The organism is Salinivibrio sp. AR640, assembly GCF_001995405.1.
Taxonomy (GTDB): domain Bacteria; phylum Pseudomonadota; class Gammaproteobacteria; order Enterobacterales; family Vibrionaceae; genus Salinivibrio; species Salinivibrio costicola.
In genome coordinates this window covers 1-57,671 of the sequence record NZ_MUFD01000022.1, presented here as the reverse complement: position 1 = coordinate 57,671, position 57,671 = coordinate 1, and the positions used below count along the sequence as shown (strand labels likewise).

Here is a 57,671-nt window from a genome sequence, read left to right as displayed (position 1 = left end):
GGTGGCGGTTACCCCCGATGAGCTGGGCGATCACTGGCGCGACCATAAAGTCCACTTGCCGATGCATGTCACTCTGAACGGCGACTGGTTTGGCTCGCCCGACGCCGGTGTCGATATGACCTTTGATTTTGCCGAACTGGTCGCCCATGTAGCGAAAAGCCGTCATGTCAGTGCCGGGACCATTATTGGCTCCGGCACCGTGTCCAATACCGATCGCAGTAAAGGCTCTTGCTGCTTAGCCGAAAAGCGCATGCTGGAAATTATCGACCAAGGCGAGGCAAAAACTCCGTTTATGACCTTTGGCGATAGCGTCACTATCGATATGCGCGACAGCCAAGATGCGTCTATTTTCGGCGCCATTGAGCAAACTGTGACCCGTTACATCGCAGAGTAACCTTGATGCGCGCCTAGTACCTCTAGGCGCGCTTGACGTTGACGCCGTCTAGGAGCTTGTATGCTGCTTTATGATTACAGTAAGTCGACCGCGGCCTACCGCGTCCGCATCGCCCTTGGCCTTAAAGGCCTTACCTACCAACGAGAAACCGTTTCTCTGCTGGATAAACATCAGCACAGTGACGCCTATCGTTCGCTCAATCCCGCCGGTTTAGTGCCCACCTTGGTCGATGGCGATGTCACCTTGAGCCAATCACTGGCCATTATTGAATACCTCGATGAGCGCTATCCGCAGGTAAAACTGCTCCCCAGTGATCCAGTGCAAAAAGCCCAGTGCCGATCTCTGGCGCTCGATATTGCCTGTGATGTGCATCCACTCAATAACTTACGGGTTCTGCAATACTTAACCGGCCCCTTTGGCCACAGTGATGATGACAAAATCACTTGGTATCACCATTGGCTAAAACAAGGGTTCGATGGCTTGGAAGCCAAACTACAGGGATTAGACAGCCCCTTTATTGGCGGCGAAGCGCCTAATTTGGCCGATATTTGTTTGGTACCGCAGCTGTTTAATGCACGCCGATTTGCGTTTGATTTAACGACCTACCCAACTTTGACGCGCATTGAGGCACAGTGCCAAACGCTGGATGCATTTATACAGGCACACCCTGATAAGAGCTAAGGAGAGGACATGAAAGACGGATTGTTGTGGGCGCCGGATAAGGAACGTCAAACCCACACCTTACTCGCCGCGTTTATCCGTGCCGTGAATCAGACTCACGACACCCAGCTGAGTGGCTATGACGATCTTTATGCATGGTCAGTGCGTCAAAGCGGCGATTTTTGGCAACAATTATGGCAATTTTCCGGCGTGATCGGCGATCCGGGCGAGAGAGTGTGCGATATCGATCCCGAGCACCCCAATCGAGATAGCCACTGGTTTCCCACCGCACGTCTGAACTATGCCGAAAACCTGCTCAAGCACGCAGAGCAATATGCCGACCAACCGGCGATGATTTTTAGCGGTGAGCATGAGGTAGCACGAACCCTCACTTGGCGTGAGCTCGTCGATCAGGTCGCGGCCATCCGTCACTACCTAGATATGCAAGGTGTTCAGCCGGGCGATGTGGTTGCTGGCTATTTACCTAACCTGCCTGAAACCGTGATTGCGATGCTTGCCACCGCGGCACTGGGCGCGATTTGGACCTCAACCTCACCGGATTTTGGCGTCGACAGTGTGTTAGACCGTTTTGGCCAAACCGAGCCCAAAGTGCTGTTTACCACCGATCATTACCACTATAACGGCAAAACCTATGACTGCCTGAATAAAGCACAGCAGGTGGTGGATAACGTACCGGCCATTGAGCGCCTAGTGGTGATCCCTTTTGATGGCGAGCGACCTTCTTTACCTGCTGGCGTGGATAACTGGCAAGACTTATTAGCCAAGGACGCGCCACCGCTTCGCTTTACCCGCGTGGCGTTCAATGCCCCACTCTTTGTGCTGTACTCTTCCGGCACCACGGGTAAGCCCAAGTGCATTATTCATTCGGTAGGGGGAATATTGCTCAATCATTTGAAAGAGCATCAGCTCCATTCGGATGTGCGCCCCGGCGATCGCTTTTTCTACTTCACCACCTGCGGCTGGATGATGTGGAATTGGCAGGTCAGTGCCTTGGCAAGCGGCGCGACCTTGGTGCTTTATGATGGCTCACCGTTTTATCCGGATGCGGGGGTACTATGGCGACTGGCCGAGCAGCACCGGCTCACCCTTTTGGGCACCGCAGCCAAATACTTAGAGGCATTGGAAAAACAAGGCGTAGCGCCGAAAGATGATTACTCGCTGGCGTCGCTACGCGTCCTATGTTCGACCGGCTCGGTACTTGCGCCCGAGCAGTTTGATTATGTCTATCAAAAAATAAAGTCTGATCTGCAGTTAAGCTCGATTGCGGGTGGCACCGACATTTGTGGCTGTTTTGTTCTTGGCAGCCCGCTGTCACCGGTTTATCGCGGTGAAAGCCAAAAGCGGGGCTTGGCGCTCGATGTACAAGTGTTTAACGCCCAAGACCAAGCGGTTGAAGAGCAAAAAGGTGAGCTGGTGTGTTGTAATAGCTTCCCCAACCAGCCGGTTGGCTTTTGGCACGATACCGATGGCAGTCGCTATCACAATGCCTACTGGAACAAGATTGATGACATCTGGTTCCATGGTGACTATGTGCGCCTGACCGTACAAGGCGGCATGGTGTTTTATGGTCGGTCTGATGCGGTATTAAACCCAGGCGGGGTGCGAATTGGTACGGCGGAAATCTATCGCCATGTAAATCAGCTTAGCGAGATCATGGATTCAGTGGTCATCGGCCAGCAATGGCAAAATGATGTCCGCGTGGTGCTATTCGTCAAACTCGCCGCCGGCGTGACACTGGATGAGCCAATCAAGCAAGCCATCAAAAAAACCATCCGAACCCAGTGTACACCGCGTCATGTTCCCGCCGTGATTGCCGAGGTGAGCGATATTCCGCGCACCAAGTCAGGCAAACTGGCTGAGTTGGCGGTGCGCGATGTGGTCCATGGCCAAGACGTGGCACAGTTAAGCGCACTGGATAACCCAGCATCACTCGACCAATATCGCCAACGCCCTGAGCTTGCTGAATAAACGACACTCGCTGAATAAACGACAATAGTGCAATAGGCCCATAAGGTCCGCAAAAAACTAAAAATGGCCGCAGTGTGCGGCCATTTTTGTCGATGTTTTTTACAACGTAAACGTTATCTTAGGCGATGATTGTCATCGTCGTCATCGTCTTTACGCTCGTACTCACCTTCAAAGGTGTTGCCATCGTCATCGCGCCCGCCACGACGAAAAGGATCGTCACCAAAGGGGCCTTGCGTATTACCTCCTTGGTGGAAGCCGCCTTGGCCAAAGCCCGCTTGAGACACAGTGACCCGTTTCATCACTTGTTTGGCGAGCGCCGCACGCGGTGCTGGTAGCAGCACCAACATCCCCATCGCATCGGTCATAAAGCCTGGCGTCAACAGCAAGACACCTGCTACCGCAAGCATCACGCCTTCAAGGATTTGCTGCGCTGGTAACTCACCGCGATTGAGTCTGTCCTGCACCGAGGCCAGCGTCATCAACCCCTGATTACGGACCAAAGACGCACCGACAAATGCCGTGATCAGAACCAACGCCAAGGTCGGCCACAAGCCCAGCCAGCCGCCGACCTGAATAAATAGGCCAATTTCGATCACTGGGACCAGAATAAATAGCAGTAGTAAGACTGGAAACACGGTTCACCTCGCGCTAAAAATTGACGTTTCATCCTAACATCAAAATAAGGCAAAAGCCGAACCGGGATCCTGTATTTACTGCTTGAATCCCAGCGCAAGAAAGCGCATTTTGTTTAGTCATCATGTTACAGCTGTGACGGAAGTCAGCCATTTCAACCGCATCATGTGCTGTAATATGGGTTGAAACGATGTAATAGACGATACATCCAGCCAAAATCTCTGAGGAATGGATTCTACAGCAATATTTGTGGCGACGTTTTAATCATTATAATAACTTGATGTTAAGGCCAACGCATGTCTCAGACGATTATTACCCCCAATGATACCCCTACGCAAACCACTGCCACCCGCTTGGAAGAGGACTTACTCGGCCAACGAGCGGTGCCTGCAGATGCGTATTATGGCATTCATACCTTGCGCGCGATTGAGAACTTCACTATTTCAAGCACCCGTATTTCTGATATCCCAGATTTCGTACGCGGCATGGTTTACACCAAAAAGGCCGCCGCAATGGCCAACCAAGAACTTGGCGTGATCCCTGCTGACGTCGGTGATTACATCATCAAAGCCTGTGACCAGATGTTGGAAACCGGCAAATGCATGGATCAGTTCCCCTCGGATGTCTTTCAAGGCGGCGCGGGCACCTCGGTGAACATGAACGCCAACGAGGTAATTGCCAACCTTGCGCTTGAACTGATGGGGCACGAGAAAGGCGATTATGATGTGATTAACCCTAACGATCACGTCAACAAGAGCCAATCCACTAACTGTGCGTATCCAACCGGATTTCGAATTGCGGTATATAACAGCATTCTCAAACTGATGGATGCGATTGATTACTTACAAAAAGAATTCGATGTCAAAGCAGACACGTACTCTCATGTCATAAAAATGGGCCGTACCCAGCTGCAAGATGCGGTGCCAATGACAGTGGGACAAGAGTTCAAAGCCTTCTCTGTGCTGCTGCGTGAAGAGATTAAAAACATCAAATATACGGCGGCCCTGCTTTTAGAAGTGAATTTAGGCGCCACCGCGATCGGGACGAAGTTGAATGCTGCAGAAGGTTACCAGCAACTGGCGGTGAAACGCCTCGCAGAGATTACTGGTTTACCTTGTATCCCGGCAGAAGATTTGATTGAAGCCACCTCAGACTGTGGGTCCTATGTCATGGTGCATGGCGCGCTAAAACGCCTGGCGGTGAAACTATCGAAGATCTGTAATGATTTACGCCTACTTTCTTCTGGCCCTCGTGCAGGACTGAATGAAATTAACTTGCCTGAAATGCAAGCCGGTTCATCCATCATGCCTGCCAAGGTCAACCCGGTGATCCCTGAAGTAGTCAATCAGGTTTGTTATCGAGTCATGGGGAACGACACTACCATCACCTTTGCTGCCGAAGCCGGCCAACTTCAGCTTAACGTGATGGAGCCCGTAATTGGGCAGGCACTGTTTGAGTCTATTTCCATCCTGGCGAATGGCTGCCGGAACTTGGGTGAGAAGTGTGTAAGCGGGATTACGGTTAACCAAGAAGTGTGCGAGCACTACGTGCATAACTCGATTGGGATTATCACCTATCTCAACCCCTTTATCGGTCATCACGAAGGCGATATTGTCGGCAAGATTTGTGCGGAAACCGGTAAAAGTGTTAAAGAGGTGATACTCGAGCGTGGTTTGATGACAGAGTCTGAGCTTGATGAGATTTTCTCCGTTGAGAACCTCATGCACCCCAAATACCGCGGTAAACGCTTTAACGCTTAGTCGGTCAAAATCACAACAACCATAAAACAACAAAGGGCGCTTATAGCGCCCTTTTTCATGCCGGTGAAACAGCCGCTACAACACCTGGGTAATCAACAAACCACATGCAATACTAAAGACCATGCTCAGTAAGCCTGGCAACATAAAGCTATGGTTGAACACATACTTACCAATCCGCGTGGTACCGGTGCGGTCAAAATCAATTGAAGCGATAATCGGACCATAATTCGGGACGAAGAAATAACCATTTACCGCAACAAAGGTGGCAATGATCATCGAAGGAGGTAAGCCAAGCGAAATCGCTACTGGAACAAGCACCGCCGTCGTTGCACCTTGACTATTCACCATCACTGATAGGGCAAATAAGGCAAAAGCAAATGTCCAGGGCGCCACTTCAACCAAGCCAGATACCGCGTCTTTGACCATATCTAGATGGCCGGCAACCAAGGTATCCCCTAACCAAGCAATACCAAAGATAGCAACGATGGCACGCATCCCAGCATGGAATACTGAGCCTTGGCTAATCGCATTACCGTCTGGTTTACAAGTCAGAATAATTAACGCAGCAACCGACAACATGACGATTTCAATGGTGTGGGCCATGCCCATTGGCTCACCATCAAATGCCGGACGCAAAGCAGGGAAAGCCCCCATAATAACCACGGCTAACGCACCGAATAAGAACAATGCAACCGATTTTTTCGCCTCAGGGGTGACTTCGATATCTTCAACCGCGAGGTCAGCTTCCATTTCCCGGCGAAACGCGGGATCTTGCAGACGACGTTGATATTCAGGATCGTCTTTAAGCTCTTTGCCCAGTTTATTCACGATCACACACGCCAGCGCCAAACCGATAAAGGTGCTAGGAATGGTCACTGATAGAACATCTGTCAGTGTGATGCCTTGCGGTTCTAAAAAGGCGACACATGCCACCACAGCAGCGGCAATCGGGCTGGCCACAATCGCAAACTGTGAGGCAATTACCGCCATACCGAGTGGGCGGGCAGGACGAATCCCGCTTTTGCGGCTCACTTCGGCAATAACTGGCAACACCGAGTACGCCACGTGTCCCGTCCCTGCCATCATGGTAAAGACATACGTCACTAAAGGTGCAACAAAAGTAATATGACGTGGATTTTTGCGCAGAATGCCACTGGCAATTTTAATTAAAAAATCGAGGCCCCCTGCCGCTTGCATGGTCGCGGCAGCGGCAACTACCGCCATGATCATTAATAAAACATCAATCGGAGGATGCGTCGGTTGCAACCCGAACACAAAGCTCAACACTAAGAGTCCAAGCCCGCCCATCACACCTAAACCGATGCCGCCGATACGGGCACCCACTAAGATGCAGCTGAGTACCACTAATAACTCAACCAAAAACATAATTTTCTCCTACTTTGGATASACTTTCCCACTACGTCGCGTTCACACACGAGAGCAAACGCGCCCAGCACCATGGCCAAAGTCTAACCAGGCCCCGTAACGCGTATGTTGATTCAAGTAAGAAAAAGTAACACTTTTCGCGAACTGACAACAAAAAGTTCGGAAATTGAGATCTTTAACCTAGACACTAGGCAGGCTTTTCTTTCCTGTCTTTAATTGTTATGTTATATCATAACAATTAATACGGAGTCATTATGCAAGCCAATATCCATCCCGAGTACCGCCCTGTCGTTTTTCATGACACCAGCGTTGACGCCTATTTTATAATCGGATCAACCTTGCAAACATCACGCACCATTGAGTGGCAAGATGGCAAAACCTATCCTTACTACCCGTTGGATATCTCGAGCGCTTCACATCCGGTGTACACAGGTAAACAACGCGCTGCCAATAAAGAGGGGCGCGCCGCCAACTTTGCGCGCAAGTTTGGCCAAATTGGTCGCAGTCAAAAGGCGTCGTCATGAAGGTATTGAACTCACTGAAAAGCGCCCGCCAGCGTCACCCTGATTGCCAGGTTATCCGTCGCCGCGGACGCATGTTTGTCATTTGCAAAACGAATCCGCGTTTTAAAGCCGTGCAAGGGCGCGCGAAAAAACGCGCCTAAGCGTCGGCGACGCACTGCCACTGATGGGGCAGTGCGTCTCTGCGGGCAAACATCTTGATGTGGCTACTGACCGTCTCAGTCACCAAGGTTAAGCTCGCTTCATCGTCGGCATGGCATGTAACACGCAACTGGGTTCCTTGCACCTGCATATCACACACTCCCGCAGGGAAATGTACGCGTCCTGTTTGCTCATCCCAGCTCGCCTCGACTTTGCGACCAAAGTGACGACACAAGGTCTGCAAGTAACGCGGGGCATGCTCGGACTCAATCATCGTAGTCATACTAGGCATACGTTCTCCTTGGTAGGCTGGCATGAATGCCAGCCTCATCGCGTTAAAATTGATAGGACGCCGTCAATTTAATATTGCGGCCGGGCTCGTAATCGAGGATTTCTGCGCCTCGTTCACCTGACGTTGACGCATGCGAGCGATAGCGACTGTCAAACAAGTTGTCGACCCCAGCCGTCAAAGTGAAACCGTCTACCGCCATCGGTTGCCACTGAGCGAACACGTTGTGTACTGTGTAGCCCGGTTTGGTCAAGTTGCTATCAGGAACGGTGGTCGAGCGCTGAATTTGGGTGTTCCACCCCAGCAGCATATCCCAACGGTTCAACGCGTAATCCGCATTCAAGGCAAGGGTATCGCCGAGGTGGCGAGCGCGACCAAAAATTTGATCCAGTTGATACGCCTCTGAATAACTCACATCCGTACGACTGTAACTGGCTGACGCCGTCCACTGCTGCCATGCCCAATAGGTACTGGCCTCAAAGCCACGATAGGTGGCATCGCCACGGTTGGTGGTTTCATAAGCCCAATTACCACTGCCATCTTTGTAACTACGCACCACAATTTCATCATCGAGCTCAGTGCGAAACACCGTCAGATTGGCGGTTAACAAGTAGTCTTTTTGCGCCGCTGCGTTTGAGAGGCGCACACCAATTTCATCGGTCCGGCCATGCTCGGCTTTCAAGTCTTTATCCGCGCTTTCACTCAGTGCTGTGGTGGTGAATGATTCATTCAACGGCGGCGCTTTGTGCAGCTCTCGACTGTTGGCAAACAGGGTGAGATAGTCGTTAGCGACAAACTCTGCACCCAACGCCAGCGACACATCATCGTAACGCTGACTCGAGCTGGTCGCTCGACGATCAAAGCTGTCATAACGTACCGCTGGTGTCACCGAAAAGCGTGAGGTCAGCGCTATCTTGTCTTCCACATACAGCGCAATCTTGTCGGCCGACTCCAAAATCTGTACACCCGGTTTGGCAAATTGGGTGTCGTTGTCTTGGTTTTCATAGTGCGCACCGTACGCGAGCTGATGATCGCCAATACGTTGCGACACACTGAGTTTTACCCCAATATTCGTGTCTTCTGCCACGTTGACGCCTTTGCGGTCAGCCAGAAATGGGTGGGTCGCAAATTCGGTTTCATCACGGGTGAGTGACAGCTGGTTATAATAGGCCAGCGCTTTTAATTCGATGGTTTGTGACGGCGTGTATTCATAGTTGATCGTCGCGGTATCACGATCGTAGGTCACTGGCAGGGTCATTTCGCCCGTGCGATTGCGGTTGAAGCTCACGCCCATATCAGGACGCGGTAGGTAATCGCCCTTATCGCGGTACTTGTCATAACTGACTTCAAAGCGATGCCCACTCTCAGGCTCCCAACCTAGTTTCACTAAGCCATTAGTGACCTCACCTTCACCGCCGAAGGTACGATGCCCATTGCCGTCTTTAAAGTTGTCGCGATCAAAACGGCTGATATATGCCATCGCATCCCATTCATCACTCAACAACCCATAAACGGTCAACGAGCCTTGCTGGTAATCGTTACTGCCCCAGCCCCCACTTAGGCGTGCCCCAAATGTCTCATTCGCACGCAAGAGATCGTACGGATCTTTGGTTTCAAACGCGACCGCGCCCCCCAGCTCGCTAGTGAGAATCGACGATGCGCCCACCGCGACATCAACACGCTGCAAAATGTCAGGATTTAAAGTGAGGTTGCTGATGTGGTGGAACATTTTACCGCCTTGTGAGGCGCCATCGACGGTGATATCCAGATCTTGTTCGGTAAAGCCACGGATATTAATGCGCTGGGTGAGCGAGTGCGTGCCGCCCACATCCACACCGGGAATATCACGCAATAAGTCAGAGAGGTGATCGGGCTGCTTCACGGTAAGATCGGCCTCCCCCAGGTAACGGGAGGAGCTAGACACTTTTGTGCCCCACACGGACACCGTTTCTATGCTTTCACCTTCGGGGCTATCAGCCATCGCAGAGGGACACAAAGCACTGGCAATGCTCAGCGCAAGCAAAGCCGGACGCGCCTTGGCGGGAAGTAACAACGTCATAATTCATTTCCTTCTTGGACAACCCAAACAACTAAATGATACTAATTCGCATTTATGTTACTGTTTAAGTGGTTTTCAGGAAGAAAAAAGAGTTATGCGCGTGCATCAAGCTTTTATGCGCAGAGCTTTTATGTGCAGAGCTTTTATGCATAGCGCGTTGATGCAGCATGTTAAGGGGGAACACTATGGCAGCACCCGTGTCTGTTGTTTGCACACAACGAGAATCCAGCGCAGAGGGTCACGCCGAGATCATGGCTAACCACTCGCAACGGACGCAATCTCTGGTGCGAGGGCAGTTCTCACATACCTTATGTCCGGGAGGGTTGCAGGTCGATGGCGGGATCACCGATGAGTTATGTGATGCCAATGTGCTCCACCGTGCCCATCTGGGGATCACGCTAGTGATAGTCCTCGAAGGCATGCTGGAGTTTGCCTACGATGGCCACACCTATCGGTGTGATGCACGCCACCAGCCCCAAGCGCTTGCCGTCTCCGTGGGTCGTGATAGCACCTTTCGCCGTCGCTTAATTGAGGGGAACCACCTGAAAAAAGTGAACATATTGCTACCCCCCGAATGGCTTAATGGCTATGCAGACGAGCAAGCCTTGCCACTGCTTAGTGGCTTGCATCGCCATCATTTAGGCTATGTACGCTGGCAACCGAGTACCTCCATACTTGACTCCATTCGCGCCTTATTACCCAGTATTAATAGGCAACATGAGGCTGATCCCCTGACCCAGCATCTACATGCACTCACCATCATCAAGTATCTGTGTGACCAAGCCGCTCATCTGATCATTGAGCCTGTTATCGAACACATCCCTACCACCCATGAACCACAAGTCGCAAAAGCCGTCGCGTATATTGAGACCAAACTGCATACCGCATTGACCTTATCGACCATTGCACACGCGTGCGGCCTGAGTCGCAGCACACTGCAGCGTCGTTTTCGTACTCATTTGGGCGTGCCCGTGTCTGATTACATTCGCCGCCGCCGGCTCGCGGTGGTCAAAGAAAAGTTGCTACATGAGGCGATTTCAATTGGCGAAGCGGCTTACTGGGCGGGCTACCATCACCCCTCTAATTTCGTCACCGCATTTAAGCGTCAGTTTGGTATGACGCCCGGTCAGTTGATCCAGTCGCACACCCGTGCGGTGTGATCATGGTATTTGTGTATACTCATCCTATTAACATGAAAAGGAAAACATATGAGACAGCGTCGCCGTGTCGCATTGACTGCTGGATTGTTGGTTGCCGCATTAGCCGCCAGTGCGCTTTATATTGTTCGTTCGCAACAAGCTACCATCCCTGCGACAACATCGCATACCGTCACGGCGCCAACCTTTGTGACCGTTAATAGCCAAGCCGCGCTTGAGGCTGAGCTTGCCAAAGCCGCTACCAATCAACAAGTCGCCTTTGTCGACTATTACGCCGACTGGTGCATTCCATGCAAACAGTTTGCGCAAAAAACATTTACCGATCCGGCAGTGGCTAAGCCACTTAATACTATGCACCGAATTAAAGTGAACCTGAGTAAAAACCGTCCGGAAGATTTTGCCTTGATGCGTAGCCAAGCAGTAGCAGGCTTACCGACTCTCGATTTTTGGCTTCCCACGGGGGAACGAGATCAAGCGGCGCGTATAACCGGCTTTTTACCTCCTGAGGCATTTCTCGCTCACCTCAATGAACATGCACTTATGCCGTCAGTAAAAAGCAAGGAATGATCAATCTCTTAGTTCTCTTGTTACAAAATTGATAAGCCCCGCATCGGGTGATAGGTTGAAAGAAACTGAAGGGAAAGATAGCCGCATTATGGAAGCGCAACACACCATCGTTATTGCTGATGATCATCCACTATTTCGAAATGCCTTATTTCAATCTGTGCATATGGCGATAAGCGGTGCCAACCTGTTGGAAGCAGATAGCTTAGATAGCTTGCATAAAATACTCGCACGAGATGCTGACGTCGATTTAGTCCTACTCGACCTCAAAATGCCCGGCGCTAACGGCATGTCCGGTCTGATTGAGCTGCGCAACCAATATCCTAGCCTGCCCATTGTCGTCGTCTCTGCCAGCGAAGAACGCAATGTGATCCGTCAAGTGCATTCACATGGTGCGTTTGGCTTTATCCCTAAGTCCAGCGATATGCGCGCCTTGGTGCAATCATTAACCCAGGTACTCGAGGGAACGCCTTGTTTTCCTGATGATCTCGGCGAGGAGGATGACAGCGAGTGCCTATCTAGCAAACTCGCTGCGCTGACACCGCAGCAGTATAAGGTGTTGCGGATGCTCTGTGACGGTCTGCTCAATAAACAAATCGCTTACGATCTCGCCGTTTCCGAAGCCACCATCAAAGCGCATATGACGGCTATTTTCCGCAAGCTCGGGGTGAAAAATCGTACGCAAGCGGTGATTTTATTGCAGCAATCCAATATAGAACTTTGATACGCTAGCGCCCTCGACCCTATTATGGAGCGCCCATGCTAAGTATTCTGGCTACACAATTCGTGATCTTATGGGCCGTGATCGATCCTGTCGGTAGCGTGCCCATTTATCTCTCGCAAACCAGCCATATGACGGCGAAACAAAAACGCCGCGTTGCGATTAAAGCCGTCACTATTTCCTTTGCGATTTTGCTTTTCTTTCTCATTATTGGTCAGATTTTGTTAGAAGCGATGCAAATTCCACTGCCCGCATTTCAAGCCGCGGGCGGTTTAGTACTCCTTCTTTTTGCTCTGACCATGATTTTCGGCGAAGGCAAACCCAGCCAAGAGGCCAAAATGCTGAGCGAAAACGTGGATAAAGCCGAGATAGCGGCAACGGCCGTTTATCCGTTGGCTGTGCCTTCCATTGCCTCCCCCGGCGCCATGATGGCCATTGTGATGCTCACCGATAACAACCGCTATGCCATTGCTGAACAAGCGATCACCGCGGGAGTGATGTTTTTAGTTCTGCTCGCGACCTTGGCTTTACTCCTCGGGGCCAATGTGATTCACAAAGTGATTGGTAATGTGGGCGCTTCGATTATCAGTCGCGTAATGGGGCTGATTCTCGCCTCGGTGGCAGTGGCTAATTTACTCGAAGGGGTCCAAAAGTTTTACCACTTAAGTTAGACCTTTGGCGAAAGCCTTGGCTGGCTCACACGGAGCCAGCCCAACCTACCTCACAAAACACCTGATTTTTCCTCCGATTGCCTACAACTAAGCTCGACTAAAGTTGCAATGTCGCTTTGCCTAACCCCTGCTATCGTCATTACGTAACATTCCATTAACGTAATAAACAAGGAGAAGGCGATGGCGTTTCAAAGCAAGGAACACGCAAAAGCCTACTGGGACAGAAACGTAAAACTGATGATCAGCTTACTGATTGTCTGGTTTGTGGTCTCATTTGGCTGCGGGATCTTATTCGTTGATGCTCTCAATACCATTCAAATTGGCGGCTACAAATTAGGATTCTGGTTTGCTCAGCAGGGATCGATTTATACCTTCCTCGGCATCATTTTTGTGTATACCAAACAAATGCGCAAACTCGATCGCGAGTTCGGTGTTGACGACGAGTAAGAGGATAAACACATGGATTTAAGAACCATTACTTATATTGTTGTCGGGTTCACATTCGCACTCTACATCGGGATTGCAATTTGGGCACGCGCAGGCTCCACTAAGGAGTTTTACGTCGCGGGCGGCGGGGTCAACCCCATCGCAAACGGGATGGCTACCGCTGCAGACTGGATGTCAGCCGCTTCCTTTATTTCAATGGCCGGCTTAATTGCCTTTATGGGTTATGGCGGTTCGGTGTTTTTAATGGGTTGGACTGGCGGCTTCGTGCTTCTTGCATTGCTGCTCGCGCCTTATCTCCGTAAGTTTGGCAAATTTACCGTGCCAGAGTTTGTCGGTGAGCGCTTTTATTCAAAAACCGCACGTATCGTCGCTGTCATCTGCTTAATCATCGCCTCAGTGACGTATGTTATCGGTCAGATGAAAGGGGTTGGAGTGGCTTTTGGTCGCTTTTTAGAAGTGGATTACTCCACCGGGCTATTAATCGGTATGGTGATCGTCTTTATGTATTCCGTGATGGGCGGGATGAAAGGCATTACTTATACCCAAATTGCTCAATATTGCGTACTCATTTTAGCTTACACCATTCCCGCAATCTTTATTTCCCTTAACTTGACTGGTAATCCGTTCCCACAACTGGGTCTCGGTAGCACCATGGCGGGCACCGATCAGTATCTGCTCGATCGACTGGATCAGGTGGTCACCGAACTTGGCTTTGTGGAATACACCACCGCAGTGCGTGGCAGTACGCTCAATATGTTTGCCTACACCATGTCACTGATGATTGGTACTGCTGGCTTACCCCACGTCATTATCCGTTTCTTTACCGTGCCTAAGGTACGTGATGCTCGGGCTTCTGCGGGTTGGGCGCTGTTCTTTATCGCGATTTTGTACACCTCAGCACCTGCGGTCGCGGCAATGGCGCGCTTGAACTTAATGGACACTGTGAATCTGCCTAATGGCGACAATCTTGTCTATGACGAACGTCCAGACTGGTTCAAAAACTGGGAAAAAACCGGGCTACTTGGTTTTGATGATAAAAACGGCGATCAAAAAATTCAGTACACGTCGGATTCGGCAACCAACGAATTACGCGTTGACCGCGATATTATTGTCCTGGCCAATCCCGAAATCGCCAAACTGCCTAACTGGGTGATCGCCTTGATTGCCGCCGGTGGCCTGGCGGCCGCTTTATCGACCGCAGCCGGGTTATTATTGGCTATATCGTCCGCGATATCTCATGATCTGATTAAAGGGGTCGTCAATCCGAATATCAGTGAAAAAGGCGAGCTGATGGCGAGCCGGATATCCATGGCATTAGCGATTGCCGGCGCTGGATACTTGGGGCTCAATCCACCAGGCTTTGCGGCCGGGACAGTGGCACTTGCCTTTGGTTTGGCCGCGTCATCGATATTCCCGGTACTGATGATGGGGATCTTCACCAAAACCATCAATAAAGAGGGCGCAATTGCGGGTATGGTAGCGGGGATCAGTGTCACCCTGTTCTATGTCTTCCAACATAAAGGGATTCTGTTTGTCGCTGATTGGACCTACTTAGAAGGCTTAGGCAGCAACTGGATCTTAGGGATTGAACCCAATGCCTTTGGTGCAGTCGGGGCAGTCTGCAACTTTGTTGTCGCTATCATTGTGTCACGCATGACGAAGGAAACACCGCAAGAGGTGCAAGACTTAGTCGAACACGTTCGCATGCCATCGGGTGCGGGTGATGCGCAATCACACTGATACAGTGTTAAACTATCCAAGCCCCTTCGGGGGCTTTTAAACGACCGATTATGTCCAGCCAAGGAGAGGCATGATGTCAACGATAACGCGTTTATTAACCAACAAGCATGTAGTTATCGCGATGCTAGTCGCGCCAGTGCTCGCAGTGATAGCCTATTTTGCGGTCGATGCCAGTGTGTCTGAAGCGCCCAAGGCGGCCCAACCGGGGAAAAGCTACCCGCTTGCTGTCCGCTCCAACTGTCGCTATACCAGCGGATTTTGTCAGCTCGAAAATGGTGATATGAAACTCAAACTGGAGTCACAAGGGATCGAGGATAATCAGCTTACGTTGCAGCTAGTCAGTGAGTTGCCTTTAGAAGGTGTTCGTATTGGCCTGGCACAGACCTCGCCCCAAGCAATGCAAGCCACCGGTGATAAAGGTACCCACTGGCTCGTATCACTGCCAGCACCAAAGAGTAATGATGCACAAATCCGCGTCGCAGTGAGCATGGCGGGTAGCCATTATTTTGCGCAAACGCCTGCTACGTTTATCGAGCACAAGACCTTTTACACCGAACACCAGCAAGCCCAAGACGCATCATAGTCGACGACAAAATGCGTCATAATTGATGATACGATGATGGCCCCAGCGAAGGGAGCCACTAGCTATTCAGCGACATCACGGCAGGTCGAATCGCGGCAATAATCACAGCGATTTTGTGTTCATAAGCTTGTTCAGCAAGCCAGTGGTTCACATCGGCCCATCCGTCGCCATCCAAGTGAGCAAGTTCATCGACTTCAATATGACCATCAATAGGATCAAATCGTCCTTCGACCTTGACGGTACCGATATCGGTTTCAAGGCGCGCGAATGCAAACGGCGTCATTATTTTCCTCGCTGTTGTAATAGGGTCCGTAGCTTCAGCGGCTTCACGGGCTTAGACAGATACGTAAAGCCTAGCCCAGTTACCGCCTGTTGTGTTTCAGTACTGCGGTCAGCGCTGATCATTACGCCATGAAAACAAGCGCCCAACTTTAGCTGGCATTGCTGTAATACTTGTAGGCCCGTTTGTTGGTTGGCTAAATGATAGTCACTCAGCACAAATTCAGGTTGCCATTGTTCACTGATTTGCTGCATTGCCTCGCCAACATCTTGCGCGCACCGCACATCACAGCCCCAACGTGATAAAAGCTGGGTCATTCCGGTCAAAATATCTTGTTCATTATCAACGCATAATACTCGGCACCCTTCCAACACCTGGGCGCTGTGCAGCGTTGGTGTGGCGCCTTTCGGAATAGCATTCACTTGGCGGATATCACTGCCATCAACAGTGACGGAAAAAACAGTCCCCTTGCCTGGCCATGACTTCAGTCCCAACGGTTGAGACAAGATTTGGCTAATGCCTTTCGCGATAGCCAACCCCAGTCCCAGCCCCTGCTCTGCACCTTGGCGCTCAATCCGAGTGAACTCTTGAAAAATATCTTGCTGGCGAGCCAACGGGATCCCATCCCCATCATCCCAAACCTCGATTCGATAATCATGGCCGGTACGGCGCACGCCCAATAACACCCGTCCGTCTGGGTTGTAGCGAAAGGCATTGGTTAAGAAGTTTTGCAATACTCGCCTAAGGAGGGTTTTATCCGAGCGCACAATGGCCCGGCTGCGGCAGACATGAAAATCGAGGCCTTGTCGGTGTGCTAACACTCCAAATTCCGCTTCAAGCGCATCAAAGACTTCACTCAATGGAAAGGATTCAATCCGGGCTTTCATCTTGCCCGATTCAAGACGAGAAATATCCAATAAGTCTCCAATCAATACCTCAGCGCTTTCGAGCGCACTTTCGATATGCTGCGCGGCGGTTCCTGTTTCGCGGTTGACCGCCATTTCACTCAGTGATGAGGCAAACAAGCGCGCCGCATTGAGCGGTTGCATTAAGTCGTGACTCACTGCGGCTAAAAAACGGCTTTTTGACTGCGAGGCAGATTCCGCTTTACGGGTGGCGTCGATTAAACGGCTATTCAAGCGCTCCAATTCCTGGGTTCGCTCAGTCACACGCGCTTCCAAGGTTTCGTTTGACTGTTTGAGCGCGGCTTCGGCATCGCGGAACGCGGTGATATCGGTAAAGGTCATGACAAAGCCCCCGCCCGGCATCGGATTACCTTGCAATTCAATCACGCGCCCGTCGGGATGAACACGCGAGGACGTATGCGGCTTTCGCCGCGTTAAGTGCATCACTCGTTTGCTCACATGATCCTCCGGATCGCCCGGCCCACACAATCCCCGCTGAGCATTGAACCGGATTAGGTCTGCGACCGGTCGTCCGACTTGAATAAGCCCAGGTGGGAATTGGAACATATCGATATAACGCTGATTCCACGCCACTAGCCGTAATTGTTTATCCACCACCGATATCCCTTGATTGATATGCTCAATGGCGCCTTGTAAAAGACCGCGAGAAAAATCAAACAACTCAGAGGCTTCATCCACGATGGTGGCAATTTCCTCCAGCTGCATATTTCGTCCTTGTAGTGCAGAAGACAGCACCAGCCGAGCGGATGACGATCCAAACACGCCCGCCAGCACCCGCTCGGTATGACGAATTAAAGGGGCGCTGGCCTGTTGCTGTGGCATTAACTCCTCACCGCGCTGCTCAGCAAATTGGCTAAAAGCCTGGCGCATGCGTCGACGCCCCACGAAGCGTGACGCCAGCATCTCAAGCTCTGCGACCGTGACTCGGCTTTGATACAAGCGCGCACCATCGTTTTCGGGTAATGGCATGCCGACAAATGCGGCGGCTTGCAAGCGCTCACTCAGTGACGGTCGTGTTAATAAAGACACAAGGATAAAGCTGGCGGCATTCATCAATACGCTAAAGGCCAACCCCCAATCAATAATATTAAGCCCGGCGAGTGGAGGAAATGATGGTGGCGTAATCAGCCAGATAAGCATATTGGATTGCCCATCCCCTGCCAGCATCCCGGTTTGGACCATCATGGTCACCAACCAAAGCGAAAATCCGACCGTTAGCCCAGCGTACACCCCTTTTTTATTACCTTGCCGCCAATACAAGGCGCCAACCATGGCAGGTGCAAATTGCGCGATGGCAGCAAAAGACAGAAAGCCAATTTCTGACAAGGTTGGGACAGTTAAAATCAAATGATAGAAGCCCCAAGCGGCAATCAAAATCAAGAAAATCAGCGCGCGACGGACGTTGAGTAATAAACCAGAAAATTGCGCGAAATTGCGAGAGGCCATTTTCATACGCCGTAACAGCAGCGGCATAACAAGATCATTGGAGACCATAATGGCCAGCGCAATGGTAGAAACAATCACCATGCCACTGGCTGCCGAGGCACCGCCCATAAACGCCAGTAATGCCATACCTTCCGCGCCCACAGATAAGGGCAAGCGAATCACATAGGCATCCGCCGGTGTACCGGGCAATAACGCTTGCCCGGCATAAGCCATGGGAAGGACAAAAATTAGCATCAGGAGTAGATAGGTTGGGAAGACTTTACGTGCCATGTTCAAATCGCTTGCACGCGTGTTTTCCACCACCATGGTATGAAACTGGCGCGGCAGACAAATAATCGCGGCGCCCGTTAAAAAGGTGTGAATGATTAAACTACCGACATCGGGCTCACCGATAACGCCTGATGCTTCAAGCGTTATTGGCAACGTCGGCGCTTGGAATAACAGCGCAACAACAAACACGCCAACCCCGAGAAAAGCCACCAGCTTAATGACAGATTCAAACGCCACTGCCATCATCATACCGCGATGATGTTCGGTGCTATCAATGTGTCGAGTACCAAATAACACCGTAAAAACGGCGAGAACGACACACACCAACCACGCAATTTGCGTTTGTTCTAAGCCAACACTCCGCCCCATTTCCGGCGAGAGCACGTCAAGGCCCATGGCAATGCCGCGTAGTTGCAACGCAATATAAGGGAGCACCCCCACCACAGCGATCAGCGTCACCATCACAGCCAGTCCCTGAGACTTGCCATATCGCGCCGCAATAAAGTCAGCGATCGAAGTGATATGTTCGCGTTTGGCAATCAGAATGAGACGAGCGAGAAAGCGCCATCCTAGGGTAAACACCAACATCGGCGCCAGATAAATCGGCAAAAAGGACCATGGAGAGCTGGACGCTTGGCCGACGGTGCCAAAAAAGGTCCAAGAGGTGCAATAAACGGCAATGGAAAGGCTATAAATCCAAGGCCGCCATTTGTGAAGCCAGCGCGGCTGGCGATCGCCATACCAGGCAATGGCAAATAATGCCCCCATATAGAGCAGTGAAACAGAGACAATTACCCAGCCTTGTGTCATGACTCCCTTCCTGACGCCATAATGTGCCAAATCCTTTGGCTGGGTGTACCACGGCAACGGCGCCCACTCAATCATGCAATGCTGGCTTTGTGGGCGCTCTAGCTAACTTTATTGCAAGCCGGTAAGCCGTTTATTGCACACTGGCATGCTTGGCGCGTCGAAATTCGGGCTCACGTAATGGGAGCACAAAAACAGGCAACGCAAGCAGCGCCATTGCGTAAAAGGTTCCCGATGGCGAAACCGCATAAATCCACCCACTTGTAGTAGTAAGAGCCGCGACCACCGCGCCCATCGGCAACGCGTTATAAGCAGCTTGTGCAGCGACCAACCGCGTTCCGCATTCACGCTGAATATACTGCATGGCACCCAAGTGCGCACCGGCAAAGGTGACGCCATGGAGTAACTGAACCAACACAACGGGAATGGCTGCGGTGGTGGTGCCTGTTATCCCCCAACGGATCAATACGCCTAACGCAGCCAATTGGAATAGCGACTTGGACGACCAACCGCTAAAAAGCCGGGCGCCGAGAGCAAATACGGCCACTTCTGATACGACGCCCAAGCTCCATAAATAGCCGACGATACTCTCGCTGTAACCGGCCTGCTTCCAATAAATCGCACTAAAGCTGTAATAGGCGGCATGACTGCCCTGCAACAAAGAGGCGATCAGCAAAAATACAATGACCTGACGATCACGGAATAGCTGACGCATCGACACTTTGCTGCCTGTCATATCATGCTCGCTTTGCGGCATGATGGTCGGACGACGCAAGGTCAGCAGTAAACATGCCGATAAGCCACCGATTGCCACCCAAGGAATAATTGCCGCCGATTGCTCGGTCACCAACCAGCCCGTTAAGCTCGAACCGACAATAAAGGCAATCGACCCCCAAAGACGCGTACGACCATAGTCGATATACCGATGACGCGCGTAATAGTTCGCTAACGCATCAGACAAGGGCACCGCTGGACCAATGGCTAAATTAAACAACACAGTGACGAAAGCCAGCCACCACACATTGGCGCCCATCATAGGATGCAAGGCACAGGTCACTAACGCCATCAAGGTCAACGCCCGCAGAGCCGGCAACAAAGCCTCAACCTGTTGCACGCGCGGAGTAAACACTAAGTTGGCGACACACCGGGTAGCAAAACCAAGCCCAATCAAGGTCCCGATCACGCCCGAATTAAGGCCTAGAGACTCAAACCATATCGCCCAAAACGGCAAATACACGCCATACGAAAAAAAGAAGCCGCCAAAATATTCTGACAACCAACGAAAGGGGGAACATTGGGTTAATGCCATATCATTACTTCATATTAAGAGACATACGGCGCTAAGTGTCGCAGTAATAGGACGGGAAAAAAAGACACAAGCGGCGCTTATTGATGGCAAAACATTGATCTCGTCGATGAAACCGTCGTAACTGGCTAGACTAAAGTCGGCTAGCAGGATCGCGAGGGCTAGGACACACTGAGGCTATCATAGTGAGGAGTGCGATTATGCCTGAACCTTTTGACACCTCGCAGCCACCGTTTGATTGCCTAACGCCCGCACAAGCCAAACAATGTCGACAAGCGCTGGATGTTGGCTATTTTCGACGTGGTGACAGCCTGATCCATGCAGGCGATACGGGTGAGCAGCTGTTTATCATTATTAAAGGCAGTGTCGAAGAAGTCTCAGAAGAAGGCCAAGAAGTGTTTTCTCACTATACGTCTGAGGATTTATTTGACGTCCCCGCGCTCGTGCACGGCACCGCCAAACATCAATACCGCGCCCTAGAAGATACGCTTTGTCACCTACTACCGGCCGAGGTGTTTCTTGCGATCTACCATAGTAATCAAGACTTCCGCGATTACTTTGAGACCAACTTACAACGCCGACAAGCGTTAATGGTCCAGGCACGTCAGCAACAAAACCTCGCCGAATTTATGCTCACCAGGATTGATGATAGTAATATTCAACCTGCGTTATGTATTTCCCCAACGCTGACGATAAAAGCCGCGACCGCGCAAATGAAAGCCGAACGCTGTGACTGTGCATTGGTGACGTTTGATGATGGAGACTGCGGGATCATTACCCGGACGAACTTATTACACGCTTTGGTACTCGATGACTATGATCAATCCGCCCACGTTGGCGAGGTGGCCACGCGCCCTGTGGTCAGTGTTGAACGCGGTGACTTTCTTTTTCATGCCATGATCAGTATGACGCGCCAGCGCGTGAAGCGTGTGCGTGTGGTCGACCAGCAAGGGCAAACCGCGGGGATGCTTGACCTGCCGCAAGTGCTGAGCCTATTTTCAACCCACTCACACGTGCTCAACTTGCAAATTGCGCGCGCCCAAACCATTGATGAGTTAGTTATCGCCGCCAATAGCCAGAGCAAACTGGTGCATACCCTATTTAATAACGGCATCCATACCCGCTTTGTGATGCAACTCATCGCTACCGTGAATGAACAAATCATGGAAAAAGCCTTTCGCTTGTTGGTGCCCGAGAACTATCAAAACCAGTGCTGCATGGTGGTGATGGGCTCAGAAGGACGGGGCGAGCAAGTACTTAAAACCGATCAAGATAATGCGCTTATTCTCGCCGATGACCTGGACTGGCCGGATTGTCAGCAAGTCATGGCGGCCTTTTCACACACGCTTTATCAACTGGGCTACCCGCCCTGCCCCGGCAATGTGATGGTCAGCAACCCCAAATGGGTAAAAACCGCCTCGCAATGGCAACAAACCGTGCGCAACCTCGTCCAAAGTGCCAATGAACAAAGCGTGATGGATTTGGCCATCTTAGCCGATAGCCAGGCGATTGCCGGGGATCTCAGCTTGATTAATGCGATCCAAACACCACTTCACGAGGCGTTAAGTGACAATATGTTGGCGCTTAATACCTTTGTGCGTCCCGCGCTGGCCTTCCGGGTTCCTTTGACCGTGTTTGGCTCGCTTAAAAGCAGTAAAGAAGGGCTAGATATTAAAAAAGGCGGCATTTTCCCGATCGTCCACGGTGTTCGCACCATGAGCTTAGAAAAAGGGATCACCGAGACCAATACCTTTGAGAGGCTCGCGCAACTGGCCCAGTTAGGCACACTGGCCGACGAAACGGCAGCAAACCTGTCAGAGGCGCTAAAACTGTTCATTCGTCTTCGTCTACGCCAACAACTTCGTGGTGAGCAGCAAAGTAACCGCCTGGATGTGGCCGACTTACCGTCGAGTGAACGCGATCTATTGCGCCACGGGTTGCACGTGGTGAAAAAGTTTAAACAATCCCTCGCGTTCCACTATCATGTGAGGGATTAACGTGAACCAGCTGGCTCGCTATTGGCATCGCTATCGGTTGCGCCACTCTCCTTATCGCGCGCTCTTTTTACCGCCAGATAAACGTACCCTGATATCACTGGATTGTGAAACCACCAGCCTTGACCCAGCTCATGCCGAGTTAGTTACGATTGCGGCGACACCGATCAAAGGCAACCGTATTCTGACCAGTCAATCGCTGACACTCACCCTTGCCGCACCCGAAAGTTTAAGCGCCGGCTCCGTGCGCATTCATCAATTGCGTCATCAAGATCTTGTCCATGGTGTCAGTGCCAAGCAGGCCATGACCTCACTGATCCACTTCATCGGTAATCATCCTTTAGTTGGCTACCATATCCGCTACGACAAAAGCATTTTGGATCGCTATGCCCGTCAATATCTTGGTTTCCCGCTGCCCAACCCACTGATTGAAGTCAGCGACATTTATCAACGCAAATTAGAGCGCTTACTCCCTAATGCTTATCATGACATTAGCATGGAAGCGATCAGTCGCCATCTAGAGATTCCCCTTCCTGCTCGCCATGATGCTTTAGACGATGCCTTAGCAGCGGCCCTGATTTATGTTCGCCTGACGCAAGGCGAGATGCCAATCCCTCAATCTCGGTAATCCAGCGCCCTTGAATCGCAATAAAAGTGCGATCCAGCGCCCAGTAACTGGCCCGACAACACCACAATCCACTTAAAAATCAAGGGGCTCATCCTAAAGTCTAATTGCCGGATAGCCTTATCTGTCACACCTTTACTGCATGGTTTACGTTTGCCAGGCCGCGGTAACGCCTGACATCTCACGACATGGAAGCGCCGCGCGGAGCATCGCGGACACGAGGAGAAACAGGATGAGCGATAGTCACGTATATCCCGTCATGCCTTCAATTGCACAAAAGGCACACGCTGATGAGGCCAAATATCAAGCTCTCTATCAGCAGTCAATTACCGACCCTGAGGGGTTTTGGCGAGAACAAGGCCAGATAATTGATTGGATAAAACCTTACAGCAACGTCAAGCACACGTCCTTTGATACGGGGCATGTCGATATTCGCTGGTTTGAAGATGGCACACTCAACGTGGCGGCTAACTGTATTGATCGCCACCTAAAAGACAAAGGCGATCAAATCGCGTTGATTTGGGAAGGCGATGATCCCAACGACGATGCGACCCTGACTTACCAAGCCCTTTACGAGCACGTGGGTCGCTTTGCTAACGCCCTAAAAGCGCAAGGGGTTAAAAAAGGCGATGTGGTTTGCTTGTATATGCCGATGGTCATGGAAGCGGCCATCGCGATGCTCGCTTGTGCGCGCATTGGGGCGGTGCATACCGTCGTATTCGGTGGCTTCTCCCCTGAAGCGCTTGCAGGCCGCATCATTGACTCGAACGCGAAAGTGGTGGTAACTGCGGATGAAGGGGTACGCGGTGGCCGTGCCGTCCCGTTAAAGCAAAATGTCGATGAAGCGCTAACCCACCCCAACGTGAAGTCAATCGAAAAAGTGGTGGTCTACCAGCGCACAGGTGGCGACATTGATTGGCATCATCACCGCGATGTCTGGTGGCATGAGGTCACGGAAAACGCATCGGTGGATTGCCCCGCAGAAGAAATGCAGGCTGAAGATCCCCTTTTCATTCTCTACACCTCTGGCTCCACCGGCACCCCCAAAGGCGTTCTCCACACCACAGGTGGATACTTGGTTTACGCCGCAATGACCTTTAAATACGTTTTCGATTATCAAGACGGCGAGGTGTTCTGGTGTACCGCCGATGTCGGCTGGATTACCGGTCACAGCTATCTGGTGTATGGCCCGCTCGCGAACGGGGCAAAAACCCTTTTATTCGAAGGTGTTCCCACCTACCCGACCACGGCGCGAATGAGTGAAGTGGTCGATAAGCACCAGGTCAATATCCTCTACACCGCTCCCACCGCGATTCGCGCACTGATGGCCAAAGGCAATGAAGCCGTTGCCGGCACCCAACGTAATTCGCTACGGATCATGGGATCGGTCGGCGAGCCCATCAACCCCGAGGCCTGGGAGTGGTATCACAGCACCATCGGTAATCAAGCCTGCCCAATTGTCGATACTTGGTGGCAAACAGAGACGGGTGGGATTTTGATTACGCCCCTCCCTGGTGCTACACCACTTAAACCGGGCTCAGCGACGCGTCCTTTCTTTGGTGTTCAGCCAGCGCTGGTGGACAACATGGGCAATCTTCTTGATGGCGCGACAGAGGGTAACTTGGTGATGCTGGACTCATGGCCCGGTCAAATGCGGACCGTATTTGGTGACCACGATCGCTTCGAGCAGACTTACTTCTCGACCTTCAAAGGCATGTATTTTACCGGTGACGGCGCGCGCCGCGATCAAGACGGTTATTACTGGATCACCGGCCGGGTTGATGATGTACTCAATATATCCGGGCACCGAATGGGCACCGCCGAAGTCGAATCCGCTTTGGTGGCATTCAATAAGATTGCTGAAGCGGCAATTGTCGGGGTACCTCATGATATCAAAGGCCAAGCCATTTATGCCTATATCACCCTCAACGCCGGTGAAGTGCCGAGCGCCGAATTGCATAAAGAAGTGAAAGAATGGGTGCGAAAAGAAATCGGACCGATCGCCACGCCAGATTTCATTCATTGGACCGATGCGCTCCCTAAAACACGTTCCGGTAAAATCATGCGCCGAATTCTGCGTAAAATTGCCACAGGCGAAACCGGAAGCTTAGGAGATACGTCTACCCTTGCCGACCCGAGTGTGGTGGATAAGCTTATTGCAGAAAAAGAGAGTGTGGTGTAACCCTCACGAAAGATTGCTTAGCAACCTTTGCCGCCCACGGGCGGCTTTTTTATTCTTGCGCGCTAAACCTGCTTTAGCGCGCATTTTTTCAACACCAACAGGACGAAGTGTGCTGATTAGACCAGTATTTTGCTGCGATTTGCGGTGAATTCTCTATAATTGCTATCACAAAGGATAAAATCGCATGTGGCGTACCATCACAGCATGCGTACCAGCAGGAATTCACACTAAGCTGACACGATGTTAGCGAATAGGAGAAGTAAGCCTCAAGATGCCGACAAGAAACCACATTTTAGTCTTAAACGGTCCGAACCTTAACTTGCTCGGACGCCGTGAGCCTGAACACTATGGCTCTCAGACCCTCGCGCAAATCATGGCCGCGTTAGAGGCCCAAGCCACAGGGTTGGCATTGACTCTTGAGCACTTTCAATCCAACAGTGAAGCTAGCCTCATTGATAAAATCCACCAAGCGATGGAAAGCGTGGATTTTATTATTATTAACCCAGCCGCTTTGACGCACACCTCGGTTGCATTGCGCGATGCACTGCTCGGGGTCAACATTCCCTTTATTGAAGTGCATTTATCTAATGTTCACGCCCGCGAACCCTTCCGACATCATTCCTATTTGTCGGATAAAGCGGTCGGCGTGATCAGTGGCTTAGGGGCTGATGGTTACGAATTCGCCTTAACAGCTGCCGCACGCCACCTCGCGTTTGCGGCCCAGTAAAACAAAACATAAGAAGAGACGTATCATGGATATCCGCAAGATTAAAAAACTGATCGAACTTGTCGAAGAGTCGGGCATCTCCGAACTCGAGATTGCCGAAGGTGAAGAGTCAGTACGAATCAGCCGCTCAGCACCCGCAGCGCCAGTCCAAATGGCTGCGCCACAGTACGCACCACAATACGCAGCGCCGGCTGCCCCCGAGGCTTCTGCCGCAGAGCCAGCAAGCGCACCTAAACCGACTGGCCATCAGGTTCTGTCACCCATGGTTGGCACCTTCTACCGTGCACCGAGCCCAGAGTCGGCAGCATTTGTCGAAGTCGGCAGCCAAGTGAAAGAAGGCGACGCCTTGTGTATCGTTGAAGCCATGAAAATGATGAACCAAATCCAAGCCGATAAGAGCGGGGTGGTGAAAGCGATTCTGTGTGAAGACGGCCAGCCCATTGAATTCGACGAACCACTCGTGATCATCGAATAAGCGAGGGCGCATGTTAGATAAAATTGTAATTGCTAACCGTGGTGAAATTGCACTGCGGATTTTGCGTGCTTGTAAAGAGCTCGGCATTAAAACCGTGGCGGTGCATTCCACCGCAGATCGCGATCTTAAGCATGTCTTGTTAGCCGACGAAACCGTCTGTATTGGCCCCGCGCCAAGCAATCAAAGCTACTTGAACATTCCTCGCATTATCAGTGCCGCTGAAATCACCGGTGCTGTTGCCATTCATCCTGGCTACGGCTTCTTATCAGAAAATGCCGATTTCGCCGAGCAAGTCGAACGCTCAGGGTTTGTGTTTGTTGGCCCAAGAGCAGAAACCATTCGTCTGATGGGGGACAAAGTCTCCGCGATCGAATCGATGAAAAAAGCGGGCGTACCCTGTGTGCCAGGTTCAGATGGCCCTCTGGGTAGCGATCAAGAGAAAAACAAAGCGATCGCCAAGCGTATCGGGTATCCCGTCATTATCAAAGCGTCTGGCGGCGGCGGTGGCCGTGGTATGCGTGTGGTTCGTGCCGAATCGGAACTGATTGACGCCATTGCCATGACGCGTTCTGAAGCAAAATCCGCGTTCAGCAACGACATGGTTTACATGGAAAAATTCCTTGAAAACCCACGTCATGTTGAAGTGCAGGTACTCGCAGACGGTCAAGGTGGTGCCATTCATCTCGGTGAACGCGATTGCTCAATGCAACGCCGCCATCAAAAAGTGGTCGAAGAAGCCCCTGCACCAGGGATCACTGCAGAAATGCGTAAGTTTATTGGTGAACGTTGCTGCCGCGCGTGTGTTGAAATTGGCTATCGCGGCGCCGGCACCTTTGAATTTTTGTATGAAAACGGCGAGTTCTTCTTTATCGAGATGAATACACGTATTCAAGTTGAGCACCCTGTGACAGAAATGGTCACGGGTATCGATTTGGTTAAAGAGCAACTACGTATCGCTGCCGGTCAGCCGCTGTCGTTCACGCAAGACGATATTCAGATTCGTGGTCATGCAGTCGAGTGCCGGATCAACGCCGAAGATCCAGAGCGCTTTATCCCCAGCCCGGGACAAATCCAACGCTTTCATTCGCCAGGTGGCATGGGTGTACGCTGGGAGTCCCATGTCTATACGGGCTATCACGTGCCTCCCCATTACGACTCCATGGTCGGCAAGCTTATTTGTTATGGGGAAAACCGCGACGTTGCGATTGCTCGCATGAGAAATGCGCTCGCTGAGACGGTGATCGACGGCATAAAAACCAATATCCCACTCCAGATCGACATTATGAATGACGAGCACTTCCAACGCGGTGGTGCCAACATTCATTACCTCGAGAAGAAGCTCGGCTTGTCATAAATAAGACATTGCATTTAATTAGCCGCCGTTGAACCGGCGGCTTTTTCATGCTTTTACTTCATCTCGCGTTCTAACGCTTCAATTCCCGCCACCACTTGCTTAGAAAGCGGTTCAATCTGTAAGTATTTCTTTTCCGCACCCGCGCGATCGCCCTTCTCATCAAGTTCAATAATCGATTTTATCGTGCGATGCAACTCAGCATGTGGTTTCTCGAGTGCACGATAGCTATTGAGGTGGCCATACTGCGCTTTACCTTCCCCGTAGTACCACTGTCCGAGTGCACACTTGTGATGCGAGCAAGCAACCTCACGGTTCATGGCACCACTGTCACCACTTAAGAAGTCTCTTACTTTGGTTTTCCAAGCCAAATGGGTATTTTTAATCGCACTAAAGTCATGTGTTTTCGACGACTGTCCACTGACGGTAAAATCACTCAGTGTATTACTTAAGCTATGAGATTGTTCCGTCAATTGACGAGCAATATTCGAGGTTTCCGTAGCCTCACTGCTGGCACTCTGACTTTGAGAATGAATTTGCTCGACCGATTCACTCATTTCCTTGGTCACACTGGCTTGTTGATCAGCCGCCGCCGCAACCTGAACCCCCATTTGTTTGACTTCATTAATTTTATCCAATATATCATTGAGCACGTGGTTCGACTCGGTCACATACGTGAGTGTTTGTTGTGCTGTTTGATTATTGCTCACAATCCGCTCTGACGATTGGCGGATGCCTGATTGCAGCCCCTCAAGCATCTCTCGGATGTCGCCCGTTGCTTGCTGTGTACGCTGAGCTAAACCGCGCACTTCATCAGCCACCACGGCAAAGCCGCGCCCTTGTTCGCCCGCTCGGGCGGCTTCAATAGCAGCATTAAGGGCCAGCAAATTAGTTTGCTCGGCAATATCACTGATGGTCTCTGTCACGGTCGTAATCTTTTGGCTCTCATCCGCGCTCGCTTGGATCTGCTCGATGGTCGCTTCCAGTTCGCCGATAAAGGTTTCCATACTCGTCGTTGCTTGGGTAACAACGCCCGCGCCCTCATTCACCCGCTCTTGCGTTTGTTCAATTGTTTCCGACGTGCGGTTCATGTTTTGCGCAACCTCTTCAACGGTGGAAGTCATTTGTGACATAGCACTGGCTACTTGTGTCGTCTGTGATACCTGCGCATCCATAGTATGTTGTACGCCATGCCCTTTATCCGATAATGTGTCAGCCTGAGCGATAAGCGAGTGGGTGTTCTCAATCACTTGACCAATAATCGCACCAAAGCGTGCTTTTACCATTTTAAAATTATCCGCCAGCTGGCCCATTTCGTCATATCTTACCGGCTCATTGGCATTTTCGAGGTTTCCAGAGGCTAAGTTATTTAAGGCCTCACTGGTCATTTTGATGGCAGCGATCACACGATTTTGCACCACCCACGTGCTCACTGCTGACAGGGCGACCATAGTACCGAGCAGCCCCATGACAACATAGTTTTCTTGGTGATACACCATATAACCACCAGCCAAGCCAAGCATGCATATCACTATCAAAACGGTGTGAAAAAAGTGGCGAAGTTGGATGCGCTGAGTAACTGATGGCTTGGGTAATTCTAGCGATGGATTCTGCCGCATTTTTTGATACAAACTCTCAGCCTGTTCAATCTCTTCGCGGCTTGGCTCACTGCGCACAGATTGAAATCCAACCATATTGCCGTTTTTAATCACGGGCGAAACAAACGCTTGTACCCAATAATGATCGCCATTTTTACAGCGGTTTTTCACCATACCACGCCAGTTATTGCCCGCTTTAATGGTTTTCCACATATCAGCAAACGCGGCTGGCGGCATGTCTTTGTGGCGAACCAGATTGTGATCACTGCCCATTAATTCATCACGCGTAAAACCACTGATCGATACAAACGCATCATTGACATATTGGATCTTGCCGCGTAAATCGGTGCGCGACACGAGCTCACCACGACCATCAAACCGCACTTCTTTTTGTGTAACTGCTCCATTATCCCGCATGGTCATCCTCTCCTCGCTGATGCTAATGACGCCTGAACTATTTAACCTGTTCAATTTTTGTGCCGACATGTCTAGATTAATATAATCAGAGTCTTACATGTTTTTTTAGTGATAAAAACGTGTTAACCCACACATAAAAAGCGGGAAAGGCAAAATGCAAACCAGCTTGCAAACCAGAGAGCACAAGCGGTTCGAGTATCAGTCTGATAAACTGGAGCGATGTTTTCTGACACGAGATTCACCATGCCTTGGATCCAATTAAAACTGAACGCCAATGCCGACAATGCTGAAGCACTTGGCGATCTACTGATGGAAGAAGCCGGCGCGTTGTCTGTGACCTTCCTTGATGCCAAAGACACACCTGTTTTTGAGCCTTTACCCGGCGAAACCCGCTTGTGGGGCGAAACTGACATCATGGCGTTGTATGATGCACAAGCCGATATGGATACCGTATTAGCAGTACTAAACGCGAGCCCATTGCTGGCTGACAACTTTGCCCACAAGATCGAGCAGCTCGAAGACAAAGACTGGGAACGGGCATGGATGGATAACTTTAAGCCGATTCAATTTGGCGAGCGGCTGTGGATCTGTCCGACCTGGTGTGAGGTCCCCGATGACACGGCAGTCAACGTGATGCTGGATCCTGGACTCGCCTTTGGCACCGGCTCTCACCCAACCACGGCCCTTTGTTTGGAATGGCTTGATAGCTTGGATCTAAACGGAAAAACCGTGATTGATTTTGGCTGTGGCTCAGGCATTCTAGCCATTGCGGCTATCAAGCTGGGCGCTGAGCGGGTCATTGGCATTGATATCGATCCCCAAGCCCTGCTCGCCTCCAAGGACAACGCTGAGCGTAATGGTGTTGCCGATAAACTGCACCTGTATCTCCCGAAAGACCAACCGGCCGATCTGAAAGCAGATGTGGTCGTGGCCAATATTCTCGCTGGCCCACTCCGTGAGCTTTCTGGCGTGATCAAAGGGCTGATCAAACCAAATGGTCAACTAGCGATGTCTGGCGTTCTCGATTCTCAAGCCGAAGACGTTGCTAATCACTATCGCGATCGTCTCGATATTAACCCGATCGTCGAACGTGAAGAGTGGTGCCGGATAAGCGGCCAGTTGCTCACTTAATCGGTCAGATCGTCGCGCGATGAGCTTGCCGCACAAGTAACTTTTGTCGGTAAGCCATGGTTGACGTGCTACTTGAAATGCTTGATTAATCAGCGAAACGCGGCTGATACAAAAAGTGCGAGAAAAATCAAGCCATCAATGCTCAAATATTGTCCTTTTCAGACGCAGCAAAAATGCGTAAAATGCGCGCCCTTGCTGACTCAGAGCGGCTGAAGAGGATTTAGAGCTTTTGCGTATCGGACCTTACACCCTGGATGTCCCTTTGATCGTCGCCCCAATGGCCGGCGTGACGGACCGACCATTTCGTGAGCTATGCCTTGCGCATGGTGCCGGTATGGCTATCAGTGAAATGATGTCATCCAATCCAGCATTGTGGCGGACGAACAAATCGCAAAAGCGCATGGTTCATATTGACGAATCCGGTCTGCGCTCGGTGCAAATCGCGGGGGCTGAACCCGAGCTTATGGCTGAGGCGGCGCGATTTTGTGTCGAGAACGGGGCGCAAGTGATTGACATCAACATGGGTTGCCCAATGAAAAAGGTCAATAAAAAGCTAGCAGGCTCTGCATTGCTAACTCGACCCGATCTGATTGAGCAAATCCTAACAGCCACGGTAAACGCGGTGGATGTTCCCGTGACGCTTAAAACGCGTACAGGCTGGGATCCGGACAATAAGAACTGTGTAACGATCGCCCGGATGGCGGAAGATTGTGGTATCCAAGCCCTTGCACTGCATGGCCGCACGCGTGCCTGCATGTACAAAGGTGAGGCAGAGTACGACAGCATTAAAGCTGCGAAAGCAGCGGTATCGATTCCGGTGATAGCCAATGGCGACATTGATTCACCAGAAAAGGCCCAGTATGTTCTCGACTATACAGGGGCAGATGCCGTAATGATTGGTCGCCCTGCTCAGGGACGCCCGTGGATTTTTCGCGAAATCCACCACTATCTCACCACAGGTGAGCACTTGCCTGCCCCTTCATTAGAAGAGGTTAGGACGATTTTGTTGGGTCATGTTCAAGAGCTTCATCAATTTTATGGGGAGCTCAAAGGATTACGTATTGCCCGAAAGCACGTGGGCTGGTACCTCAAAGAGCATGATCAAATTGGCGACTTTCGCCGCACCTTCAACGCAATCGAAGATGCACAACAGCAGATCGATGCGCTGCAAGGCTACTTCGACAACGTTGCATAAATACGAGAAGAGCTGACAGAATATGTTCGAACAAAACCTGACTTCCGAAACATTGACAGTAACAACTGTAACTTCACAAGATCAAATTACGCAAAAGCCACTTCGTGACTCTGTAAAAGCGTCCTTGAAGAACTACCTCGCGCAATTGAATGGCCAGGAAGTCAACGATCTGTATGAGCTTGTCCTCGCAGAAGTTGAGCAGCCACTGCTGGATACCATCATGCAATACACCCGCGGCAACCAAACCCGCGCAGCCACCATGATGGGCATCAACCGCGGTACATTGCGTAAGAAACTGAAAAAATACGGCATGAACTAATCAATCATTGGTTTGGCTGTTATAAAACGGGCTAGCCGTCAATCGGTTAGCCCGTTTTTGTTTTCTCTGATGCTGCAACGCACCTTCCCTTAACAGCATGAGTTGGAATCTTCGCTGTCCGCTAGGGTTTCTAATATTGAGCAATGGGTCGCGTCATCGTCGTCCATACCGCAGCAGGCGGCATTTAAACGTGTCAGGGCATGCTTGACCCGCTCAAGCGCCGCTATCTTCTCTGAGACCTCATTCAGGCGCCGCTGGGTGATCCCTTTTACTTCTGCACAGGTGTGTAGCGTCGCTTCTTCGCGAATGTCAGACAGCTCGTGAATTTCATCAAGCGATAGCCCCATTTCTTTGCCGCGCAAAATGAACATGACCTGGCTAATGGCCTCATCGGCATAAAGCCGGTATCCACCCTCTGTACGCGCACTCGGGGCCAGTAGACCGGACTTTTCATAAAAACGCAGCGTATCGGTGGAGACACCACAGTGCTTGGCTAGCTCGCCTATTTGCAGCAACTTGGTCATCACCGCTCCTTTTCATGTTGGATGAACTCTCTTTTTGTAACAAAGGCGGGCCCTTATGACCAGCGTTGCATCAAGGCAAGCAACGACAGCCCGATAAAAACAATAAAAATGTCGCCATCAGCAAATAGCAATCGATTGCGCAAATAAAATCAGATAGAATGGCGCCGCTTTGACAATTGGCCGTTTAATAAAGTTTACCTATGTGGTTAGCCATGGTGGGCTTTGATAAGCATTCAATCTGTCAGTGAAGAGAACTAAGCCATGGAAAATCTGCGTCCTATTCGTCGCGCGTTACTCAGCGTGTCTGATAAAACCGGTGTGGTCGAGTTTGCCCAAGCACTCGCCCAACGCGGTGTCGAACTGCTATCGACCGGCGGCACGGCCCGTTTACTCGCAGAAAACGGCCTTGCGGTCACCGAAGTCTCCGAGCATACCGGCTTCCCAGAAATGATGGATGGCCGCGTGAAAACCCTCCACCCGAAAATTCACGGTGGTATTCTGGGCCGGCGCGGTCAAGATGATGCGGTGATGGAACAGCATCAGATCGCACCGATTGATATGGTGGTGGTGAATCTCTACCCGTTCGCACAAACCGTTGCCAACCCAGATTGCACACGCGAGCAAGCCATCGAGAATATCGATATCGGCGGCCCAACCATGGTGCGCTCAGCGGCGAAAAACCATGCCGACGTCACCATTGTGGTGAATAGCCAAGACTATGATCGCGTGCTGACCGAGATGGATCAGCACCAGCAGTCTTTGACACATGCCACGCGCTTTGATTTAGCGATTGCCGCGTTTGAGCACACCGCGGCCTACGATGCCATGATTGCGAATTACTTTGGCACTCAAGTCCCTGCCTATCATCACGCAGAAGAGAGCCAAGACTCGCCATTCCCACGCACCTTGACCCAACATTGGGTTAAAAAGCAAGACATGCGCTATGGCGAGAACAGCCATCAGGCGGGCGCCTTTTATACTGAAGTCCACCCGCAAGAAGCCTCGGTGGCGACGGCGACCCAACTGCAGGGCAAGGCGCTGTCTTATAACAATATCGCTGACACCGATGCGGCATTAGAGTGCGTGAAAGAGTTTGAACAACCTGCCTGCGTGATTGTAAAACACGCCAACCCCTGTGGCGTTGCTATCGGTGAAGACTTACTCAGTGCCTATCAGCGCGCTTATCAAACCGATCCGACCTCAGCATTTGGTGGCATTATTGCCTTTAACCGTGAGCTGGACGGCAACACGGCACACGCCATTGTTGAGCGTCAATTTGTCGAAGTGATCATCGCACCTCGCGTCAGTGAGGCCGCCAAAGCAGCGGTTGCGGCAAAGAAAAACGTCCGTCTTCTCGAGTGTGGCCAATGGCAAGCGCGCACCACAGGGTGGGATAGCAAGCGCGTCAATGGCGGCTTGTTAGTCCAAGCACGCGACCAAGGCATGGTCGGTTTAGACGATTTGCGTATTGTCACTGAGCGCCAGCCCACAGACAAAGAGCTGAACGATGCCCTATTTTGCTGGAAAGTGGCAAAATACGTAAAATCGAACGCGATTGTGTATGCCAAAGACAGCATGACCATCGGCGTCGGCGCCGGCCAAATGAGCCGCGTCTACTCGGCGAAAATAGCCGGCATTAAAGCGGGCGATGAGCAGCTCGAAGTGGCCGGTAGTGTGATGGCCTCTGATGCCTTCTTCCCTTTCCGTGACGGCATTGATGCTGCAGCAAAAGCTGGGATCACCTGCGTGATCCAGCCGGGTGGTTCGATGCGTGATGACGAAGTGATTGCCGCCGCCAATGAGCATGGCATGGCGATGGTCTTTACCGGTATGCGCCATTTCCGCCACTAAGTGGGCGATGAAGGAGAACACATGAAGGTATTAGTAATTGGTGGCGGTGGCCGCGAGCATGCGCTAGCGTGGAAAGCCGCGCAATCATCCAACGTTGAGATCGTATATTGCGCGCCGGGAAACGCCGGTACCGCGCATGAAAACAAGTTGAGTAACATTGCGATCGTAGCTGATGACGTTGAAGGGTTGCTGGCCTTTGCCCGCGAGCAACAGATTGATTTAACCATCGTCGGTCCTGAAGCGCCCTTGGTGTTGGGCGTGGTCGATGCCTTCCGTGAGCACGGCTTGGCCATCTTTGGTCCTACCCAAGCAGCCGCGCAACTTGAGGGGTCTAAAGCCTTCAGTAAAGACTTTTTAGCGCGCCATGGCATTCCTACCGCTGACTACCAAACCTTTGCCAAGGTGGAGCCTGCACTGGCCTACATCGCGGAAAAAGGCGCGCCCATTGTGGTCAAAGCCGACGGCCTTGCCGCTGGCAAAGGGGTCATTGTGGCAATGACCGAGCAAGAAGCGACTGAGGCCGTACGCGATATGCTCTCGGGCAATGCCTTTGGTGAAGCGGGCCACCGCGTGGTTATCGAGGAATTTCTGCAAGGCGAAGAAGCAAGCTTTATCGTCATGGTTGATGGTGAGTATGTGTTGCCAATGGCCACCAGCCAAGACCATAAACGCGCAGGTGAAGGCGATACCGGCCTCAACACCGGCGGTATGGGTGCATACTCGCCCGCCCCTGTGGTCACCGACGCCATTCACCAACGCGTGATGGACGAGGTGATTATGCCCACCGTCAAAGGGATGTATGCGGATGGTGCGCCCTATACCGGCTTTTTATACGCAGGATTGATGATCGCCGCCGATGGGACGCCAAAAGTCATTGAGTTTAACTGTCGCTTTGGCGATCCGGAAACTCAACCGATTATGATGCGTTTGCAATCTGATTTGGTGGAGCTTTGCCTGGCTGGCACGCAAGGACGCCTCAATAAAGTCGATTCTCAGTGGGATCCACGTGCAGCCGTCGGGGTGGTTTTAGCCGCAGGTGGCTATCCAGGAGACTATCGTAAGGGCGATCGTATTACTGGGCTGCCAACCGATAGCGATACTGCCAAAGTGTTTCATGCCGGTACTGCGCTCAACAACGGCGACATTGTCACATCTGGCGGGCGTGTACTCTGTGCAACGGCACTGGGAGAGACGGTAACAGCCGCCAAACAAGGCGCTGACGCGCTTGCCGCTATGATTTACTGGCCAGGCTGCTTTTATCGCAGTGACATCGCCCACCGCGCGGTATCTCGCGAAAAGGCCGATTTATCGACTTAATGTTACATCGCGGCATGCCGCATCCAGCAAGCCAGACCCGATAAATGCGCCACCAAGGCGCATTTTTTATATCCGCGGTTTTTACGTGTCGACGAGCTTTTTTGCTTCGATAGGGTTTTGTTCATCGAGCGTCTATTCATCGAGCTTTTATTCGTCAAGTAAGCGAGGGCGCTGCAAACAGGCTTTGTTATTATCGACATACACAAGAAAGTCGATGTTATCGCGTAAGATACCTGAATCGCCACCTGCTACCAAAAAGGTGCCGGGTTGACTTATCTGTGAAACCACGCTGGGATCAATCGTGTCAGAAAATGTCCAACGCTGGGTATCGCCACGACAATCGACCCAACGGTCGCCCTGACGCTGCGCTTGCCACACTGATACATCACGTGACAACTGCGTTTTTGCTTGCTGCTGTACTTGATTGGCTTCTTGATAAAGGCGGGTCAGTGTCGCGCTACTCAAGGGGAGTAAGGTTTCATCTTGCTGATAGCGCTGAAAGACAGGCTCACCACTGGCATCAAATCGAACATAGATAGAGAAGGGAGCTAATGCGGCGCCCGCCAGCTGTGTGCCCTCTCGTTTGATTGCACGCAAGCTGCCGTCTCGCCAGACATACTCGCTACGATAACGACCATAATCGCCCTGCCACACTTGCTCGGCTAAACCAATCACCTGCCCTTGCTGACTATCCAACCAGTAAACAGCGCGATAATCGCCGGCGGAAGCGGCGGTCATATGCGTGACCGGCTTGGAAGGCTGCCCACTTGAGCATCCAACCAGGATGACCATCAACGCGACTATCCAAAATTTAGAACGCATCACGAGTCCACATACAAAAACGCCATAGCGAGAAGGCTATGGCGACATGAGCAGTAACGCTTATTTAACCGCGTCTTTTAACGCTTTACCCGCGACAAACGCAGGTACGTTTGCTGCCGCAATTTGAATTTCTTGACCCGTTTGTGGGTTGCGACCTGTGCGTGCTGCACGGTGGTTCAATTTAAACGTACCGAAGCCAATCAGTTGTACCTGCTCGCCTTCTTTCAAAGCGCCTTCAATACCGCCTAAAGTCGCTTCCAAAGCGGTTTTCGCTTGTGCTTTTGAAAGTTCTGCTTTTTCTGCGATCAGGTCGATCAGTTGGGTCTTGTTCATTATGTCTTCCCTTCTAGGTTTTTTAGAGACGAAGTCACTCTAATTCAAAAGAAGCCCGGCTGGCAAAGGTTTGTGGCGCTCTGTGTGGCTGTATGGAGGCTCTTTAACCACAAACTGAGCGCGAACTCACAATTTGTTGCGTTTTTTCTCAGTTGAAAGGTTGTAAACGCCCGCCAATGGCCTGATCTTTAGAGTGTTGACTGACTTTTAACTTCGGAAATTTATGCTCATTCTGATCCTTTTTATCTCGCTTTCAATTGGTGTGTCTTTCATCTGCTCAGTACTGGAAGCGATTTTGCTGAGCATCACACCGAGCTATATTGCCAATCTAAGAAACCAAGGTCACCCAGCCGCAGAGCGGCTCAACGCGCTTAAAAAAGATATTGATCGGCCACTCGCATCCATTCTGACACTGAATACCATTGCGCATACCGTTGGAGCCGCCGGTGCAGGCGCGCAAGCTGCCCATGTGTTTGGTGATGCTTGGGTCGGGGTATTCTCCGCCGTTCTTACACTGGCGATTCTTCTTTTATCAGAAATCATTCCTAAAACCATTGGCGCCAATTTCTGGCCTCAACTGGCACCCAGTGCCGCCGTCATTCTAAAGTGGATGGTCTGGGCATTAACGCCGTTTGTTTGGCTGTCCGAACAAATCACCAAGCGGCTGAGCGCAGATACCACGCATGTCAAACTGCGTGACGAAATTTCAGCGATGGCAATGCTGGCATCTGAAAGTGGCGAAATGGGCGAAGATGAAACGCAAATGCTCAATAACATGCTTAAATTACGCGATCTTCCTGCCACTCAGCTTATGACGCCACGTCCCGTATTATTTCGTGTTCCCGCCGATATGGATGTTAACACCTTTCTCAAGGAACATGGCGATTGCCCCTTCTCACGTCCTCTTGTCTACGGTGAGCAGCGTGACGATATTTTGGGGTTTGTCCACAAATCCAATATCTATGAAGTCAAAACCGAAGGGGCAGGACAAACACGGTTAGGCAACTTGATGCGCCCACTCGCGGTAATCTTACCCGGTAATACGGTCTTACAAGCATTTGATATTTTAATGATTCGCCGCGCTCAATTGGCGATGATTGTCGACGAATACGGCACGGTACAAGGGATTATCACGCTCGAAGACATTTTTGAGTATCTCACCGGAAGAGAAATCATTGATGAGGCGGACACCGTGACGGACATGCAGCAACTGGCTTATCAGCGCTGGGACGCCTGGAAGAAGCAGCATAATATGATTGAAAGCCAAGACGATGACGAGCCACCGGTACAACGACATACCGATGAGTCATAACTCGAAAAGGCGGCCTAGGCCGCCTTTCTGTTCTTACTAACGTTTTGGCAATTTACGCTTACTCAGCGCGCAACCCTAGATTACTCACGCCCGCTTCTCGAAGCTCTTGCCGGATGCCTTTGAGCATCTCCACATCACGACTTTCGGCACTTTTCAGCACACGGAAGATTGCCCACTGGGCATCCCACTCCTCACAAACCGCCTCAAACGCCTTTTGATTGTCATCGGTTACCATTTCACCGGTTTGTGCTTCTTCAAGCTGGGCAACACTGAGGACCGACTGCTGAGAAACTTTTAATGTAATGGGCAAGATTTCATCACGATCTAACAAAGCGTGAAGAAGCTGAGACAAGGCAATACAGGCATCAATCGCCGGATACGTCAGATAGATGGCATCGTCATCAGCCACAGGGATCAATGGCTCGAGCTTTTCTAATTGGCGCTCAAAGTCAATTTTAGCCGTTTTGACCGTTTGCGATTCCCACACCGCATCGAGAATATTGCGAAACGCTTGCGGGTCGGCAAATTCTGTTTGCGCACAGAAAAGCGCGTAGTTTGGCACCATACGCTCCACCAGCGCAGCCATAAAACTAATATGTTGCCAATTCTCACATTTTTCTAAACGCAGTTGTAAAGGGTTTCGTAACATAGCTAATTGATCTTTAATAGCGGGAAGGACAAACGTCCTCGGTCAATGAGGGCAGTGTACTCGATTCCCCCCAGCATAAAAAGGAGCCTTTGTGGATAAAGTTTACGTTATCAGCGAGCATGCCGAGACCTATCATCGGTTACTGCATAACGCCACACTACCTGAACTCACCGTCGTGGATCGCCCCGAACAAGCCACTATCTGGCTCGCCGATCCGCCACTGGCGGCGCCTCAATTATGCTATGGCGATCAGCTCCGCTGGTTACAATCAACATTCGCCGGTATCGACGCCCTGATCAACGCACCTTATCGACACTATCAATTAACCAATGTGAGAGGCATTTTTGGTGACTTAATGGCCGAATACGTCTTCGGCTATTTGCTCAACGAAACACGACATATTACTCAATATGCAGACCAGCAAGCGCAACGTCTTTGGCAACCGCACGACTACACGTCGTTACGTGGAAAAACACTGGCTATTCTGGGGACGGGCGCCATTGGTCAGCATATTGCCACCGTGGCTCATGCGTTTGGGATGCACGTGCTGGGCACCAACCAAGATGGGCGTGCTGTCGAGGGGTTTGAGCACACCATGACGCTGACTGCGCTGCGTCAGCGGCTAGGCGAGGTCGATGTGTTAGTCAGTACACTGCCCGCAACAACGGAGACGGCCCAATGCGTGAATACTGATTTTTGGCAATACGCACAAGACCTCTTGTTTATTAATGTCGGTCGCGGCGCAACGGTCGATGAACCTGCGCTCATTAAGGCCCTGGACGAGAAAAAGCTGCGCTTGGCCGTATTGGACGTGATGCAACAAGAGCCGCTACCTCAAGCGCATCCTTTTTGGGTGCATCCTCGTGTTCACATTACCCCACATATTGCTGCCGTTAGTTTTCCCGAACAAGTTTTTGACCTTTTTGCAGACAATTATCGCCGTTGGCATGCCGGTAAGCCGCTGGCTCATCAGGTCGATTTTAACAAAGGGTATTAAATGGTTTTCTCCGATTTAGAGACCGCCTTAGTAACCGCTCGTGAGTGCCACCTATGCCAACACTGGCTGGCGAACGGCCCCCACCCAATTATCCAAGCGAGTACAGATTCTAGAGTGCTGATTATCGGTCAAGCGCCAGGGCGACGGGTGCATGAAAGTGGTCTGCCGTTTAACGACCCTAGTGGCGATCGCCTGCGTGAATGGCTGGGGGTCACACGTGAGCAGTTTTACCAGCCAGATTTATTTGCCATCATGCCCATGGGCTTTTGTTATCCCGGCAAAGGTAAATCGGGCGATCTGCCGCCGGCGCGTATCTGCGCCCCCGTGTGGCACCAGGCAATCAAAGCACATCTCCCTAACGTTGCGGTGACCTTGCTGATTGGTCAATATGCTCAGCAGTACTACTTAGCCAACAAGCCTAAGACACTGACCGAGACCGTCAAGCAATGGCAACAGTGGGCGCCTCATGCCTTTTCGCTGCCTCATCCTTCTCCCAGAAACACACGTTGGCTACGCCGCAATCCGTGGTTTGAAGAGCAGGTAGTGCCCGCAATGCGACACCGAGTTCAGCAGGCTTTACGAGACGCTCCCCGTTGTAAGGGTCGCCTAAAATAAAAAACGCTCGCCGATTGGCGAGCGTGATCGTTAGCGATGATAAGGCTTAGATAATTCATGTACCGCATCAATAAAGACGCCTGCATTCTCAGGTGGGACATCCAAGTGAATGCCATGGCCGAGGTTAAACACATGGCCAGTCCCTTCACCGAAACCTTCCAAAATCGTCGAGACTTCTTGGCGAATGCGCTCGGGGCTGGCATATAACATCGACGGATCCATATTACCTTGTAGAGCAACATTGTCGCCAATCCGTGCTTTGGCATCAGCCATATTAATGGTCCAATCAAGCCCAACACCATCACACCCGGTCGCGGCAATGCGTTCCAACCACATACCCGCATTTTTAGTAAACAAGGTCACTGGCACGCGGCACCCGTCATGCTCTCGGATCAGACCGTCGACAATTTTCTGCATATACTGCAAAGAGAAGTCATTATAATCGCGCGGCGTGAGCACGCCACCCCAGGTATCAAAGACCATGACAGACTGCGCACCCGCCTTAATCTGCGCGTTTAGATAACTAATCACACTGTCGGCGAGCTTGTCGAGTAAGGCGTGTAACGTCTGCGGCTCGGCATACATCATCTTTTTGATCTTGGTAAAGGCTTTCGAGGTGCCACCTTCTACCATGTAAGTTGCCAGTGTCCATGGACTGCCAGAGAAGCCAATCAAGGGAACTTCACCCGCCAATTCTTTGCGGATAGTACGCACCGCATTCATCACGTATTGCAATTCCCCCTCAGGGTCAGGCATACCGATTTTATCGACATCCGCTTTACAGGTGATGGGACGAGAAAACTTGGGGCCTTCCCCCGTTTCAAAGTACAACCCTAATCCCATTGCATCAGGAATAGTGAGAATATCTGAAAATAAGATAGCGGCATCCAAATCAAAGCGACGCAACGGCTGCATGGTCACTTCACAGGCCAATTCCGCATTTTTACACAACGACAAAAAGTCACCCGCCTGCGCACGTAATTCTCGATATTCAGGAAGGTAGCGACCCGCTTGGCGCATCATCCACACGGGCGTGCAATCTACCGGTTGCTTATAAAGGGCGCGTAAATAACGATCGTTTTTCAATTCGGTCATTGTGTTTAAACCTGTGTGCGAAAAGTGGCCGCCATTGTATCACTGTAAAATGGCAACAAAAGCGAAGCTTTGTTAACAGGATCATAAAACGGCCACCCAAGGACCACGAACGATTGCTGGTGATTTAACCGCATGGTAAAACCATTCTATAACGACAATAGATCTACAAAAGACATAGGTCTACAAAAGACAACATGTTCGCATCTTACCCCGGCTCCCCTACGGCCGGGTTTTTTTATGCCTGCGTCAAGGTGCAGCTGGCCTCAATCAAGCGTCGAGCAATCGTTCCTGTTGGTGCGACTAACGGTAACTGGTCCATATCAAACCATTGTGCATCGGTGAGCTCCTCATAGTCGGGGTTTAGATCCCCTCCGGCATAATCGGCGAGAAACCCCATCATCACATTAGAAGGAAACGCCCAAGGCTGACTTTCCATGTAACGAATATTGGTTATCGATAGGCCCGTTTCTTCTTTCACCTCACGCGCCACACATTGCTCGAGCGTTTCGCCAGGCTCAACAAACCCCGCAATCACGGTATACATGCCCGTTTTATGACGAGGGTGCTGAGCAAGCAACAAACGTTTACCATCGCGCACGGCAACAATCACACACGGCGATACGCGTGGATAATCATGACGCTGGCAGCTTGAGCACCACATCGCTATCGCCTGCACGTTAAATTCCGTACGCTGACCACAGCGACCACAAAATGCTTGCTGATGGCGCATATGATCGAGCTGGACGACCCGCCCGACTAAGGCAAATAAGTCCGCTGACAGATAGGGGAGTAAGTCCCGAAAGCCTGCCATCTCGTCATCGGGAAGCATGGCGTTACAATTAAATATCCCCACCACCGGTGTCTGCTGATAGTCACCGACAGTCACTGTATCACCACCAGCAAACGGCAGCTGCGACAAGGGCATACATGGCAATTGACCACCTGGCAGCCAAAGTTTGCTCTTGCTAACTACACATACATAGACGGCTTTTTGATTCTGAGACATGGTCACCTCCTTAGCCTTGCAGCTACACTTGAATACTGGCAATCTAGTTTCATAACGTGATGCAAAGGATTGAGCAGCCCGTTAATTTTCAGCCGGCCTTATATAGTGCCATTCATTCGCTGATCGATCACGAGGACACCGATCATGCTGAGAAAACTTGAACGTACCAAAGCCCAATGGAGCGGTTACGACGAGGTTATTGATTACTGGCTTGAGTTACGCCGCCAATTATTGGTGGAGTATTACAATGTGGCCGGCGTGGCCGCCAAAAAAAAACAATCGCTGCCAACGAAAGCAGAACTCGATAATTTTTGTGATCATCTTGTCGACTATATTTCGACCGGCCACTTCAAGATCTACAACATGGTCATGGAGCGTTGGCAGTCAACAGGGTTCGCGGCGACGAAAGAGACCGATAACCTTTATTATCGCATCGTTGATACGACAGACCCTCTGTTAGACTTTAATGATAAATTCAGTGCGGTAGACTTGGACGACGAAGATTATGACGCCACCGATTTTGACCAAGATATGTCTGCAATTGGTGAGTGGCTTGAGCAACGTTTTGAGTTGGAAGATACTTTAATTCGATTGATTGCTGACAGTCTGGCTCACCCGCCGGGCGCCTAAAACGCATCACCTAATATCAATAGAAACGCCGCCTCTTGAGATGCGGCGTTTTTTGTGCGCTGAATGAACACAAAAACAAAAGGCATCTCCGAAGAGATGCCTTTTTATTCGACTTAGCTTATCGCGCTAATTATTTCACTCGCTTAGCTGTCGTCGTTCAAGCCCGCATTAAGCAACGCCGCTAGGTCTTGTGATGCTTGCTCTGCATCGACCTGAGGAGCGACTGGCTGCTCTGGCTCTGCACGCTTAGCTTGACGGTCTTTGTGATACGCGAAGCCAGTACCGGCTGGGATCAGACGACCCACGATCACGTTTTCTTTCAGACCGCGCAAGTCATCACGCTTACCTGCCACCGCGGCTTCTGTCAGCACACGCGTGGTTTCTTGGAACGAAGCCGCTGAGATAAAGGACTCAGTCGCCAACGATGCTTTGGTAATACCCAAGAGATCACGGCCAAATGTAGCTGGCTGCTTACCTTCGATTTCAAGATCACGGTTAGCAATCATGACACGAGAGTATTCAACCTGCTCGCCTTCCAAGAACTCAGTATCACCTGCAGACTTAATCGTCACCTTACGCAGCATCTGACGAACAATCGTCTCAATGTGCTTATCGTTGATCTTAACGCCTTGCAGACGGTAAACGTCTTGTACTTCGTTGGTGATGTATTCCGCCACCGCATGGATACCACGCAGACGTAGGATGTCGTGTGGTGATTCTGGACCATCTGCGATCACATCACCTTTCTCGACTTTTTCACCTTCGAAGACGTTGAGCTGACGCCACTTTGGAATCATCTCTTCGTACGCTTTACCTTCTTCTGGTGTGATAACCAGACGACGCTTGCCTTTGGTTTCTTTACCAAAGGACACCGTACCGGTGATCTCTGCCAGAATCGCTGGCTCTTTCGGCTTACGCGCTTCAAACAGGTCAGCAACGCGAGGCAAACCACCGGTGATATCCTTGGTACCGCCGCTTTCTTGCGGGATACGCGCTAGGGTGTCACCAATGCCAACACTCGCACCGTCATCCAGTTGCACGATGGCTTTACCTGGCAAGAAGTATTGAACCGGCATATCAGTACCCGGTACCATCACATCATTACCTTGCGCATCCACCAGCTTCACCGCAGGACGCTTGTCTTTACCGGATGTTGGACGCTCTGAGGCATCCATGACCACGATAGAAGATAGACCCGTTAGCTCGTCAGTTTGACGTTGCATGGTCGCGCCATCAATCATATCCACGAAGCGAAGGCTACCTTCTACCTCAGTGATGATTGGCATGGTGTGTGGGTCCCAGTTAGCGACTACGTCACCAGCTGCCACGGCTTCGCCGTCTTGCTTGCCAAGGATTGCACCATAAGGCACTTTGTAGCTTTCTTTGGTACGGCCAAACTCATCAACAATGGTCATTTCTGTCGCACGCGAGGTAATCACGAGCTTACCGTCGCTGTTGGTAACAGATTTGGCATTGTGCAGGTGCATAGAACCTTTGTTCTTCACCTGGATGTTGTTTTCTGCCGCTGCACGCGATGCTGCACCACCGATGTGGAACGTACGCATGGTCAGCTGTGTACCAGGCTCACCGATAGACTGTGCTGCAATAACACCGACAGACTCACCGTGATTAACCAGGTGACCACGAGCCAGGTCGCGACCATAACAGTTGGCACAACAACCAAAGTCGGTTTCACAGGTTACAACAGAACGCACTTTCACTTTATCGACGGAATGATGCTCAAGAATGTCACACCATTTTTCGTCCAACAGCGTGTTGCGTGGTGCCAGGACTTCTTCCGAGCCAGGCTTGAGCACATCTTCTGCCACAACACGGCCTAGAACACGCTCACGCAGGGCTTCTTTAACGTCACCACCTTCGATAACCGCCATCATGTGGATACCGCCTTGGGTACCACAATCGGTTTCGGTCACTACCACGTCTTGCGCGACATCGACCAGACGACGCGTCAGATAACCTGAGTTCGCGGTCTTCAGTGCCGTATCCGCCAGACCCTTACGGGCACCGTGCGTTGAAATAAAGTACTGAAGTACGTTCAGACCTTCACGGAAGTTCGCGGTGATTGGCGTTTCGATGATGGAGCCATCCGGCTTCGCCATCAGACCACGCATACCCGCTAGCTGACGGATCTGTGCGGCAGAACCACGTGCACCTGAGTCAGCCATCATGTAGACGCTGTTAAACGATGTTTGAGTTTCTTCTTCGCCATCACGGTTAATCACTGTCTCGGTAGACAGGTTATCCATCATCGCTTTGGCAACTTGTTCGTTCGCAGCCGCCCAGATATCGATCACTTTGTTATAGCGCTCGCCGGCCGTCACTAGGCCTGACTGGAACTGCTCTTGAATTTCCGCGACTTCAGCTTCAGCAGCTTCGATCAAGTCGTACTTCGCTTGTGGGATCACCATGTCGTCGATACCGACAGACGTGCCCGACAGCGCTGAATACGCAAAACCTGTGTACATGATTTGGTCAGCGAAGATAACAGTATCTTTCAGACCCAGCTTGCGGTAGCAGGTGTTTAGCAAGTTAGAAATTTGCTTTTTACCTAATGGCTGGTTCACCAAGTCATACGGCAAGCCGTCAGGAACAATGGTCCATAGCATGGCACGGCCCACGGTGGTATCCACCAATGACACTTTTTCCGTGCGTGTACCCATCTCATCGATGTCGATTTGCTTGATACGTACTTTTACACGGCTGTGCAGTTCAGCATGACCGGTACGGTATACTTTTTCTGCTTCACCTGGACCAGCCAGGTACATGCCTTCGCCTTTGCCGTTGACCTTTTCACGGGTCATATAATAGAGACCCAATACCACGTCCTGCGACGGAACGATGATAGGGTCACCAGACGCTGGCGACAGAATGTTGTTGGTTGACATCATCAACGCACGCGCTTCCAGCTGAGCTTCCAGCGTTAGCGGCACGTGAACAGCCATTTGGTCACCATCGAAGTCAGCGTTATACGCCGCACACACCAACGGGTGCAGCTGGATCGCTTTACCTTCGATAAGCACAGGTTCAAACGCTTGGATACCCAAACGGTGAAGTGTTGGTGCACGGTTAAGCATCACTGGGTGTTCACGGATGACATCATCCAAGATATCCCATACGACCGCTTCTTCGCGCTCAACCATCTTCTTAGCGGCTTTGATAGTGGTCGCTAGACCACGAGTCTCAAGCTTGCCGTAGATAAACGGTTTAAACAGCTCTAGTGCCATTTTCTTTGGCAGGCCACACTGATGCAGACGCAAGTATGGACCCACGGTAATCACCGAACGGCCAGAGTAATCAACACGTTTACCCAGCAGGTTCTGACGGAAACGCCCCTGCTTACCTTTGATCATGTCAGCCAGTGATTTCAGCGGACGCTTGTTCGAGCCGGTAATGGCGCGACCACGACGGCCGTTATCCAGCATGGCATCGACAGACTCTTGCAGCATACGCTTTTCGTTACGCACGATAATATCTGGCGCAGCAAGATCAAGTAGACGCTTCAAGCGGTTGTTACGGTTAATCACACGGCGGTACAGGTCGTTGAGATCCGAGGTCGCAAAACGACCACCATCCAACGGGACCAATGGACGCAGATCGGGCGGCAACACAGGCAGCACGGTCAAAATCATCCACTCAGGGTTGTTACCTGATTGTAAGAAGGACTCAACCAGCTTCAAACGCTTGGTGATCTTCTTACGCTTGGTCTCAGAGTTCGTCTCTTCGAGCTGTTCACGCATTTGCTCTGTCTCAACCGACAGATCCATGTTCGCGAGCAGTGCTTTGACTGCTTCTGCGCCCATACGCGCGTCAAATTCGTCGCCCCACTCTTCGAGTGCGTCTAAATATTGTTCTTCAGACATCATCTGACCGCGCTCTAGGCTGGTCATGCCTGGTTCAATAACAATATACGACTCAAAGTAAAGCACACGTTCGATGTCACGCAGTGGCATGTCCATCAACAAGCCGATGCGCGATGGCAGCGACTTCAGGAACCAAATGTGGGCAACAGGAGAAGCAAGCTCAATGTGACCCATGCGCTCACGGCGCACTTTGGTCTGAGTGACTTCAACGCCACATTTTTCACAAATGACGCCGCGGTGTTTGAGGCGCTTATACTTACCACAAAGACACTCATAGTCTTTGACCGGGCCAAAGATACGTGCACAGAACAAACCGTCACGTTCAGGCTTAAAGGTACGGTAGTTGATGGTTTCTGGCTTTTTCACTTCACCAAACGACCATGAACGAATCATGTCCGGTGAGGCAAGACCGATTTTGATCGAGTCAAATTCTTCGGTCTTATGTTGTGCTTTCAGAAACTTAAGTAAGTCTTTCACAATCGGCTCCTGTGAGGAGTTGACCCATAAAGGCGCTGACAGGCAGCGCCTTCATATTCTTACCGGAGAGAGTAGCTCGAGGCTTACTCGTCTTCCAGCTCGATGTTGATACCCAACGAGCGGATTTCTTTCAGTAATACGTTGAAAGATTCCGGCATGCCCGGCTCCATACGATGGTCGCCATCTACGATGTTTTTATACATCTTAGTACGGCCATTAACGTCATCCGACTTCACGGTGAGCATTTCTTGTAGGGTATAGGCAGCACCGTATGCTTCCAGAGCCCAAACTTCCATCTCACCGAAGCGCTGACCACCGAACTGTGCCTTACCACCCAACGGTTGCTGCGTCACCAAGCTGTAAGAACCGGTTGAACGGGCGTGCATCTTGTCGTCAACCAAGTGGTTCAGTTTCAGCATGTACATGTAACCCACGGTTACCGGACGCTCAAACTTCTCACCAGTGCGGCCATCGTACAGGTCAAGCTGACCAGACTCAGGCAGATCACCCAATTTCAGTAGTTCTTTAACAATTGGTTCAGGCGCACCGTCAAAGACAGGAGACGCTGTCGGCAGACCATCACGCAGGTTTCCGATTAAGGTGCGTACTTCTTCGTCAGTCAGTTGGCTAATGTCCACTTTCTGACGGGTATCACCGAGATCGTAAACCTTCTGCAAGAACTCACGGAATTTCGCCAGTTCTTGCTGCTCTTTGAGCATGCGGTTGATCTTGTCACCAATCCCTTTCGCTGCCAGACCCAAGTGTGTTTCTAGGATCTGACCGATGTTCATACGCGAAGGTACACCCAACGGGTTCAGCACTAAGTCGACGGGTTCACCAGATTCGTCGTAAGGCATATCTTCGATCGGGTTGATCTTCGAGATAACACCTTTGTTACCGTGACGACCAGCCATTTTATCACCTGGCTGGATGCGACGTTTAACCGCAAGGTACACTTTAACGATCTTCAACACGCCTGGCGCAAGGTCATCACCTTGGGTGATCTTGCGACGTTTGGTGTCAAATTTCTTGTCAAAGTCAGCTTTGATTTCGTCGTACTGCTCGGCAAGCTGCTCTAGCTGCGTTTGCTGGGCTTCGTCGTCTAGTGTCTGCGTCAACATGGTCTGACGATCCATGTTGGCTAATTGACTATCAGTGTAACCGGCTTGAGAAAGCAGTGTGCGAACACGTGCCATCAGACCACCTTCAAGGATAGAGAACTCCTCGGTTAGGTCTTTTTTGGCTTCTTTCAGCTGCATTTCTTCGATTTCGAGTGCACGTTTGTCTTTTTCAACGCCATCGCGAGTAAAGACTTGCACATCGATAACCGTACCAGATACACCATTAGGAACACGCAATGATGAATCTTTTACGTCAGAGGCTTTTTCGCCAAAGATTGCTCGTAGTAGCTTCTCCTCTGGCGTCAGTTGTGTTTCGCCTTTTGGCGTCACTTTACCGACCATGATATCGCCGCCTTTGACTTCGGCCCCGATATATACAACCCCAGATTCATCCAGCTTAGACAGTGCCGCTTCACCCACGTTTGGAATATCCGCGGTAATTTCTTCACTGCCCAGCTTGGTATCACGCGCCACACAAGAAAGCTCTTGAATGTGAATAGTGGTTAAACGATCTTCCTGAGCTACACGCTCAGAAATAAGGATGGAATCCTCAAAGTTATAACCGTTCCACGGCATAAACGCGATGCGCATGTTCTGGCCGAGTGCTAGCTCACCCAAATCGGTTGATGGTCCGTCAGCCAAGACGTCACCTTTGGCGACTTCATGGCCTGGCATCACAGTTGGACGCTGGTTAATACAGGTGTTCTGGTTTGAACGTGTGTATTTCACCAAGCTGTAGATGTCGATACCCGCTTCGCCTGATACCAGCTCATCTTCATTCACTTTCACTACGATACGTGATGCGTCGACCGACTGAATGGTACCACCGCGTTTCGCTACCGCTGTCACACCCGAGTCAACCGCCACATTACGCTCGATACCTGTTCCCACGAGCGGCTTTTGCGCGCGCAGTGTCGGCACTGCCTGACGTTGCATGTTCGCGCCCATCAAGGCACGGTTAGCATCATCATGCTCAAGGAACGGGATCAGTGAGGCTGCCACCGATACGACCTGGTTGGTCGCAACGTCCATGTACTGGACATGATCACGTGGGTGCAAGCCTGACTCACCGGTTTCACGCGCGGTGATCAGTTCATCAGTGAAGGAGCCATCTTCGTTCAACGCAGCGTTCGCCTGCGCAATCACGTAGTGACCTTCTTCGATCGCTGACAAATAATCAATTTGATCGGTCACTTTACCGTCAACAACTTTACGGTAAGGTGTTTCTAGGAAGCCGTAGCCATTACAACGTGCAAAGGCAGACAGTGAGTTAATCAGACCGATGTTCGGTCCTTCCGGTGTTTCAATCGGACACAGACGACCGTAGTGGGTGGCATGAACGTCACGCACTTCGAAACCTGCACGCTCACGCGTCAGACCGCCTGGACCCAATGCAGAAATACGACGTTTGTGCGTCACTTCTGACAACGGGTTATTTTGGTCCATAAACTGTGACAGCTGTGAAGAGCCAAAGAACTCTTTAACTGCCGCAGAGATAGGCTTAGCGTTAATTAAGTCTTGTGGCATCACACTGTCGAGATCGCCCAAGCTCAAACGCTCTTTTACTGCACGCTCTACACGTACTAGACCTACACGGAACTGGTTTTCTGCCATTTCGCCCACAGAGCGAATACGGCGGTTACCCAGGTGATCAATGTCATCAACTTCACCAATACCATTTCGGATATGGATGAGTTTACGCATCACCTCGATAATGTCTTCTTTGCTCAGAACGCCTGGGCCAGTCAGATCATCACGACCCAGAGAGCTGTTAAACTTCATACGACCCACAGATGATAGGTCGTAGCGATCGTCTGAGAAGAACAGACTTTCGAACAGTTGCTCTGCCGCTTCACGCGTTGGTGGCTCACCAGGACGCATCATGCGGTAAATTTCAACTAACGCCGTCAAGCGATCCGTTGTATTGTCGATACGCAGGGTATCTGACATGTACGGGCCGTGATCCAGGTCATTAGTGAACAGGGTTTCGATACGTTTGTGACCTGCTTGCGACAACTGCGCCAGTGTCTCCAGACTTAACTCTTGGTTAGCCGAGACAATCACTTCGCCAGTTTCCTGGTTGATATATTCACGTGCAGAAATCTTGCCCGCAATATACTCCACCGGCACTTCGATGTGATCAACGTTATCTTTCGTCAACTGACGGATATGACGCGCGGTAATTCGACGGCCTTGCTCAACGTAAACTTTACCGTCGGCTTCAATGTCGAAATTTGCCGTTTCGCCACGTAGACGATCAGGCACCAACTCCATCACCAGAGATTTGCCCTTCACTTCGAAAACGACTTTTTCGAAGAATAGATCCAAGATCTCTTCAGTTGTGTATTCCAGCGCACGCAGAATAATAGAAGCCGGCAGCTTACGACGACGATCGATACGAACGTATACGATATCCTTAGGATCAAATTCGAAATCCAACCATGAACCACGGTATGGGATCACGCGTGCGTTATATAGCACTTTTCCTGAGGAGTGGGTTTTACCCTTATCGCTGTCGAAAAAGACGCCCGGACTACGGTGCAGCTGGGATACGATAACCCTCTCAGTACCATTGATGACAAAGGTACCATTTTCAGTCATGAGCGGAATTTCGCCCATATAGACTTCTTGTTCTTTGATGTCTTTTACGGTACCAGCCGGGGCTTCCTTATCAAACATCACCAAGCGCAGTTTCACGCGCAGTGGGGCCGAATAGGTTACGCCACGAATTTGGCATTCTTTGACATCGAAAACTGGCTCACCGAGACGATAGCTAACGTATTGCAGCTCGGAATTGCCGTTGTAGCTCTGAATTGGAAAAACAGAGCGAAAGGCAGCTTCAAGACCGTATTGCCCTTCTGGATCCTGCTCGATAAAGTTCTTAAAAGATTCAAGCTGGATCGACAGCAAGTATGGCACGTCCAGAACTTGAGGACGCTTACCAAAATCCTTACGGATACGCTTTTTCTCGGTATAAGAGTAAACCATAGGGTTCCTCAGCTCGCTGATAAGTGACCCAAACTGTCCGATAAAACAAGGACAGTGACTAAACAACCACCGTTTAGTGTAGGAAAATCAAAGCGCGTGCTTTGATCTTTTTTGCATGGTCAGCAGTGATAAAACGGGGTGGAAATTTCACTACTGCCCTACAGCGCAAAAAGGCCGGTGGCTTTCTAGCCACCAGCCAATGCCCTTTCAGGCTAGGAAATTAAGTATAAATTACTTAACTTCAACAGAAGCACCAGCTTCTTCTAGCTGAGCTTTAAGCGCTTCAGCTTCTTCTTTCTCAACACCTTCTTTCAGAGGTGCTGGCGCGCCGTCAACAAGCGCTTTCGCTTCTTTCAGGCCTAGACCAGTTGCGCCACGTACCGCTTTGATTACTGATACTTTGTTCGCACCAGCTTCAGTTAGGATAACGTCAAATTCGGTTTGCTCTTCAACAGCAGCGCCTTCGCCAGCACCACCAGCAACAACTGCTGCTGCAGCTGATACGCCGAATTTTTCTTCCATAGCTTCGATAAGCTCAACAACTTGCATTACAGACATGTCTGCAATTGCGTCTAGGATTTGCTCGTTAGTGATAGACATAACAATTCTCTTTAAAGTCAACAATAAAAGGATTAAGCAACCAGATTAAGCGGGCAATTAGGCCGCGTCTTTTTGGTCGCGAACAGCGGCGATAGTACGAACCAGCTTGCCGGCAGAAGCTTCTTTCAAGCCCATCATTAGGCGTGCAATTGCTTCGTCGTACGTTGGCAGTGTCGCCAATACCTCTGGGTCAGTGATCACGCCTTCGAATGCAGCAGATTTAACCTCAAACTCGTTGTTTTCTTTAGCGAAGTCTTTAAAAAGACGCGCAGCAGCACCTGGGTGCTCGTTAGAAAACGCAATCAGAGTTGGGCCAACAAAAGTGTCTTTCAGACACTCGTAGTCTGTGCCTTCAACTGCACGGCGAGCCAGTGTATTACGAACAACTTTCATGAAAACGCCCGCTTCACGCGCTTGTTTACGTAGAGAAGTCATCGCATCCACGGTTACACCGCGAGAATCAGCAACTACTGCAGACAGGGCACCACTGGCAGCTTCGTTGACTTCAGCAACAATTGCTTTTTTGTCTTGAAGGTTTAAAGCCATTTGGATTTGCTCCTGGATTGTTTAACACCACTCCCCACATAGCGTAGAGAGAGCTTTTACGGTGCAGATCCAAGAAAGACGAAAATCTATCATGTTCTGGCACCGTCTACGTAGGAGAGATTAAGTTCGCTATGAACACCTACGGTCTTGGACGAAGTTTGCCGCAGCAAACTCAGCCATAAAATTGCCAAGCGAGAGAGTATAAACTACTCGCTCGCTTGTCGCAATTAGTTAACGCTTGCGTCCAAAGAGTTCTGGTCTAATGAAACACCAGCACCCATAGTGGTCGACAGGCTAACTTTCTTAATGAAAGTACCTTTTGCTGAAGTTGGCTTCGCCTTCTTCAGTGCAACCAACAGCGCTTCAAGGTTCTCTTTTAGGCTGTCAGCGTCAAAGTCTACTTTACCGATAGTAGTATGAACGATACCGTTCTTATCGTTACGATAACGAACCTGACCTGCTTTCGCGTTCTTAACCGCTTCAGCAACGTTAGGAGTTACAGTACCTACTTTCGGGTTTGGCATCAGGCCGCGTGGACCTAGGATAGTACCTAGCTGGCCAACAACGCGCATTGCGTCTGGTGAAGCGACGACAACGTCAAAGTTCATTTCGCCTTTCTTCACTTGCTCAGCAAGATCTTCCATACCCACGATATCTGCACCCGCTTCTTTCGCAGCGTCTGCATTCGCACCTTGGGTGAATACTGCAACACGGATATCACGGCCAGTACCGTTCGGCAGTACAGTTGCACCACGAACGTTTTGGTCTGATTTACGTGCATCGATGCCAAGGTTGACAGAAACATCAACACTTTCAACAAATTTTGCAGTCGCCAGTTCCTTAAGTAGAGCAACGGCTTCGTTGATGTCGTACTCTTTGGTCACATCAACTTTTTCGCGGATTACGCGCATGCGCTTAGTCATTTTAGCCATTGTCTTAACCCTCTACGTTCAGGCCCATTGAACGGGCAGTACCCGCAATGGAGCGTTTCATCGCTTCGACGTCCGCACCCGTCATGTCTGCCGCTTTGGTTTCTGCGATCTCTTGGATCTGAGCGTCAGTAACGGTACCCACTTTTTCAGTGTTCGGACGACCTGAACCAGACTTAACACCGGCTGCTTTCTTAAGCAGAATCGCCGCTGGTGGGGTCTTGGTTACGAAGGTGAAAGAACGGTCACTATATACAGTGATAACAACAGGAGTTGGTAGACCTTTCTCGATAGATTCAGTCTTCGCGTTAAACGCTTTACAGAACTCCATGATGTTCACACCGTGTTGACCTAGAGCAGGACCAACCGGTGGCGATGGGTTAGCTGCACCCGCTGCAACCTGCAGCTTGATGTAAGCTTGTACTTTCTTAGCCATTATTCAATTACCTAATTTTGGGTACTAACGTCTATCTTGCGACAGACTTCCCGTTTAACAAAAGGGCGCGAAATTATAGTCAAATTTCGCGCCCTTGCCAACCGTTAGCGGTGCTTTTTTGATCAGGTTTTTTCTACCTGGCCAAATTCAAGCTCTACCGGTGTTGCACGGCCGAAGATAGACACTGAAACTTTAAGGCGGTTTTTATCGTAGTCGACTTGTTCAACCACGCCGTTAAAGTCTGCAAATGGGCCTTCAGTAACGCGTACCACTTCACCTGCTTCAAATACAGTTTTATGCACCGGAGACTCGCTCGCTTTTTCAAGGCGATTGAGGATAGAGTCCGCTTCTTTATCAGAAATTGGAGCTGGGCGATCAGAGGTGCCGCCGATAAAGCCCATCACACGTGGCACACCACGTACTAGGTGCCACGACTCATCGTTCATCACCATTTGGACGAGCACATAACCTGGGAAGAATTTACGTTCGCTTTTACGACGTTGACCTTGGCGCATTTCAACCACTTCTTCGGTTGGCACCAATACTTCCCCGAAATAGTCTTCCATTTCGTGCATCTTGATATGTTCGCGCAATGATTGCGCCACACGGCTTTCAAAACCAGAGAAAGCCTGAACCACATACCAACGTTTTTTGGGAGCTTCGCTCATGTACTTTTACCTCACACGCCAGTGATTAGGCGGACTAGACGGACCATGATTCCGTCAACGCCCCACAAGATGAGCGCCATAACGACAGTAACAGCCAGAACGATGAGAGAGGTTTGCAAAGTCTCTTGGCGCGTAGGCCAAATGACTTTACGCACTTCCATACGCGATTCGCGTGCAAACGTGATCGCAGCTTTTCCTTTCATCGTGAGTGCAGCCACACCGCCAGCAGCGGCAACCAACACCACTACAGCAGCAGCTCGCACTACTACAGACACATCACTGTACAGGCTATTCCCTACCACGGCTGCGGCCAATAGGACAAAAACAACACCCCACTTGAGGATGTCCATCGAACCGGATTGGGTCTCAGCGTTCGCTTTCATACATTCTACCTGTAACAAGTCTACATAGACGGCAGTGCCTATAACAGCATACGGTCAGTATTCTGCAAGGCACGTGGTGATCTTATCTCTCGTTAGAGGGTGATACGATCACTAAAGTCCGCGCTGACCGACCACTAGTGGCGAAAATCACGCCAATAGGAGTGTCAAACGCAGAAAAAGGGCATCAAATGATGCCCTTTTTACTAGTGTTTCGTCAAATCATTATTCAACGATGTTGGCAACAACACCAGCGCCTACAGTACGGCCACCTTCACGGATAGCGAAACGTAGGCCTTCGTCCATCGCGATTGGGGCGATAAGCGTTACAACCATCTTAATGTTGTCACCAGGCATAACCATCTCAACGCCTTCTGGCAGTTCGATAGTACCGGTCACGTCAGTTGTACGGAAGTAGAACTGTGGACGATAACCTTTGAARAACGGCGTATGACGGCCGCCTTCGTCTTTACCTAGTACGTATACTTCTGATTCGAACTTGGTGTGCGGAGTGATTGAACCAGGCTTCGCCAGTACTTGACCACGCTCAACTTCGTCACGCTTAGTACCACGCAGAAGAACACCAACGTTCTCACCCGCACGGCCTTCGTCTAGAAGCTTACGGAACATTTCAACACCANAACGGCGTATGACGGCCGCCTTCGTCTTTACCTAGTACGTATACTTCTGATTCGAACTTGGTGTGCGGAGTGATTGAACCAGGCTTCGCCAGTACTTGACCACGCTCAACTTCGTCACGCTTAGTACCACGCAGAAGAACACCAACGTTCTCACCCGCACGGCCTTCGTCTAGAAGCTTACGGAACATTTCAACACCAGTACAAGTGGTCTTGGTGGTGTCTTTCATGCCTACGATTTCAACGTCGTCACCCACGGTGATGATGCCTTGCTCAACACGACCAGTTACAACAGTACCACGGCCTTGGATTGAGAATACGTCTTCGATTGGYAGGATGAACGGCTTGTCGATCGCACGCTCTGGCTCTGGGATGTAAGAATCCAGGGCTTCAGCAAGTTCAACAATCTTCTGCTCCCACTGCTCTTCACCGTTCAATGCACCCAGTGCAGAACCTTGAATTACTGGGCAGTCGTCACCTGGGAAGTCATACTCTGAAAGTAGCTCACGGACTTCCATTTCAACCAGCTCAAGCAGCTCTTCGTCATCAACCATGTCACATTTGTTCATGAACACGATGATGTTTGGAATACCAACCTGACGACCTAGTAGGATGTGCTCACGGGTCTGTGGCATTGGGCCATCAGTTGCCGCAACAACCAGGATACCACCGTCCATTTGCGCCGCACCGGTGATCATGTTTTTCACATAGTCAGCGTGTCCTGGGCAGTCAACGTGTGCGTAGTGACGGTTTGGCGTATCGTACTCAACGTGAGACGTTGCGATGGTGATACCACGATCACGCTCTTCTGGCGCATTATCGATTGACGCGAAATCACGCGCAGCACCGCCGTATACTTTTGCAAGTACAGTACAGATAGCTGCAGTCAGCGTAGTTTTACCATGGTCAACGTGGCCGATAGTACCAACGTTAACGTGCGTTTTCGTACGTTCAAATTTTTCTTTAGACACGATCGTCTTCCTTCCTAGTTGTGAGTTAAGGGGCTTTGCCTAATAACTCAGAAGTCAGTGTTTGATGCCGGTGATCGCACCGGCATCAGGACCAAAATAATTAGCTACGCTCAGCACTTAG

Annotated in this window: 50 protein-coding genes and 2 pseudogenes (1 of these 52 running past the window's edge); 28 read left to right on the top strand and 24 right to left on the bottom strand. The window is 50.8% G+C overall.

Going from position 1 to position 57,671, the window contains the following annotated elements; genetic code table 11:
• The 3 genes in view from BZG75_RS11520 to BZG75_RS11510 are tightly spaced (at most 60 nt apart) and all read left to right on the top strand, a layout consistent with a single transcriptional unit that may run on beyond the window.
• On the top strand, nt 1–394 hold the final stretch of the coding sequence (locus BZG75_RS11520; protein ID WP_077577078.1) for a fumarylacetoacetate hydrolase family protein. Its footprint begins 593 nt before the window's first position; only the last 394 of its 987 coding nucleotides appear in the window; the start codon falls outside the window, past its left edge; the stop codon is at nt 392–394.
• A gap of 60 nt (nt 395–454) precedes the next feature.
• The gene (maiA, locus tag BZG75_RS11515) at nt 455–1,075 is read left to right on the top strand and encodes a maleylacetoacetate isomerase (protein WP_077577076.1); all 621 of its coding nucleotides are present in this window, start codon (nt 455–457) and stop codon (nt 1,073–1,075) included.
• A gap of 9 nt (nt 1,076–1,084) precedes the next feature.
• Nucleotides 1,085–3,043 carry an acetoacetate--CoA ligase gene (locus BZG75_RS11510; RefSeq protein ID WP_077577074.1) on the top strand — a complete coding sequence of 653 codons (1,959 nt, stop codon included), beginning with the start codon at nt 1,085–1,087 and terminating at the stop codon, nt 3,041–3,043.
• A 113-nt stretch (nt 3,044–3,156) separates the two neighbouring features.
• Here BZG75_RS11510 and BZG75_RS11505 read toward each other — a convergent pair whose 3' ends face one another.
• Nucleotides 3,157–3,678: an FxsA family protein gene (locus BZG75_RS11505; RefSeq protein WP_021024090.1), complete on the bottom strand. Its 522-nt coding sequence runs from the start codon at nt 3,676–3,678 to the stop codon at nt 3,157–3,159.
• A 306-nt stretch (nt 3,679–3,984) separates the two neighbouring features.
• Here BZG75_RS11505 and aspA point away from each other — a divergent pair, with 306 nt between their 5' ends.
• Nucleotides 3,985–5,436, top strand: coding sequence for an aspartate ammonia-lyase (aspA, locus tag BZG75_RS11500; protein WP_443216197.1), 1,452 nt, complete (start codon nt 3,985–3,987; stop codon nt 5,434–5,436).
• Nucleotides 5,437–5,511: 75 nt separating this feature from the next.
• On the opposite strand, the gene BZG75_RS11495 is transcribed toward aspA, so the two are convergent.
• Nucleotides 5,512–6,822 (bottom strand): anaerobic C4-dicarboxylate transporter family protein, encoded by a 1,311-nt coding sequence (locus BZG75_RS11495; RefSeq protein ID WP_077577070.1) that lies wholly within the window; start codon nt 6,820–6,822, stop codon nt 5,512–5,514.
• A 254-nt stretch (nt 6,823–7,076) separates the two neighbouring features.
• On the opposite strand from BZG75_RS11495, the gene BZG75_RS11490 reads away from it, so the two are divergent.
• Together BZG75_RS11490 and ykgO are read left to right on the top strand one after the other, a co-directional pair.
• Nucleotides 7,077–7,346 carry a type B 50S ribosomal protein L31 gene (locus BZG75_RS11490; protein ID WP_021024093.1) on the top strand — a complete coding sequence of 90 codons (270 nt, stop codon included), beginning with the start codon at nt 7,077–7,079 and terminating at the stop codon, nt 7,344–7,346.
• Complete coding sequence (gene ykgO, locus BZG75_RS11485) at nt 7,343–7,486, top strand: type B 50S ribosomal protein L36 (RefSeq protein ID WP_077461903.1); 144 nt, start codon at nt 7,343–7,345, stop codon at nt 7,484–7,486. The genes BZG75_RS11490 and ykgO overlap by 4 nt, the downstream gene beginning before the upstream one ends.
• Here the strand turns inward: ykgO and BZG75_RS11480 are convergent.
• A complete protein-coding gene (locus BZG75_RS11480; RefSeq protein WP_077577068.1) occupies nt 7,483–7,776 on the bottom strand; it encodes a DUF2218 domain-containing protein in 294 nt (97 codons plus the stop codon). The two genes, ykgO and BZG75_RS11480, sit on opposite strands and share 4 nt — an antisense overlap.
• 43 nt (nt 7,777–7,819) lie before the next feature.
• Nucleotides 7,820–9,832: a TonB-dependent receptor domain-containing protein gene (locus BZG75_RS11475; protein ID WP_077577066.1), complete on the bottom strand. Its 2,013-nt coding sequence runs from the start codon at nt 9,830–9,832 to the stop codon at nt 7,820–7,822.
• A gap of 185 nt (nt 9,833–10,017) precedes the next feature.
• Here BZG75_RS11475 and BZG75_RS11470 point away from each other — a divergent pair, with 185 nt between their 5' ends.
• The 7 genes from BZG75_RS11470 to BZG75_RS11440 all read left to right on the top strand — a co-directional run bounded on the left by BZG75_RS11470 (nt 10,018) and on the right by BZG75_RS11440 (nt 15,715).
• Nucleotides 10,018–10,992: a helix-turn-helix transcriptional regulator gene (locus tag BZG75_RS11470; protein ID WP_158009985.1), complete on the top strand. Its 975-nt coding sequence runs from the start codon at nt 10,018–10,020 to the stop codon at nt 10,990–10,992.
• Between the two features lie 48 nt (nt 10,993–11,040).
• A complete protein-coding gene (locus tag BZG75_RS11465) occupies nt 11,041–11,556 on the top strand; it encodes a thioredoxin fold domain-containing protein (RefSeq protein WP_077577062.1) in 516 nt (171 codons plus the stop codon).
• A gap of 88 nt (nt 11,557–11,644) precedes the next feature.
• Nucleotides 11,645–12,277 (top strand): response regulator, encoded by a 633-nt coding sequence (locus tag BZG75_RS11460; protein WP_077577060.1) that lies wholly within the window; start codon nt 11,645–11,647, stop codon nt 12,275–12,277.
• A gap of 35 nt (nt 12,278–12,312) precedes the next feature.
• Complete coding sequence (locus BZG75_RS11455) at nt 12,313–12,945, top strand: MarC family protein (RefSeq protein WP_077461900.1); 633 nt, start codon at nt 12,313–12,315, stop codon at nt 12,943–12,945.
• Nucleotides 12,946–13,125: 180 nt separating this feature from the next.
• Nucleotides 13,126–13,392, top strand: coding sequence for a DUF4212 domain-containing protein (locus tag BZG75_RS11450; protein WP_021024098.1), 267 nt, complete (start codon nt 13,126–13,128; stop codon nt 13,390–13,392).
• 12 nt (nt 13,393–13,404) lie between these two features.
• On the top strand, nt 13,405–15,132 hold the full coding sequence (locus tag BZG75_RS11445) for a sodium:solute symporter family protein (protein WP_077577059.1): 1,728 nt from the start codon (nt 13,405–13,407) through the stop codon (nt 15,130–15,132).
• A 73-nt stretch (nt 15,133–15,205) separates the two neighbouring features.
• Nucleotides 15,206–15,715, top strand: coding sequence for a hypothetical protein (locus BZG75_RS11440; RefSeq protein WP_077461898.1), 510 nt, complete (start codon nt 15,206–15,208; stop codon nt 15,713–15,715).
• 58 nt (nt 15,716–15,773) lie between these two features.
• Here BZG75_RS11440 and BZG75_RS11435 read toward each other — a convergent pair whose 3' ends face one another.
• The 3 genes from BZG75_RS11435 to BZG75_RS11425 form a co-directional block, all read right to left on the bottom strand.
• Nucleotides 15,774–15,998 carry a hypothetical protein gene (locus BZG75_RS11435; protein ID WP_077461897.1) on the bottom strand — a complete coding sequence of 75 codons (225 nt, stop codon included), beginning with the start codon at nt 15,996–15,998 and terminating at the stop codon, nt 15,774–15,776.
• Complete coding sequence (locus tag BZG75_RS11430; RefSeq protein WP_077577057.1) at nt 15,998–19,447, bottom strand: PAS domain-containing hybrid sensor histidine kinase/response regulator; 3,450 nt, start codon at nt 19,445–19,447, stop codon at nt 15,998–16,000. Before BZG75_RS11430 ends, BZG75_RS11435 begins: the two co-directional genes overlap by 1 nt.
• 130 nt (nt 19,448–19,577) lie before the next feature.
• Nucleotides 19,578–20,753, bottom strand: coding sequence for a 3-phenylpropionate MFS transporter (locus BZG75_RS11425; RefSeq protein WP_021024103.1), 1,176 nt, complete (start codon nt 20,751–20,753; stop codon nt 19,578–19,580).
• 197 nt (nt 20,754–20,950) lie between these two features.
• On the opposite strand from BZG75_RS11425, the gene BZG75_RS11420 reads away from it, so the two are divergent.
• The 6 genes from BZG75_RS11420 (at nt 20,951) to accC (ending at nt 28,107) form a co-directional block, all read left to right on the top strand.
• The gene (locus BZG75_RS11420; RefSeq protein WP_077577055.1) at nt 20,951–22,747 is read left to right on the top strand and encodes a DUF294 nucleotidyltransferase-like domain-containing protein; all 1,797 of its coding nucleotides are present in this window, start codon (nt 20,951–20,953) and stop codon (nt 22,745–22,747) included.
• A 1-nt stretch (nt 22,748) separates the two neighbouring features.
• A complete protein-coding gene (locus tag BZG75_RS11415) occupies nt 22,749–23,372 on the top strand; it encodes a 3'-5' exonuclease (RefSeq protein ID WP_077577053.1) in 624 nt (207 codons plus the stop codon).
• Between the two features lie 229 nt (nt 23,373–23,601).
• Nucleotides 23,602–25,551 carry an acetate--CoA ligase gene (gene acs, locus BZG75_RS11410; protein ID WP_077577051.1) on the top strand — a complete coding sequence of 650 codons (1,950 nt, stop codon included), beginning with the start codon at nt 23,602–23,604 and terminating at the stop codon, nt 25,549–25,551.
• Nucleotides 25,552–25,822: 271 nt separating this feature from the next.
• Nucleotides 25,823–26,278 carry a type II 3-dehydroquinate dehydratase gene (aroQ, locus tag BZG75_RS11405; protein ID WP_077461892.1) on the top strand — a complete coding sequence of 152 codons (456 nt, stop codon included), beginning with the start codon at nt 25,823–25,825 and terminating at the stop codon, nt 26,276–26,278.
• 25 nt (nt 26,279–26,303) lie between these two features.
• On the top strand, nt 26,304–26,753 hold the full coding sequence (gene accB, locus BZG75_RS11400; protein ID WP_077577049.1) for an acetyl-CoA carboxylase biotin carboxyl carrier protein: 450 nt from the start codon (nt 26,304–26,306) through the stop codon (nt 26,751–26,753).
• 10 nt (nt 26,754–26,763) lie between these two features.
• Complete coding sequence (accC, locus tag BZG75_RS11395; RefSeq protein WP_021024109.1) at nt 26,764–28,107, top strand: acetyl-CoA carboxylase biotin carboxylase subunit; 1,344 nt, start codon at nt 26,764–26,766, stop codon at nt 28,105–28,107.
• Between the two features lie 53 nt (nt 28,108–28,160).
• Here accC and BZG75_RS11390 read toward each other — a convergent pair whose 3' ends face one another.
• Nucleotides 28,161–30,119, bottom strand: a complete 1,959-nt coding sequence (locus BZG75_RS11390; protein WP_199878893.1) for a methyl-accepting chemotaxis protein — start codon at nt 30,117–30,119, stop codon at nt 28,161–28,163.
• 243 nt (nt 30,120–30,362) lie between these two features.
• Here BZG75_RS11390 and prmA point away from each other — a divergent pair, with 243 nt between their 5' ends.
• The 3 genes from prmA to fis all read left to right on the top strand — a co-directional run bounded on the left by prmA (nt 30,363) and on the right by fis (nt 32,764).
• On the top strand, nt 30,363–31,250 hold the full coding sequence (gene prmA, locus BZG75_RS11385) for a 50S ribosomal protein L11 methyltransferase (RefSeq protein WP_077577045.1): 888 nt from the start codon (nt 30,363–30,365) through the stop codon (nt 31,248–31,250).
• 229 nt (nt 31,251–31,479) lie between these two features.
• Nucleotides 31,480–32,445, top strand: coding sequence for a tRNA dihydrouridine synthase DusB (gene dusB / locus BZG75_RS11380; RefSeq protein ID WP_021024112.1), 966 nt, complete (start codon nt 31,480–31,482; stop codon nt 32,443–32,445).
• Nucleotides 32,446–32,467: 22 nt separating this feature from the next.
• A complete protein-coding gene (gene fis, locus BZG75_RS11375) occupies nt 32,468–32,764 on the top strand; it encodes a DNA-binding transcriptional regulator Fis (protein ID WP_021024113.1) in 297 nt (98 codons plus the stop codon).
• A gap of 89 nt (nt 32,765–32,853) precedes the next feature.
• Here fis and zntR read toward each other — a convergent pair whose 3' ends face one another.
• A complete protein-coding gene (gene zntR / locus BZG75_RS11370; protein WP_369801946.1) occupies nt 32,854–33,279 on the bottom strand; it encodes a Zn(2+)-responsive transcriptional regulator in 426 nt (141 codons plus the stop codon).
• A gap of 270 nt (nt 33,280–33,549) precedes the next feature.
• Here zntR and purH point away from each other — a divergent pair, with 270 nt between their 5' ends.
• Together purH and purD are read left to right on the top strand one after the other, a co-directional pair.
• Entirely contained in the window at nt 33,550–35,139 is a 1,590-nt protein-coding gene (purH, locus tag BZG75_RS11365; RefSeq protein WP_077577044.1) for a bifunctional phosphoribosylaminoimidazolecarboxamide formyltransferase/IMP cyclohydrolase, read from the top strand.
• A gap of 21 nt (nt 35,140–35,160) precedes the next feature.
• Nucleotides 35,161–36,456 (top strand): phosphoribosylamine--glycine ligase, encoded by a 1,296-nt coding sequence (purD, locus tag BZG75_RS11360; protein WP_077577042.1) that lies wholly within the window; start codon nt 35,161–35,163, stop codon nt 36,454–36,456.
• A gap of 147 nt (nt 36,457–36,603) precedes the next feature.
• Here purD and BZG75_RS11355 read toward each other — a convergent pair whose 3' ends face one another.
• Together BZG75_RS11355 and hupA are read right to left on the bottom strand one after the other, a co-directional pair.
• The gene (locus tag BZG75_RS11355) at nt 36,604–37,278 is read right to left on the bottom strand and encodes a DUF1481 domain-containing protein (protein ID WP_077577041.1); all 675 of its coding nucleotides are present in this window, start codon (nt 37,276–37,278) and stop codon (nt 36,604–36,606) included.
• 60 nt (nt 37,279–37,338) lie between these two features.
• On the bottom strand, nt 37,339–37,611 hold the full coding sequence (gene hupA / locus BZG75_RS11350) for a nucleoid-associated protein HU-alpha (RefSeq protein WP_021024119.1): 273 nt from the start codon (nt 37,609–37,611) through the stop codon (nt 37,339–37,341).
• A 223-nt stretch (nt 37,612–37,834) separates the two neighbouring features.
• Between hupA and BZG75_RS11345 the strand changes: the two genes are divergently transcribed.
• Nucleotides 37,835–38,923, top strand: coding sequence for a CNNM domain-containing protein (locus BZG75_RS11345; RefSeq protein ID WP_021024120.1), 1,089 nt, complete (start codon nt 37,835–37,837; stop codon nt 38,921–38,923).
• A gap of 58 nt (nt 38,924–38,981) precedes the next feature.
• Here BZG75_RS11345 and BZG75_RS11340 read toward each other — a convergent pair whose 3' ends face one another.
• Nucleotides 38,982–39,572, bottom strand: coding sequence for a YjaG family protein (locus tag BZG75_RS11340; RefSeq protein WP_077577039.1), 591 nt, complete (start codon nt 39,570–39,572; stop codon nt 38,982–38,984).
• A 91-nt stretch (nt 39,573–39,663) separates the two neighbouring features.
• Between BZG75_RS11340 and BZG75_RS11335 the strand changes: the two genes are divergently transcribed.
• Entirely contained in the window at nt 39,664–40,569 is a 906-nt protein-coding gene (locus tag BZG75_RS11335) for a D-2-hydroxyacid dehydrogenase (protein ID WP_077577037.1), read from the top strand.
• The gene (locus BZG75_RS11330) at nt 40,570–41,184 is read left to right on the top strand and encodes a uracil-DNA glycosylase family protein (RefSeq protein WP_077577035.1); all 615 of its coding nucleotides are present in this window, start codon (nt 40,570–40,572) and stop codon (nt 41,182–41,184) included.
• A 30-nt stretch (nt 41,185–41,214) separates the two neighbouring features.
• Here the strand turns inward: BZG75_RS11330 and hemE are convergent, their stop codons facing one another.
• Together hemE and nudC are read right to left on the bottom strand one after the other, a co-directional pair.
• The gene (gene hemE, locus BZG75_RS11325; RefSeq protein ID WP_077577033.1) at nt 41,215–42,279 is read right to left on the bottom strand and encodes a uroporphyrinogen decarboxylase; all 1,065 of its coding nucleotides are present in this window, start codon (nt 42,277–42,279) and stop codon (nt 41,215–41,217) included.
• A 235-nt stretch (nt 42,280–42,514) separates the two neighbouring features.
• Nucleotides 42,515–43,285: an NAD(+) diphosphatase gene (gene nudC / locus BZG75_RS11320; protein WP_077577031.1), complete on the bottom strand. Its 771-nt coding sequence runs from the start codon at nt 43,283–43,285 to the stop codon at nt 42,515–42,517.
• Nucleotides 43,286–43,429: 144 nt separating this feature from the next.
• Here nudC and BZG75_RS11315 point away from each other — a divergent pair, with 144 nt between their 5' ends.
• A complete protein-coding gene (locus BZG75_RS11315; protein ID WP_025744442.1) occupies nt 43,430–43,915 on the top strand; it encodes an Rsd/AlgQ family anti-sigma factor in 486 nt (161 codons plus the stop codon).
• A 143-nt stretch (nt 43,916–44,058) separates the two neighbouring features.
• On the opposite strand, the gene rpoC is transcribed toward BZG75_RS11315, so the two are convergent.
• The 10 genes and pseudogenes from rpoC to tuf all read right to left on the bottom strand — a co-directional run.
• Nucleotides 44,059–48,273 (bottom strand): DNA-directed RNA polymerase subunit beta', encoded by a 4,215-nt coding sequence (rpoC, locus tag BZG75_RS11310; protein ID WP_077486505.1) that lies wholly within the window; start codon nt 48,271–48,273, stop codon nt 44,059–44,061.
• An 83-nt stretch (nt 48,274–48,356) separates the two neighbouring features.
• Nucleotides 48,357–52,382, bottom strand: coding sequence for a DNA-directed RNA polymerase subunit beta (rpoB, locus tag BZG75_RS11305; protein ID WP_077577029.1), 4,026 nt, complete (start codon nt 52,380–52,382; stop codon nt 48,357–48,359).
• Nucleotides 52,383–52,613: 231 nt separating this feature from the next.
• Entirely contained in the window at nt 52,614–52,982 is a 369-nt protein-coding gene (gene rplL, locus BZG75_RS11300; RefSeq protein ID WP_025744444.1) for a 50S ribosomal protein L7/L12, read from the bottom strand.
• Nucleotides 52,983–53,039: 57 nt separating this feature from the next.
• On the bottom strand, nt 53,040–53,528 hold the full coding sequence (rplJ, locus tag BZG75_RS11295; protein WP_025744445.1) for a 50S ribosomal protein L10: 489 nt from the start codon (nt 53,526–53,528) through the stop codon (nt 53,040–53,042).
• A 227-nt stretch (nt 53,529–53,755) separates the two neighbouring features.
• Nucleotides 53,756–54,460, bottom strand: a complete 705-nt coding sequence (gene rplA / locus BZG75_RS11290; protein ID WP_025744446.1) for a 50S ribosomal protein L1 — start codon at nt 54,458–54,460, stop codon at nt 53,756–53,758.
• A 4-nt stretch (nt 54,461–54,464) separates the two neighbouring features.
• Nucleotides 54,465–54,893 (bottom strand): 50S ribosomal protein L11, encoded by a 429-nt coding sequence (gene rplK, locus BZG75_RS11285; protein WP_025674743.1) that lies wholly within the window; start codon nt 54,891–54,893, stop codon nt 54,465–54,467.
• Nucleotides 54,894–55,015: 122 nt separating this feature from the next.
• Complete coding sequence (gene nusG / locus BZG75_RS11280) at nt 55,016–55,561, bottom strand: transcription termination/antitermination protein NusG (protein WP_025744447.1); 546 nt, start codon at nt 55,559–55,561, stop codon at nt 55,016–55,018.
• Between the two features lie 11 nt (nt 55,562–55,572).
• Nucleotides 55,573–55,944, bottom strand: coding sequence for a preprotein translocase subunit SecE (secE, locus tag BZG75_RS11275; RefSeq protein ID WP_025744448.1), 372 nt, complete (start codon nt 55,942–55,944; stop codon nt 55,573–55,575).
• A 222-nt stretch (nt 55,945–56,166) separates the two neighbouring features.
• Nucleotides 56,167–56,580, bottom strand: a pseudogene (locus tag BZG75_RS11270) (EF-Tu/IF-2/RF-3 family GTPase); the annotation flags it as partial.
• Between the two features lie 4 nt (nt 56,581–56,584).
• Nucleotides 56,585–57,550 (bottom strand): annotated as a pseudogene (tuf, locus tag BZG75_RS11265) (elongation factor Tu); the annotation flags it as partial.
• Between the last annotated feature and the right edge of the window lie 121 nt (nt 57,551–57,671).

Excerpts from the sequence above, each read along its gene's own strand:
- BZG75_RS11510 (WP_077577074.1), top strand. The coding sequence starts at position 1,085 with ATGAAAGACGGATTGTTGTGGGCGCCGGATAAGGAACGTCAAACCCAC.
- BZG75_RS11430 (WP_077577057.1), bottom strand. The coding sequence starts at position 19,447 with ATGACACAAGGCTGGGTAATTGTCTCTGTTTCACTGCTCTATATGGGG.
- hupA (WP_021024119.1), bottom strand. The coding sequence starts at position 37,611 with ATGAACAAGACCCAACTGATCGACCTGATCGCAGAAAAAGCAGAACTT.
- secE (WP_025744448.1), bottom strand. The coding sequence starts at position 55,944 with ATGAAAGCGAACGCTGAGACCCAATCCGGTTCGATGGACATCCTCAAG.
- BZG75_RS11425 (WP_021024103.1), bottom strand. The coding sequence starts at position 20,753 with ATGGCATTAACCCAATGTTCCCCCTTTCGTTGGTTGTCAGAATATTTT.
- BZG75_RS11345 (WP_021024120.1), top strand. The coding sequence starts at position 37,835 with ATGCTCATTCTGATCCTTTTTATCTCGCTTTCAATTGGTGTGTCTTTC.
- maiA (WP_077577076.1), top strand. The coding sequence starts at position 455 with ATGCTGCTTTATGATTACAGTAAGTCGACCGCGGCCTACCGCGTCCGC.
- fis (WP_021024113.1), top strand. The coding sequence starts at position 32,468 with ATGTTCGAACAAAACCTGACTTCCGAAACATTGACAGTAACAACTGTA.
- rpoB (WP_077577029.1), bottom strand. The coding sequence starts at position 52,382 with ATGGTTTACTCTTATACCGAGAAAAAGCGTATCCGTAAGGATTTTGGT.
- prmA (WP_077577045.1), top strand. The coding sequence starts at position 30,363 with ATGCCTTGGATCCAATTAAAACTGAACGCCAATGCCGACAATGCTGAA.
- acs (WP_077577051.1), top strand. The coding sequence starts at position 23,602 with ATGAGCGATAGTCACGTATATCCCGTCATGCCTTCAATTGCACAAAAG.
- BZG75_RS11455 (WP_077461900.1), top strand. The coding sequence starts at position 12,313 with ATGCTAAGTATTCTGGCTACACAATTCGTGATCTTATGGGCCGTGATC.
- rplL (WP_025744444.1), bottom strand. The coding sequence starts at position 52,982 with ATGTCTATCACTAACGAGCAAATCCTAGACGCAATTGCAGACATGTCT.
- BZG75_RS11340 (WP_077577039.1), bottom strand. The coding sequence starts at position 39,572 with ATGTTACGAAACCCTTTACAACTGCGTTTAGAAAAATGTGAGAATTGG.
- nudC (WP_077577031.1), bottom strand. The coding sequence starts at position 43,285 with ATGTCTCAGAATCAAAAAGCCGTCTATGTATGTGTAGTTAGCAAGAGC.
- BZG75_RS11315 (WP_025744442.1), top strand. The coding sequence starts at position 43,430 with ATGCTGAGAAAACTTGAACGTACCAAAGCCCAATGGAGCGGTTACGAC.
- BZG75_RS11490 (WP_021024093.1), top strand. The coding sequence starts at position 7,077 with ATGCAAGCCAATATCCATCCCGAGTACCGCCCTGTCGTTTTTCATGAC.
- rplJ (WP_025744445.1), bottom strand. The coding sequence starts at position 53,528 with ATGGCTTTAAACCTTCAAGACAAAAAAGCAATTGTTGCTGAAGTCAAC.
- BZG75_RS11450 (WP_021024098.1), top strand. The coding sequence starts at position 13,126 with ATGGCGTTTCAAAGCAAGGAACACGCAAAAGCCTACTGGGACAGAAAC.
- accC (WP_021024109.1), top strand. The coding sequence starts at position 26,764 with ATGTTAGATAAAATTGTAATTGCTAACCGTGGTGAAATTGCACTGCGG.
- purD (WP_077577042.1), top strand. The coding sequence starts at position 35,161 with ATGAAGGTATTAGTAATTGGTGGCGGTGGCCGCGAGCATGCGCTAGCG.
- rplA (WP_025744446.1), bottom strand. The coding sequence starts at position 54,460 with ATGGCTAAAATGACTAAGCGCATGCGCGTAATCCGCGAAAAAGTTGAT.
- BZG75_RS11495 (WP_077577070.1), bottom strand. The coding sequence starts at position 6,822 with ATGTTTTTGGTTGAGTTATTAGTGGTACTCAGCTGCATCTTAGTGGGT.
- aroQ (WP_077461892.1), top strand. The coding sequence starts at position 25,823 with ATGCCGACAAGAAACCACATTTTAGTCTTAAACGGTCCGAACCTTAAC.
- BZG75_RS11465 (WP_077577062.1), top strand. The coding sequence starts at position 11,041 with ATGAGACAGCGTCGCCGTGTCGCATTGACTGCTGGATTGTTGGTTGCC.
- BZG75_RS11475 (WP_077577066.1), bottom strand. The coding sequence starts at position 9,832 with ATGACGTTGTTACTTCCCGCCAAGGCGCGTCCGGCTTTGCTTGCGCTG.
- rplK (WP_025674743.1), bottom strand. The coding sequence starts at position 54,893 with ATGGCTAAGAAAGTACAAGCTTACATCAAGCTGCAGGTTGCAGCGGGT.
- ykgO (WP_077461903.1), top strand. The coding sequence starts at position 7,343 with ATGAAGGTATTGAACTCACTGAAAAGCGCCCGCCAGCGTCACCCTGAT.
- BZG75_RS11440 (WP_077461898.1), top strand. The coding sequence starts at position 15,206 with ATGTCAACGATAACGCGTTTATTAACCAACAAGCATGTAGTTATCGCG.
- nusG (WP_025744447.1), bottom strand. The coding sequence starts at position 55,561 with ATGAGCGAAGCTCCCAAAAAACGTTGGTATGTGGTTCAGGCTTTCTCT.
- BZG75_RS11460 (WP_077577060.1), top strand. The coding sequence starts at position 11,645 with ATGGAAGCGCAACACACCATCGTTATTGCTGATGATCATCCACTATTT.
- BZG75_RS11480 (WP_077577068.1), bottom strand. The coding sequence starts at position 7,776 with ATGCCTAGTATGACTACGATGATTGAGTCCGAGCATGCCCCGCGTTAC.
- purH (WP_077577044.1), top strand. The coding sequence starts at position 33,550 with ATGGAAAATCTGCGTCCTATTCGTCGCGCGTTACTCAGCGTGTCTGAT.
- BZG75_RS11330 (WP_077577035.1), top strand. The coding sequence starts at position 40,570 with ATGGTTTTCTCCGATTTAGAGACCGCCTTAGTAACCGCTCGTGAGTGC.
- BZG75_RS11420 (WP_077577055.1), top strand. The coding sequence starts at position 20,951 with ATGCCTGAACCTTTTGACACCTCGCAGCCACCGTTTGATTGCCTAACG.
- BZG75_RS11355 (WP_077577041.1), bottom strand. The coding sequence starts at position 37,278 with ATGCGTTCTAAATTTTGGATAGTCGCGTTGATGGTCATCCTGGTTGGA.
- BZG75_RS11445 (WP_077577059.1), top strand. The coding sequence starts at position 13,405 with ATGGATTTAAGAACCATTACTTATATTGTTGTCGGGTTCACATTCGCA.
- BZG75_RS11470 (WP_158009985.1), top strand. The coding sequence starts at position 10,018 with ATGGCAGCACCCGTGTCTGTTGTTTGCACACAACGAGAATCCAGCGCA.
- BZG75_RS11390 (WP_199878893.1), bottom strand. The coding sequence starts at position 30,119 with ATGCGGGATAATGGAGCAGTTACACAAAAAGAAGTGCGGTTTGATGGT.
- accB (WP_077577049.1), top strand. The coding sequence starts at position 26,304 with ATGGATATCCGCAAGATTAAAAAACTGATCGAACTTGTCGAAGAGTCG.
- BZG75_RS11435 (WP_077461897.1), bottom strand. The coding sequence starts at position 15,998 with ATGACGCCGTTTGCATTCGCGCGCCTTGAAACCGATATCGGTACCGTC.
- hemE (WP_077577033.1), bottom strand. The coding sequence starts at position 42,279 with ATGACCGAATTGAAAAACGATCGTTATTTACGCGCCCTTTATAAGCAA.